At 65.2% G+C, this 56,033-nt stretch carries 57 protein-coding genes (1 of these 57 only partly in view); 27 read left to right on the plus strand and 30 right to left on the minus strand.

Translation table 11 applies throughout. The features are described 5' to 3' along the window. Positions 1-8 precede the first annotated feature (8 nt). Positions 9-1,322, plus strand: a complete 1,314-nt coding sequence (locus tag QMG83_RS10270) for an acyltransferase family protein (protein WP_283505261.1) — start codon at positions 9-11, stop codon at positions 1,320-1,322. Then, positions 1,292-1,807, plus strand: a complete 516-nt coding sequence (locus QMG83_RS10275; RefSeq protein WP_283505262.1) for a DUF427 domain-containing protein — start codon at positions 1,292-1,294, stop codon at positions 1,805-1,807. Before QMG83_RS10270 ends, QMG83_RS10275 begins: the two co-directional genes overlap by 31 nt. Position 1,808: 1 nt before the next feature. Here QMG83_RS10275 and QMG83_RS10280 read toward each other — a convergent pair whose 3' ends face one another. Further along, positions 1,809-2,219: a DUF1801 domain-containing protein gene (locus QMG83_RS10280; RefSeq protein ID WP_283505263.1), complete on the minus strand. Its 411-nt coding sequence runs from the start codon at positions 2,217-2,219 to the stop codon at positions 1,809-1,811. A gap of 24 nt (positions 2,220-2,243) precedes the next feature. After that, positions 2,244-3,935: a long-chain-fatty-acid--CoA ligase gene (locus tag QMG83_RS10285; protein WP_283505264.1), complete on the minus strand. Its 1,692-nt coding sequence runs from the start codon at positions 3,933-3,935 to the stop codon at positions 2,244-2,246. Between the two features lie 115 nt (positions 3,936-4,050). On the opposite strand from QMG83_RS10285, the gene QMG83_RS10290 reads away from it, so the two are divergent. Further along, positions 4,051-6,399, plus strand: a complete 2,349-nt coding sequence (locus tag QMG83_RS10290) for an ATP-binding cassette domain-containing protein (protein WP_283505265.1) — start codon at positions 4,051-4,053, stop codon at positions 6,397-6,399. Between the two features lie 19 nt (positions 6,400-6,418). Here the strand turns inward: QMG83_RS10290 and QMG83_RS10295 are convergent, their stop codons facing one another. Next, on the minus strand, positions 6,419-6,913 hold the full coding sequence (locus QMG83_RS10295; RefSeq protein ID WP_283505266.1) for a hypothetical protein: 495 nt from the start codon (positions 6,911-6,913) through the stop codon (positions 6,419-6,421). 170 nt (positions 6,914-7,083) lie between these two features. Between QMG83_RS10295 and QMG83_RS10300 the strand changes: the two genes are divergently transcribed. Further along, positions 7,084-7,869 carry an alpha/beta fold hydrolase gene (locus tag QMG83_RS10300; protein ID WP_283505267.1) on the plus strand — a complete coding sequence of 262 codons (786 nt, stop codon included), beginning with the start codon at positions 7,084-7,086 and terminating at the stop codon, positions 7,867-7,869. 9 nt (positions 7,870-7,878) lie between these two features. Then, positions 7,879-9,009 (plus strand): AI-2E family transporter, encoded by a 1,131-nt coding sequence (locus QMG83_RS10305; RefSeq protein WP_283505268.1) that lies wholly within the window; start codon positions 7,879-7,881, stop codon positions 9,007-9,009. On the opposite strand, the gene QMG83_RS10310 is transcribed toward QMG83_RS10305, so the two are convergent. After that, complete coding sequence (locus QMG83_RS10310) at positions 8,993-9,655, minus strand: SDR family NAD(P)-dependent oxidoreductase (RefSeq protein ID WP_283505269.1); 663 nt, start codon at positions 9,653-9,655, stop codon at positions 8,993-8,995. The genes QMG83_RS10305 and QMG83_RS10310 overlap by 17 nt on opposite strands. Before the next feature lie 103 nt (positions 9,656-9,758). Here QMG83_RS10310 and QMG83_RS10315 point away from each other — a divergent pair, with 103 nt between their 5' ends. Then, entirely contained in the window at positions 9,759-10,625 is an 867-nt protein-coding gene (locus QMG83_RS10315) for an NYN domain-containing protein (protein WP_283505270.1), read from the plus strand. A gap of 29 nt (positions 10,626-10,654) precedes the next feature. Continuing rightward, positions 10,655-11,074 (plus strand): DUF1761 domain-containing protein, encoded by a 420-nt coding sequence (locus QMG83_RS10320; RefSeq protein WP_283505271.1) that lies wholly within the window; start codon positions 10,655-10,657, stop codon positions 11,072-11,074. A gap of 15 nt (positions 11,075-11,089) precedes the next feature. Here the strand turns inward: QMG83_RS10320 and QMG83_RS10325 are convergent, their stop codons facing one another. After that, the gene (locus tag QMG83_RS10325) at positions 11,090-11,422 is read right to left on the minus strand and encodes a hypothetical protein (protein ID WP_283505272.1); all 333 of its coding nucleotides are present in this window, start codon (positions 11,420-11,422) and stop codon (positions 11,090-11,092) included. 56 nt (positions 11,423-11,478) lie between these two features. Here QMG83_RS10325 and QMG83_RS10330 point away from each other — a divergent pair, with 56 nt between their 5' ends. Further along, on the plus strand, positions 11,479-11,886 hold the full coding sequence (locus tag QMG83_RS10330; protein WP_283505273.1) for a VOC family protein: 408 nt from the start codon (positions 11,479-11,481) through the stop codon (positions 11,884-11,886). 27 nt (positions 11,887-11,913) lie between these two features. After that, positions 11,914-12,093 (plus strand): PspC domain-containing protein, encoded by a 180-nt coding sequence (locus tag QMG83_RS10335; RefSeq protein WP_283505274.1) that lies wholly within the window; start codon positions 11,914-11,916, stop codon positions 12,091-12,093. Here the strand turns inward: QMG83_RS10335 and QMG83_RS10340 are convergent. After that, complete coding sequence (locus tag QMG83_RS10340; RefSeq protein WP_283505275.1) at positions 12,090-12,380, minus strand: DUF1905 domain-containing protein; 291 nt, start codon at positions 12,378-12,380, stop codon at positions 12,090-12,092. The two genes, QMG83_RS10335 and QMG83_RS10340, sit on opposite strands and share 4 nt — an antisense overlap. A gap of 57 nt (positions 12,381-12,437) precedes the next feature. On the opposite strand from QMG83_RS10340, the gene QMG83_RS10345 reads away from it, so the two are divergent. Then, on the plus strand, positions 12,438-13,823 hold the full coding sequence (locus QMG83_RS10345; protein WP_283505276.1) for a pyridoxal phosphate-dependent decarboxylase family protein: 1,386 nt from the start codon (positions 12,438-12,440) through the stop codon (positions 13,821-13,823). A gap of 10 nt (positions 13,824-13,833) precedes the next feature. Here QMG83_RS10345 and QMG83_RS10350 read toward each other — a convergent pair whose 3' ends face one another. Beyond that, positions 13,834-14,370 carry a hypothetical protein gene (locus tag QMG83_RS10350; RefSeq protein WP_283505277.1) on the minus strand — a complete coding sequence of 179 codons (537 nt, stop codon included), beginning with the start codon at positions 14,368-14,370 and terminating at the stop codon, positions 13,834-13,836. A 201-nt stretch (positions 14,371-14,571) separates the two neighbouring features. Continuing rightward, entirely contained in the window at positions 14,572-15,135 is a 564-nt protein-coding gene (locus QMG83_RS10355) for an OsmC family protein (RefSeq protein ID WP_283505278.1), read from the minus strand. 114 nt (positions 15,136-15,249) lie between these two features. Between QMG83_RS10355 and QMG83_RS10360 the strand changes: the two genes are divergently transcribed. Next, positions 15,250-16,191, plus strand: a complete 942-nt coding sequence (locus tag QMG83_RS10360; RefSeq protein ID WP_283505279.1) for an ABC transporter ATP-binding protein — start codon at positions 15,250-15,252, stop codon at positions 16,189-16,191. Further along, positions 16,188-17,237, plus strand: a complete 1,050-nt coding sequence (locus QMG83_RS10365) for an ABC transporter permease (protein ID WP_283505280.1) — start codon at positions 16,188-16,190, stop codon at positions 17,235-17,237. The genes QMG83_RS10360 and QMG83_RS10365 overlap by 4 nt, the downstream gene beginning before the upstream one ends. Here the strand turns inward: QMG83_RS10365 and QMG83_RS10370 are convergent. Beyond that, positions 17,234-18,226, minus strand: a complete 993-nt coding sequence (locus QMG83_RS10370) for an NAD(P)-dependent alcohol dehydrogenase (protein ID WP_283505281.1) — start codon at positions 18,224-18,226, stop codon at positions 17,234-17,236. The two genes, QMG83_RS10365 and QMG83_RS10370, sit on opposite strands and share 4 nt — an antisense overlap. Before the next feature lie 106 nt (positions 18,227-18,332). On the opposite strand from QMG83_RS10370, the gene QMG83_RS10375 reads away from it, so the two are divergent. Further along, positions 18,333-18,815: an RNA polymerase sigma factor gene (locus QMG83_RS10375; RefSeq protein ID WP_283505282.1), complete on the plus strand. Its 483-nt coding sequence runs from the start codon at positions 18,333-18,335 to the stop codon at positions 18,813-18,815. A gap of 49 nt (positions 18,816-18,864) precedes the next feature. Then, a complete protein-coding gene (locus QMG83_RS10380; RefSeq protein WP_283505283.1) occupies positions 18,865-20,226 on the plus strand; it encodes a hypothetical protein in 1,362 nt (453 codons plus the stop codon). 352 nt (positions 20,227-20,578) lie between these two features. Here the strand turns inward: QMG83_RS10380 and QMG83_RS10385 are convergent, their stop codons facing one another. Then, a complete protein-coding gene (locus QMG83_RS10385) occupies positions 20,579-20,701 on the minus strand; it encodes a hypothetical protein (protein ID WP_283505284.1) in 123 nt (40 codons plus the stop codon). 50 nt (positions 20,702-20,751) lie between these two features. Here QMG83_RS10385 and QMG83_RS10390 point away from each other — a divergent pair, with 50 nt between their 5' ends. Then, on the plus strand, positions 20,752-21,012 hold the full coding sequence (locus QMG83_RS10390) for a type II toxin-antitoxin system Phd/YefM family antitoxin (protein WP_283505285.1): 261 nt from the start codon (positions 20,752-20,754) through the stop codon (positions 21,010-21,012). Further along, positions 21,009-21,395: a type II toxin-antitoxin system VapC family toxin gene (locus QMG83_RS10395; protein ID WP_283505286.1), complete on the plus strand. Its 387-nt coding sequence runs from the start codon at positions 21,009-21,011 to the stop codon at positions 21,393-21,395. Before QMG83_RS10390 ends, QMG83_RS10395 begins: the two co-directional genes overlap by 4 nt. 383 nt (positions 21,396-21,778) lie before the next feature. Here QMG83_RS10395 and QMG83_RS10400 read toward each other — a convergent pair whose 3' ends face one another. Both QMG83_RS10400 and QMG83_RS10405 read right to left on the minus strand, forming a co-directional pair. Next, on the minus strand, positions 21,779-22,435 hold the full coding sequence (locus QMG83_RS10400; protein WP_283505287.1) for a DUF7002 family protein: 657 nt from the start codon (positions 22,433-22,435) through the stop codon (positions 21,779-21,781). Next, positions 22,435-22,608, minus strand: a complete 174-nt coding sequence (locus QMG83_RS10405; protein ID WP_283505288.1) for a hypothetical protein — start codon at positions 22,606-22,608, stop codon at positions 22,435-22,437. The genes QMG83_RS10400 and QMG83_RS10405 overlap by 1 nt, the downstream gene beginning before the upstream one ends. Before the next feature lie 251 nt (positions 22,609-22,859). On the opposite strand from QMG83_RS10405, the gene QMG83_RS10410 reads away from it, so the two are divergent. After that, positions 22,860-23,795 (plus strand): oxidoreductase, encoded by a 936-nt coding sequence (locus tag QMG83_RS10410; protein WP_283505289.1) that lies wholly within the window; start codon positions 22,860-22,862, stop codon positions 23,793-23,795. Between the two features lie 33 nt (positions 23,796-23,828). Next, positions 23,829-24,902, plus strand: a complete 1,074-nt coding sequence (locus QMG83_RS10415; protein ID WP_283505290.1) for a DNA glycosylase AlkZ-like family protein — start codon at positions 23,829-23,831, stop codon at positions 24,900-24,902. A 1-nt stretch (position 24,903) separates the two neighbouring features. Here the strand turns inward: QMG83_RS10415 and QMG83_RS10420 are convergent, their stop codons facing one another. After that, positions 24,904-25,215, minus strand: coding sequence for an antibiotic biosynthesis monooxygenase family protein (locus tag QMG83_RS10420; RefSeq protein ID WP_283505291.1), 312 nt, complete (start codon positions 25,213-25,215; stop codon positions 24,904-24,906). A 39-nt stretch (positions 25,216-25,254) separates the two neighbouring features. Here QMG83_RS10420 and QMG83_RS10425 point away from each other — a divergent pair, with 39 nt between their 5' ends. From QMG83_RS10425 to QMG83_RS10435, 3 genes are all read left to right on the plus strand, one after another. Continuing rightward, positions 25,255-25,701 carry a pyridoxamine 5'-phosphate oxidase family protein gene (locus tag QMG83_RS10425; protein ID WP_283505292.1) on the plus strand — a complete coding sequence of 149 codons (447 nt, stop codon included), beginning with the start codon at positions 25,255-25,257 and terminating at the stop codon, positions 25,699-25,701. A gap of 110 nt (positions 25,702-25,811) precedes the next feature. Continuing rightward, positions 25,812-27,293: an HNH endonuclease signature motif containing protein gene (locus tag QMG83_RS10430; RefSeq protein ID WP_283505293.1), complete on the plus strand. Its 1,482-nt coding sequence runs from the start codon at positions 25,812-25,814 to the stop codon at positions 27,291-27,293. 103 nt (positions 27,294-27,396) lie between these two features. Continuing rightward, positions 27,397-28,233 carry a CAP domain-containing protein gene (locus QMG83_RS10435; RefSeq protein ID WP_283505294.1) on the plus strand — a complete coding sequence of 279 codons (837 nt, stop codon included), beginning with the start codon at positions 27,397-27,399 and terminating at the stop codon, positions 28,231-28,233. A 33-nt stretch (positions 28,234-28,266) separates the two neighbouring features. Here the strand turns inward: QMG83_RS10435 and gatB are convergent, their stop codons facing one another. Beyond that, complete coding sequence (gatB, locus tag QMG83_RS10440) at positions 28,267-29,781, minus strand: Asp-tRNA(Asn)/Glu-tRNA(Gln) amidotransferase subunit GatB (protein ID WP_283505295.1); 1,515 nt, start codon at positions 29,779-29,781, stop codon at positions 28,267-28,269. A 9-nt stretch (positions 29,782-29,790) separates the two neighbouring features. Continuing rightward, positions 29,791-30,774: an EamA family transporter gene (locus tag QMG83_RS10445; RefSeq protein ID WP_283505296.1), complete on the minus strand. Its 984-nt coding sequence runs from the start codon at positions 30,772-30,774 to the stop codon at positions 29,791-29,793. Between the two features lie 98 nt (positions 30,775-30,872). Here QMG83_RS10445 and QMG83_RS10450 point away from each other — a divergent pair, with 98 nt between their 5' ends. Beyond that, a complete protein-coding gene (locus tag QMG83_RS10450) occupies positions 30,873-31,385 on the plus strand; it encodes a CGNR zinc finger domain-containing protein (RefSeq protein WP_283505297.1) in 513 nt (170 codons plus the stop codon). A gap of 23 nt (positions 31,386-31,408) precedes the next feature. Here the strand turns inward: QMG83_RS10450 and gatA are convergent, their stop codons facing one another. From gatA to QMG83_RS10480, 6 genes are all read right to left on the minus strand, one after another. Continuing rightward, a complete protein-coding gene (gene gatA, locus QMG83_RS10455) occupies positions 31,409-32,905 on the minus strand; it encodes an Asp-tRNA(Asn)/Glu-tRNA(Gln) amidotransferase subunit GatA (RefSeq protein WP_283505298.1) in 1,497 nt (498 codons plus the stop codon). After that, the gene (gene gatC, locus QMG83_RS10460; RefSeq protein ID WP_283505299.1) at positions 32,902-33,228 is read right to left on the minus strand and encodes an Asp-tRNA(Asn)/Glu-tRNA(Gln) amidotransferase subunit GatC; all 327 of its coding nucleotides are present in this window, start codon (positions 33,226-33,228) and stop codon (positions 32,902-32,904) included. The genes gatA and gatC overlap by 4 nt, the downstream gene beginning before the upstream one ends. Before the next feature lie 36 nt (positions 33,229-33,264). After that, positions 33,265-34,674, minus strand: coding sequence for an alpha/beta hydrolase (locus tag QMG83_RS10465; protein WP_283505300.1), 1,410 nt, complete (start codon positions 34,672-34,674; stop codon positions 33,265-33,267). Positions 34,675-34,887: 213 nt separating this feature from the next. Next, positions 34,888-37,158 (minus strand): NAD-dependent DNA ligase LigA, encoded by a 2,271-nt coding sequence (gene ligA, locus QMG83_RS10470; RefSeq protein ID WP_283505301.1) that lies wholly within the window; start codon positions 37,156-37,158, stop codon positions 34,888-34,890. A 33-nt stretch (positions 37,159-37,191) separates the two neighbouring features. Further along, on the minus strand, positions 37,192-38,337 hold the full coding sequence (gene mnmA, locus QMG83_RS10475; protein ID WP_283505302.1) for a tRNA 2-thiouridine(34) synthase MnmA: 1,146 nt from the start codon (positions 38,335-38,337) through the stop codon (positions 37,192-37,194). A gap of 17 nt (positions 38,338-38,354) precedes the next feature. Beyond that, the gene (locus QMG83_RS10480; RefSeq protein WP_283505303.1) at positions 38,355-39,512 is read right to left on the minus strand and encodes a cysteine desulfurase family protein; all 1,158 of its coding nucleotides are present in this window, start codon (positions 39,510-39,512) and stop codon (positions 38,355-38,357) included. Positions 39,513-39,569: 57 nt separating this feature from the next. On the opposite strand from QMG83_RS10480, the gene glgX reads away from it, so the two are divergent. Then, entirely contained in the window at positions 39,570-41,618 is a 2,049-nt protein-coding gene (glgX, locus tag QMG83_RS10485) for a glycogen debranching protein GlgX (protein WP_283505304.1), read from the plus strand. A gap of 20 nt (positions 41,619-41,638) precedes the next feature. Continuing rightward, the gene (ybaK, locus tag QMG83_RS10490; protein ID WP_283505305.1) at positions 41,639-42,112 is read left to right on the plus strand and encodes a Cys-tRNA(Pro) deacylase; all 474 of its coding nucleotides are present in this window, start codon (positions 41,639-41,641) and stop codon (positions 42,110-42,112) included. 5 nt (positions 42,113-42,117) lie between these two features. On the opposite strand, the gene glgP is transcribed toward ybaK, so the two are convergent. From glgP to QMG83_RS10510, 4 genes are read right to left on the minus strand one after another with little or no spacing between them, the layout of a single operon-like run. Next, positions 42,118-44,673 (minus strand): alpha-glucan family phosphorylase, encoded by a 2,556-nt coding sequence (glgP, locus tag QMG83_RS10495; RefSeq protein ID WP_283505306.1) that lies wholly within the window; start codon positions 44,671-44,673, stop codon positions 42,118-42,120. Positions 44,674-44,705: 32 nt separating this feature from the next. Then, positions 44,706-45,389, minus strand: coding sequence for a signal peptidase I (locus QMG83_RS10500; protein WP_283505307.1), 684 nt, complete (start codon positions 45,387-45,389; stop codon positions 44,706-44,708). 58 nt (positions 45,390-45,447) lie between these two features. Further along, positions 45,448-46,200: a hypothetical protein gene (locus QMG83_RS10505; protein ID WP_283505308.1), complete on the minus strand. Its 753-nt coding sequence runs from the start codon at positions 46,198-46,200 to the stop codon at positions 45,448-45,450. Next, complete coding sequence (locus QMG83_RS10510; protein ID WP_283505309.1) at positions 46,197-46,877, minus strand: hypothetical protein; 681 nt, start codon at positions 46,875-46,877, stop codon at positions 46,197-46,199. Before QMG83_RS10510 ends, QMG83_RS10505 begins: the two co-directional genes overlap by 4 nt. Here QMG83_RS10510 and QMG83_RS10515 point away from each other — a divergent pair. After that, on the plus strand, positions 46,864-47,043 hold the full coding sequence (locus tag QMG83_RS10515) for a hypothetical protein (RefSeq protein WP_283505310.1): 180 nt from the start codon (positions 46,864-46,866) through the stop codon (positions 47,041-47,043). The genes QMG83_RS10510 and QMG83_RS10515 overlap by 14 nt on opposite strands. A gap of 97 nt (positions 47,044-47,140) precedes the next feature. Here the strand turns inward: QMG83_RS10515 and QMG83_RS10520 are convergent, their stop codons facing one another. Both QMG83_RS10520 and QMG83_RS10525 read right to left on the minus strand, forming a co-directional pair. After that, the gene (locus QMG83_RS10520) at positions 47,141-47,728 is read right to left on the minus strand and encodes a hypothetical protein (protein WP_283505311.1); all 588 of its coding nucleotides are present in this window, start codon (positions 47,726-47,728) and stop codon (positions 47,141-47,143) included. A 123-nt stretch (positions 47,729-47,851) separates the two neighbouring features. Next, positions 47,852-48,487, minus strand: coding sequence for an alternate-type signal peptide domain-containing protein (locus QMG83_RS10525; RefSeq protein ID WP_283505312.1), 636 nt, complete (start codon positions 48,485-48,487; stop codon positions 47,852-47,854). 324 nt (positions 48,488-48,811) lie between these two features. Here QMG83_RS10525 and QMG83_RS10530 point away from each other — a divergent pair, with 324 nt between their 5' ends. Together QMG83_RS10530 and glgB are read left to right on the plus strand one after the other, a co-directional pair. Further along, a complete protein-coding gene (locus QMG83_RS10530) occupies positions 48,812-50,836 on the plus strand; it encodes an alpha-1,4-glucan--maltose-1-phosphate maltosyltransferase (protein ID WP_283505313.1) in 2,025 nt (674 codons plus the stop codon). Next, positions 50,836-53,010: a 1,4-alpha-glucan branching protein GlgB gene (glgB, locus tag QMG83_RS10535; protein WP_283505314.1), complete on the plus strand. Its 2,175-nt coding sequence runs from the start codon at positions 50,836-50,838 to the stop codon at positions 53,008-53,010. Before QMG83_RS10530 ends, glgB begins: the two co-directional genes overlap by 1 nt. An 18-nt stretch (positions 53,011-53,028) precedes the next feature. Here the strand turns inward: glgB and QMG83_RS10540 are convergent, their stop codons facing one another. The 3 genes in view from QMG83_RS10540 to QMG83_RS10550 are tightly spaced (at most 3 nt apart) and all read right to left on the minus strand, a layout consistent with a single transcriptional unit that may run on beyond the window. Beyond that, complete coding sequence (locus QMG83_RS10540) at positions 53,029-53,451, minus strand: hypothetical protein (protein ID WP_283505315.1); 423 nt, start codon at positions 53,449-53,451, stop codon at positions 53,029-53,031. Positions 53,452-53,454: 3 nt separating this feature from the next. Then, positions 53,455-54,372, minus strand: coding sequence for a co-chaperone YbbN (locus QMG83_RS10545; protein ID WP_283505316.1), 918 nt, complete (start codon positions 54,370-54,372; stop codon positions 53,455-53,457). Beyond that, positions 54,369-56,033, minus strand: partial view of a DUF8094 domain-containing protein gene (locus tag QMG83_RS10550; protein WP_283505317.1) — the 3' portion only. 84 nt of this gene lie beyond the right edge of the window; 1,665 of the gene's 1,749 nt are visible here — the last part of the coding sequence; its start codon lies beyond the right edge, outside the window — the gene reads right to left on this strand; it ends in the stop codon at positions 54,369-54,371. The genes QMG83_RS10545 and QMG83_RS10550 overlap by 4 nt, the downstream gene beginning before the upstream one ends.

The following is a 56,033-nucleotide window of genomic DNA, read 5'->3' on the forward strand; positions in this document are numbered from 1 at the left end:
GTGACGCCATGACCAAAGTCGCCCACCAAGCCTCGACCCCAGCGACCGCGAATTCGAGGAGCTCCTCGATCGACCTGTCGAAGCGCGACCTGACTCTCGATCTCGCTCGCGTGTTCTGCGTACTCCTGGTGGTCGCGATCCACCTCATGATGGTGGGCGTCGGGGTCGGCCAGGATGGACAACTGATCGCCACAAGCCCGGTCGACAGCCCCCTTGGAATTCAGCCTTGGTTTGCGGGCGCCACCTGGGCGGGCCAGATCATGCCGCTGTTCTTCGTCGTCGGCGGTTTCGCCTCGATCACCGCCTGGCGCAGCATGGTGCGCCGGGGCGGTACCGCGTCAGACTACGTACGGAACCGCGTGCTGCGGCTCGCCCAGCCAGCGCTTCCGCTGTACATCTTCTACGCGGTCGTCATTTCGGTTGCGACTCTGGCCGCACTGGCACCCGAGCTCCTCAGCATCGCTGTGCAGGGCGCTGCGTCCCCGCTCTGGTTCCTTGCCGCATACACGCTCTGTCAGGCAATGGTTCCAACGATGGTCGGATTCCACACCCGCCGCCCGCGAGCAACTCTCGTCGCCCTTGTCGCCGGAGCGGTGATCGTCGACTCCCTCCGGCATCTCACGGGGATCCAGGAGGTGGGGCTTGCGAACCTGTTCTTCGTCTGGCTCTTCGCCCAGCAACTCGGATTTTGGTACGCAGACGGCTGGTTCGCCGCCCGCCGCTGGTGGCAACTGGTGCTCATCGCGGTCGCCGCCTATGCCTCGCTCGTGCCCATGACCTTCACCGGCCAGTACCCGTTCGACATGCTCACGAACCTCAACCCGCCCACCGTGCCTCTCATGGCGCTCGCGATCGCACAGGCCTGCGTTCTGCGCCTGTTGCGCCCCGCACTCGCGCGGTTGATGAACACCCACGCTGCCAGGGCCGTTGTCTTTCTCGTCGGGTCGCGCCTGATGACCGTCTACCTTTGGCATCTGCCGGTCATCCTGATCATCTCAGGGGCGTTGCTGCTCATTCCCGGGGCGGCGCCCACCCCGGGCAGCGCCATCTGGTGGTGGTCGCGACCCGTGCTCTTCGTTGCGGTGCTGCTGGCGGTCTTCGCGCTGTCATTCCTCGTCGGCCGCTGGGAAGCTCCGCGCGAGATCACGCAGACTCCCCCGGCATCCGTCGTTGCCATCGCCGCAGTGCTGGCGTTCATCCCGTCGTTGCTCGTCACCCAGTACTTCATGAACCTGACGCTCGCCATCATTGGCAGCACCTTTCTCGCAGCTTCGGTGCTTATGCTCGGGCGATGGAGAACTCGCGCAACCGTCCCGGCCTGAGCCGCATCGAGCCAGGGCCCGGGCAGGAGTCGGTCTGGGATTATCCGCGGCCGCCCCGCGTCGAACCCAGCACCGAGCGAATCGTGGTCACGCTCGGCGGCCGGGTGATTGCCGAGACGACGGATTCGGTGCGCGTGCTTGAGACGAGTCATCCACCGGTCTACTACCTGCCGCGCTCCGCGTTCGTCGACGGCAGCCTCGTCGCGGCTGCCGGCAGCAGCTTCTGCGAATTCAAGGGTGCCGCGAAATACCTCTCTGTGGTGTCACCGGATGCCACGGCAGAGCGGGCCGCGTGGTACTACCCGACTCCCACCCCAGGTTTCGAAGCCCTCGTGGACAAGGTTGCCGTGTATCCGTCGGCCATGGACTCCTGTGTGGTTGCCGGAGAGACCGTCCAGGCGCAGGCCGGGGACTTCTACGGCGGCTGGATCACGAGCCGGGTCGTCGGGCCGTTCAAGGGCGGCGCGGGAACCGCGGGCTGGTAGCTCAGGGCGTCGTTGACACGGCCTGCTCCACCATCTTCTCGAGCACATCGAGGTCGACGTCAGACAGCCGTTTCACGTACAGGCATCCCTTGCCGGTCGTGTGCGGACCGAGCTGTTGCACGAGCGGATACTGCTCAGGCGCGTACTCACTCCACAGGCCGTAGAGGCTCAGAGCCGGTTTGCGTGGCGAGAAGCCGACGACAAACCAGTCGCCCTCCCTCCCGCTCGCGGATGTGTAGTGCATGCTTCCGAACCCGACCATCGTCGGGCCCCACATCGTCGCGGGCTCCCCGCTCACCCGTTCCATGAGCGCTCTCAGCACGGTGGCCTCCTCGCGCCGGCGCGGATCCGCCACCGCCGCGATGAAGTCGTCAACGTTCACTGTGGTCGCTGTCGTCTTGTTGGTGCTCATGCCACCAGCGTGCCACGGAGCGTCTCAGTGGTCGAGTAAGTTCTTGCGCACCACGCGTCGAAGCACCTTGCCCACGATGTTGCGCGGCAACTCCTCGACGACCTCGATCCGACGGGGCACCTTGTATGCGGCGAGCCGCTCCTTCGCCCAGGCGCGCACGGCGTCGGCATCGAAGGACTCTCCATCGGCGAGCACGACGGCGGCCGTGACATCCTCGCCCCCCGTCTTGCTCGGCAGCCCCACCACGGCCACGTCGGCAATGGAGGGATGAGTCAGAAGAACAGCCTCGACCTCGCTCGGAGCCACGTTAAAACCGCCGGTGATGATCAACTCCTTGATGCGGTCGATGATCGTGACGAAACCGTCCGCCGACACCGTCACGATGTCGCCGGTGCGAAGCCAGCCTCCCGGCAGCAGCGTCTCGGCTGTCTCACTCGGGCGATTCCAGTAGCCGCTGAACACCTGCGGGCCACGGATCAGCAGTTCGCCCTCGTCGCCCACTCCCCTGTCGACGCTCGGGTCGTCAGGGTCAACCACACGAATCTCGGTGCTCGGAAACGGCACACCCACTGTGCCCGGCCGACGCGAGGGGCCGATGGGGTTGCCCAGGGCGACGGGCGAGGTCTCGGTCATGCCGTAGCCCTCCACGAGCAGGCCGCCCGTGGTCTTTTCCCAGCGGGCGACCGTGTCGATCGGCAGATTCATGGCCCCCGAAATGGCGAAGCGAATGCCGCTGAGACTGACGCCCTTCTTCTCGGCCGCCGTGACCAGCCTGTCGTAGATCGGCGGCACCGCAGGGAGGAACGTGGCTGGCGTCGAGCGCATGGCATCGAGCACCAGCTTCTCGTCGAACTTCGGGAACAGCACCAGTCGAGCGCCCATGCTCATAGCGAAGGTCAGGCAGAGCGTCAGTCCGTAGGCGTGGAACATCGGAAGCACCCCGTAGAACACCTCGTTGCCTGGGCGGAGCCCGGGAACCCAGGCCTCACCCTGCGAGGCGTTTGCGCGCAGGTTCGAATGGGTCAGGATGGCGCCCTTGGGCGAGCCCGTGGTTCCGCTCGTGTACTGGAGCACGGCGATGTCGCCGAGCTCGGGGCCGGCCACCCTGCGGTTGATGCGCGCAGCATCGATGAGGGTGCTCCACGCGACAGCGCCGGTGACCGCCCGGCCCAGCGTCAGCGCGGCGCGGGACTCACGCGCCTTCTTCACCGGTAAACGCAACGCTGCCCGGATGCGCAGCGGCATCGCGCGGGTGATGTCGACGGAAATCACGGTGGCGACGCCGACGTCGGCCGGGAACCCGACCACCGTCGCTGCGATCTTGTCCCAGACGATGGCGACCGTCGCGCCGTGATCCTCGAATTGGTGGCGCAACTCACGCTCGGTGTACAGCGGGTTGTGCTCGATGGCGATGGCACCGATGCGCAGGATCGCGTAGAAGGCCACGACGTGTTGGGGGCAGTTGGGCAGCACGATCGCGACCCTGTCTCCGCGACGAACGCCGAGCTTGCGGAGCGCATTTGCTGCCCTCGCGACCTGATCACCGAGTTCCGCGTACGTCGTCTCTGCGCCGAAGAATTCCAGCGCCACCCGTCGGCGGTGACGACGGACCGCAACGTCGAGCATCTCTGTGAGCGTTTGTGTGGGCGGGTCTATTGCAGCAGGAACCCCCTCGGCGTACGACGCGAGCCAGGGTCTGGAATCGAAAACAGTCATCAATCGCATTCTGCCCCACATCGCGGCGTGCGTGGGTACCAGGGTGGTTCGGAGCGCCACGGCTCAACGCCTGCCCCCGTGGTGAATATCGGTGCGATGTGCCAAAGTTGACGCCGTGAACAACGACTTGCCCGCGGCCGACGCCCACGACCTGATCAGGGTGCGTGGCGCTCGGGAGAACAACCTTCGAGACGTCTCTCTCGACATCCCAAAACGTCGACTGACCGTCTTCACAGGAGTGTCAGGCTCGGGGAAATCCTCGCTCGTTTTCGGCACTATCGCCGCAGAATCCCAACGCCTCATCAACGAGACCTACAGCACCTTCGTGCAGGGCTTCATGCCGAACCTCGGCCGGCCGGAGGTCGATCGGCTCAGCGGACTCACCACCGCCATCATCGTCGACCAGGAGAGGATGGGTGCCAACTCCCGCTCCACGGTCGGCACGGCGACCGACGCGAACGCGATGCTGCGCATTTTGTTCAGCAGAATCGGTGAACCACACATCGGCTCACCCCAGGCCTTCTCCTTCAACGTTGCCTCGGCCCACGGCGCCGGCGCTCTCACGGTGGAGCGTGCATCCAGTCCGGCCAAGGCAGTGCGCCAGGATTTCTCTGTCACCGGCGGAATGTGCCCGCGGTGCGAGGGGCTCGGTCATGTTACGGACATCGACCTCGGCGAACTCTTCGACGAAACTAAGTCGCTGAATGATGGTGCGATCACGATCCCCGGCTACACCGCCGACGGCTGGATGGTGCGCATCTTCACCGAATCTGGATTCGTGCCGGGCGATGTCCCCATCCGCGCCTTCACGAAGCAACAACGCCAGGACTTCCTCTACAAGGAGCCGGTGAAGGTCGCCGTCAACAGCATGAACCTCACCTTCGAGGGCCTGGTGCCGAAAGTGCAGAAGAGCATCCTGTCGAAAGACAAGGACTCGGTGCAACCGCACATCCGCGCCTTCATCGATCGGGCCGTGACCTTCAACGATTGCCCAGACTGTGGCGGTACCAGGCTCAACGAGGGAGCCCGGTCGTCTCGCATCGAGGGGGTGAACATCGCCGACGCCTGCTCGATGCAGATCAGTGATCTCGCCGAATGGGTGCGAACGCTCGATGAGCCTTCGATGGCCCCGCTGCTGGCGACCCTTCAGGAGACCCTCGATTCGTTCGTGCACATCGGGTTGGGATACCTGTCACTCGATCGACCGGCTGGCACTCTGTCCGGCGGTGAGGCACAACGGACCAAGATGATCCGCCATCTGGGGTCTGCCCTCACCGATGTCACCTACGTCTTCGACGAGCCGACGATCGGGCTGCATCCCCACGACATCCAGCGCATGAACGAGTTGCTGCTGCGCCTCAGAGACAAGGGAAACACGGTGCTTGTCGTTGAGCACAAGCCCGAGACGATCGCGATCGCCGACCATGTCGTCGACCTGGGACCTCGGGCGGGCGTCGATGGCGGAACCGTCCAGTTCGAGGGCAGCGTCGCCGATCTCCGGTCGAGCGATACCCTGACCGGTCGCCACTTCAATGACAGGGCGGCGCTCCGCCCTTCGCCCCGAACCGGGGACGGTGCACTGGAGATCCGGGGCGCCACGCGCCACAACCTGAAAAATGTCGATGTCGACATCCCGTTGGGCATCCTGACCGTGGTGACGGGCGTCGCAGGCTCGGGCAAGAGCTCGCTCATCCATGGTTCCATCCCGAAGGGCAGCAACGTCGTCAGGGTCGACCAGGCGCCGATCAGAGGGTCGCGCCGCAGCAACCCGGCGACCTACACCGGGCTTCTCGACCCGATTCGCTCGGCGTTCGCGAAAGCCAACGGCGTCAAGGCCGCGCTGTTCAGCGCCAACTCCGAGGGCGCGTGCCCCAACTGCAACGGGAACGGGGTGATCTACTCGGATCTGGCCATAATGGCGGGCGTCTCGACGGTCTGCGAGGTGTGCGAAGGCAAAAGATTCCAAGCCTCGGTGCTCGAATACACCCTCGATGGCAAGAATATCGCCGAGGTGCTCGCAATGTCGGCGCTCGAAGCCTGCGACTTCTTCGGGTCGGGGCCGGCACACGCGATCCTGGATCGGATGGTGGATGTCGGGCTCGGCTACCTTTCGCTGGGGCAGCCTCTGACGACCCTCTCTGGCGGCGAGCGCCAGCGGCTCAAGCTCGCCATCAGCATGGCCGACAAAGGCGGGATCTATGTGCTGGATGAGCCCACCACCGGCCTGCATCTCGCCGACGTCGAGCACATGCTCGCCCTCTTCGACCGCCTCGTCGACTCTGGCAAGACGGTGATCGTGATCGAACACCACCAGGCGGTCATGGCTCACGCTGACTGGCTCATCGATATCGGCCCCGGCGCCGGCCAGGACGGCGGGAGCATTGTGTTTGAGGGCACGCCTGCTGATCTCGTCTCGACCGCAGACACCCTCACTGCCCAGCACCTGAAGCGCTACATCTCCTGAGGTTTCGGCGTCGCGCGGATCAACGACCGGGCAACGCCACAGTCTGCGTCTGGCCGCCGTAGCCGTTGGCCTGGTCCCGACCTTCGACAACCACCTCCGTGATGCCTGCCGGGATCTCGACGCCGGTCTGGCTTCGGGTGAACGGCTGCTCGCTCGCATGGTCGTGGGTCAGCTCGTGCTCGCCGAGCAGATCCCCGTCCGGTGTCAGGATGCGCCATCCATCGGCGTAGCGATCGGGGGTGTCGTACGGGGAGCTGACGGTGACCGCGAAATCGAATGAGTCACCGCCGGTGTTCGTGACCTCGACCGACACGATGTCAGGGAAGGAAGAGCTGTCTGTCGCGTTCGAGGATGAGCTCGATGGAGGCTGCGCGGTCGCATCGTCTACCGGCGAGCCCGCGCAGCCGGTCGCGAGGGCGACAACCAGCACTGGGAGCAGGACGGCCGAGGCCCGGGAGGGCTTCTTGTTGACCATCAGTGCCAGGCGTTGAAACACAGCCAGCGGATCGCTCATGGACCGAGCCTAGCCGGGAGCTTTGTGCGGGCAGCGGCTCGCCCGTCAGCCCGGCCGGGTCTCCGCCGCTGCGGCCTGGGCCTCCGCGATTTAGCGATGTCAGTTCACACTGACATCAGTCTGAACTGACATGCGAAAATCGCGCACCCTCGCGCTGCCAGAATGGCGGGATGCACAACTCTGCTGCCCCTGAACCCCGGCGCGTGATGGCAGCCGACGGTGTTGCCATCGCTACATACGAATTCGGCGACCCCGACGCATCCACGGTGCTTCTGGTGCACGGATTCGCTTCGAGCGCGCTCGGGAACTGGCACCTCACCGGGTGGGTGCGCGACCTCCTCCGCGCCGGACGGCACGTGATCGCCATCGACCAGCGCGGTCACGGCGCGAGCGACAAGCCGCACGATCCCCGCCGGTACAGCATGCAGATCCTCGCCGAGGATGTGCTGACCGTGCTCGACGCCTTCCTGCTGGGCGAGGTTCAGTTCGCCGGCTACTCCCTCGGTGCTCGGGTCGGGTGGAAGGCGGCACGCGAGTACCCCGACCGCATCACTGCGGCGGTGCTCGGCGGCATCCCCGATGGCGACCCTCTCACGCGCTTTCGGGTGGACCAGGCGCGAGAGTTCATCGCCAACGGCGAAGCTCCGGATGACCGGCTCACGGCGACGTACGTGCAGATGGCCGCCGGCATCCCGAACAACGACCTGTCAGCTCTGCTCGCTCTCGTCGAGGGGATGCGCGACGGGGAACAGCCGAATGTGGGCAATGCCCCCAGTCAGCAGCTACTTTTCGCCACGGGGAGCGACGATCGCATCGTCGAGAAGTCCCGCGCGTTGAGCGCCGCGTCACCCCACGGCACGTTCTTCGAGATCCCCGGCCGCAACCACTTCAACGCCCCGACCTCGCGCGAATTCCGCGCCGCGGCGATCGAGTTTCTCGCCGAGCAGCCCAATTAGAGTGGTGAGGTGTTTAAGACAACGAGACCTGTGCAGGACGACCTCAGCTCCCGGCCCACGCTGCGCGCCATGATGACCGACCGTCTCGGGGCGCTGAGCGTTCGCAGCGCTCAGGTGATCGTCATCGTCATCCTGGCGATCGCCGCGGTGTACGTGCTCGTGCAGCTGAAACTGGTCGTCATCCCACTGCTGATCGCGCTGATCCTCGCGGCGGCCGCCAGCCCGTTGCTCACGGTGATGCGCAAGCGCGGGATTTCGGCGATGGTGTCGACCTGGATCACCCTCGTGGCCGCAATCGTCGTCTTCGGCGGGATCATCACGCTCATCGTCTTTGCAGTGCAGGACCAGTGGGACACCCTCGCCGAATCGGCGTCCGAAGGTGTCGACACGATCCAGGACTTCATCGAGAACGGGCCGATCCCCATCGATCAGGCGCAAATCGACTCCGCGCGCGACAGCATCGTTGATTTCGTCACCAGCGCCCAATTCGGTTCCGGCGCCGTCGCCGGGGTGTCTGTCGCTGGCGAACTCATCGCCGGGACCGTTCTGATGATCGTGATCCTCTTTTTCTTCCTGAAAGACGGGGGTGCGATCTGGGAATTCTTCCTTCGCCCGTTCTCCGGCCACCAGCTGGCACGCGGCCGTCGCATCGGCAACACTGCGGTTCAAACCCTCGGTGGGTACATCCGGGGAACCGCCGTCGTGGCATTCGTGGATGCCGCGGCCATCGGCATCGGACTCGCCATCCTTCAGGTTCCGCTCGCCCTTCCGCTGGCGGTCATCGTCTTCCTCTTCGCCTTCATCCCGATCGTGGGAGCCACCGTCGCCGGGGCACTCGCAGCGCTCATCGCGCTCGTGGCCAGCGGACCCATCACCGCCCTGATCGTCGTCATCATCGTGGTCGTGGTGAACCAGCTCGAGGGCAACTTTCTCCAGCCCGTCGTCATGGCGCAATCGCTCAAGCTGCACCCCTTGGTCATCCTGCTCGCGCTGGCGGCTGGCACGATCGTCGGCGGCATCGTCGGGGCCGTACTGTCAGTTCCGATTGCGGCCGTCGCCTGGGCGATCATCAAGGTGTGGAACAAGCAGGATGCAGTGGCCGAGGTCCGGCCCAAAAAACCCTCTAAAACGCGCCGCTAGGCAGGTCTTTTTCCCCGTCGATGATCGCCCTCACGATTCGGGCGGCCACCGCTTCAGGGGCCAATCCCGCGGGGAAAGCAGGGGCCGCACCCTGAATCGGGTGCGTCGACAGCGCCGTGTCTGTGTGGCCCGGCCGCGCATCGATGAGCCGGATGGATGCGCGGCGCAGCTCGCGCGAGGTCGCCTGCATGAACGCCGCCAGGGCCGCCTTCGACGCCGAATACGCCGCGAGGCCAGCGGTAGGAGTCTCGGAAACCACGCCGCTCAACGTCACCACGAATGGCTCGCCGCCCGACTGTGCCGATGCCGTCAGATGGGGCGCTGCCGCCCGGATCAGGCGCACGGGGGCGAGAGCGTTCACGTCGAACAGTTCGCGCAGCGTGGCATCCGACAGCTCGGTTGCAGGCCCGAAGGCGACCACCCCGGCGGCAATGACCAGGCCATCGAGCCTGCCGTGCACGGCGACGGCGGCCTCGATGAGTTGGGCGGCAGCGTCACCGGCGCGCAGGTCCGCAGCAAGGGTCTTAGTTGTGCGCCCGGAACGGAGCACTGTTGCCCCCGCCTGCTCGAGTTGCTCAGAGATGAGCGAACCGAGCCCGCCCGTCGCTCCGACCACCAGCACGATCGCCCCGCCAGGATTTGTCATGCAGCGACTCTAGGCGCGCGACTTACGCGGCGTGAAGGCCTTGACTGACGGCGACGGCCAACCTCACATTGCCTTCAAAGGTAAGGCGCGCAAGACTGGCCCCATGGCTGAACCGACAGATTCCCGCGTTGCCGTCTACATCGATTTCGACAACATCGTCATCTCGCGCTACAACCAGCTGCACGGCCGCGGAAACAGGGTGCAGAAGGTCAAAGACCTCGACCCGAAAGATCCGGCAACTGCCACGCTGCTCGACGAGGCCAAGGTCGACCTCGGCGCCGTTCTCGATTACGCCTCATCGTTCGGAACCATCGCGGTCAGCAGGGCATACGCAGACTGGTCGGTGCCGGTCAACGCCGACTACAGCCGCCAGCTCATCGAGCGTGCCGTCGACCTCATCCAGCTTTTCCCGACCGTTGCTTCTGGCAAGAATGGTGCAGACATCCGACTGGCACTGGATGTCGCCGAAGACCTCTTCAGGTTGCCGCACCTCACCCACGTGGTGATCGTTGCGGGCGACTCGGACTACATCGCCCTCGCCCAGCGCAGCAAACAGCTGAACCGATACGTGGTCGGCATCGGCGTTGCCGGGTCGACCAGCAAGGCGCTCGCCTACGCCTGCAACGAGTTCAAAGACTACGACGGCCTGCCCGGCGTCACGGTTCCCGCCCCTGCCACGTCGACGGAGCCAACCCAGCCCAAGACCCGCAGATCATCCAAGCCCCGCAGCGAAAAGGATGTCGCGGCCGACCTTCTCGTGCGCGCCCTGCAGCTCGGGCAGGAGAAGACCGACGATGAGTGGCAGTCCAGCGCTGGAGTCAAGAGCCAGATGCTGCGCCTGGACCCCACCTTCCAAGAACGAGCCCTCGGGTTCAAAACATTCACCGACTTCGCGCAGTCTCTGGAGAAACTGGTCGAGCTCGACAACGGAACCACCAATCGAAAGATCCGCCTCTGCACAAAGGGTTGACCCGCGAGCCTGAGAGTATGTTGTGACCCATGACTCCCGAAATCAACTACATCGCAGTTATCCTCGCCACCCTGTCGAGCATGTTGGTCGGCACGGTCTGGTACACGCCGAGGGTCTTCGGCAACTACTGGATGAAGGCAGCAAACATCACACCCTCTGGCAACTCGAAAGACGCCATCCGTCCGATCGTGGTGACGGTGATCGTTTCGTTTATTACCGCGTGGGTTCTCGCCGGAGCCGCATTCATCTCATTCGACTTCTACGGCGGAAGCTTCTTCGTCAACGCACTGGTCACCGGAATCGTGCTCTGGGGCGGATTCACCGCAGCCAGGTTCATCACCCATGACGCATTCGACGGTCGTCCGACCGGACTCACCGTGCTGAACGTCGCGCACGAGTTCGTCACCATCGTCGTGATGGCCATCATCATCGGCGTCTGGCCGGCCTAGCCGGATGCCGACCGGTCAGCCCAATTCGACCCTGGTTCCTTCACCGTAGGTCGCCGCGTCGGAGTCCGTGACCATGGCGAAGGCGCCCACCGGCACGCCGGGCAGCTGGCCGATATCGTTCGCCGCCCTGAGTAGCGCCTCTTCCGGTGCGCCACTGAGGAAAAAGAGGTAGTGACCTTCCCACTCTTCCGGGTCGTCGTGCAGCTCGGCGCCCTCATATTTGGGCGACTCGTCGAGGTCGGCCACGAACTCTGAGACATCGTCGATCCAGGGGAAGGCGTATTCGCCTTCCTCGATCTCCGTGGATTTGGTCAACGGAACGTGCACTTCAACTACGAGTTCGCCCATGCCTCCACCCTACGGCCAGCCTTCCCCTCCACACGCGCCATGTGTACAGTGCTTACATGACTACCAAACTGAACCCATACCTTGGTTTTCGCGATGACGCTCGAACCGCAATGGACTTTTACCAAACGGTCTTCGGTGGCGACGTTGACTACACGACCTTCGCCGATCTGAATGCCAGCGATGATCCATCCGAAAGCACCAAGATCATGCACGCGCAGTTGACCACGCCCGGTGGCATGACGCTGATGGCCTCAGACACCCCCAATTCGATGGAATTCAAACCCGGCGCCAGAATCTCCGTGTCGGTGACGGGCCAGGATGAGGCCGAACTGCGCGGCTACTGGGAGAAGCTCTCCAGCGGCGGCACGGTCGTCATGCCCTTCGAGATGGCGCCGTGGGGCGACCTCTTCGGCATGTGCACAGACCAGTTCGGCATCGAATGGATGGTCAGCGTCACGCAGTAACCCGGTCGGACGGTGCACACTGGTGCCATGTTAAGCAGACCGAGAAATGGCCGTGTCATCGCTGGAGTGTGTGCTGGGGTCGCGCGAAGATTTGACGTCACCCCAGCGACTGTGCGGGTGGTCACCGTGCTTGGCGTACTGCTCGGCGGGCTACCCGTCGCTGTCTACGTCGTGCTGTGGATCGTCATGCCGTCAGACGATTACTAGATCAATTCCACTGTGACCTCGACCACGTCGCCGAGTTCAATGCCTTCCGCGGCGCGCACACTCTTCTTGACCGGGAGTGAATAGCCCTCCAACTTCTCGGCGGGAAAGATGGAGGTCGTCCAGGTAGTCGCGCCGATGGTGGCCCGAACCGGCACGGAACGAAAGCCTCGCGACTTTCTGGGGACCTCCCGGATCGGCTCGGCGAATTCTGCGGGAAGCGTGACGAAAAACCAGTCGTCGCGCCGCGCCTGCCAACGCCAGACCTCGGAGCTGAAGGTGACCGTCATGCCGAGAGCGTACTCCTGCGACATTGCCACTCCCCCGCGACGGGGCTACCGTGGGGCATGTCTTTCGAGCCAGACGAATACCGAAAAGCCCTCGACCGCGCACACAGTCACGCTCTCGAGTGGCTGGATTCGGTTCCCACCCGCCCGGTCAGGCCCTCGGCAACGGCTGACGAACTCGATTTCGGCATGGCGCTCCCCGACGGACCGACGGATGCCGCCGAGGTCATCGATGAGCTGGTTCGGAAGGCCGAGCCTGGGCTCATGGCCATCCCCTCCGGCAAGTTCTTCGGCTGGGTGATGGGCGGCACCCTGCCGGCCGCGCTTGCCGCGGACTGGATGGTCAGCGCCTGGGACCAGAACTCGGGGCTGCGCTACGCCACCCCCGCGGCCGCCGCGATCGAGGAGGCGGCCGGGGCCTGGCTCCTCGATCTTCTGCACCTGCCGCCCACGGCAGCCGTCGGGTTTGCGACCGGAGGCACCACCGCGAACATGATCGGCCTGGGTGCGGGTCGCGGCGATGTGCTGCACAAGGTCGGCTGGGACGTGAACACTCGCGGCCTGCAGGGTGCCCCCACGATCACCGTGCTCGCCGGCGCCGAGGTGCACGCCTCGGTGGAACTGGCGCTGCGCTACCTCGGGCTCGGCATGCCGCAGCTCGTCGAGTCAGATGCGCAGGGTCGCATCCGCCCGGATCAGCTGGCCCTCGCGCTCGCCGAGATCGACGGCCCCGTGATGGTCGCTCTCCAGGCCGGCAACCTGCACTCCGGCGCGTTTGACCCCATCGGCGAATGCGTCGACATCGCTCACGAAAACAGTGCCTGGGTGCACGTGGATGGCGCATTCGGCCTGTGGGCGGCGGCCAGTCCGCGCTGGGCCGCCGAACTCGAGGGACTCGCCGGTGCCGACTCGTGGGCGACCGATGCGCACAAGACCCTGAACGTTCCCTACGACTGCGGCGTCGCGATCGTCGCTGACCACAACGCTGTGCGCACCGCGTTCGGCGCTCACACGAGCTACCTGATCCAGTCCGATGACGGCCCGCCCGACCCGTTCGAGCTGGTACCCGAGATGTCACGCCGCGGCCGCGGGATCCCCGTGTGGGCGGCCATCCGGTCACTCGGGCGAACCGGTGTGACGGAGTTGGTGGAAGGGCTCGCCGAGAACGCTCGCGCGCTTGCGCTGGCGTTGAGCGAGCTCGACGACGTCGAGGTTCTCAACGACGTCGTCTTCACCCAGGTGTGCCTGTCCTTCGGCAGCGACGAACGCACCCGGGCGGTTACGCAGGCACTCATCGCCGATGGCGAGGTGTGGATGTCCGGCTCCCGCTGGGCCGACCGTGACGTCTTGCGCATCTCGGTCAGCAACTGGTCAACGGATGCCGCAGACGTAGCGACCTCGGTCGCGGCCGTTCGGCGCGCGATGGAGCGAGCCGCGGCATCCTGATCCCGCAGAGTTAGTCGTTCTTGGCGCTCGACTTGCCGTTGCTTTTGTCTTTCACCTTGTTGTGATTGAGGTTTCCGAAACCGTTGTCCTGGCCCGAATTACCGACACCGTTGTTCTGGCCGAGGTTGCCCATGCCGTCGCCGACGCCATTGCCCTTGCCCTTGACCTGGCCGTCGTCCTCGGAATTTTCCTCGGCGTCGTCCTCAGCCTTGGTCGTGTCCTTGGTCTTGTCCTTGACCTTGGTCTTGTCCTTGCCCTTGGCCTTGGCCTTGGCCTTGACTTCGGTCTTGTCCTTCGGTTTCGCCGTGTCCTCGGCTTCGGCGTCCGTGGCGTCGTTAACGTCAGCATCGTCGGTGTTGGAGACAACCTGATCGAACACATCCTGTGTTCCTCCGGGAAGCAGCCCGGCCGTGCCCGCGCCAACTACTGCAGCAGCACCGGAGGCAGCACCCAGAACAATTGCTGCGGTGACGCCCAGTCCGAGCGCCACGCCGATGGCTCGCCTGCGCACCACGGCGTTCTGTTGTGAATCAGTCGTAGCTTTCATCTCACACCGGCAATCGCTCGTGGGCTACCGAAGGGTTCGACGCTTCCTGGCATTCGAGCCAGTAGTGTGCGCCTTCCCCCGAAATTGCCTCAATCTGAAGATATTGCCCGCGGGCTCTCAACAACAGACATGGGACTCCCCCAAAAAGGAGGTCATGATCGCATGGATCTTCGCGGCTGGGAGTGCCTGAGACCCGCTGGGTCAGTGCGCTTTCGTCACCGTCACGCTGACCGGAGTCGGGTTCGCGAACAGGTCGAGCACGGGGCAGTGTGCGTCAACGGCGGCGCGCAGCTCCTGGTAACGGTCGTCGGACTCTGGTCCGGTGATCGTGATCGCGAGGCGCACACCCGTGAAGCCTGCGCGCACAGTCTCGTCGATGCCAAACAGTCTGGCCGCGTCGAGGTCACCCTCGGCGTCGACCGAGATCTCGTCGACCTGAATGCCGAGCGCGTGGGCGTACAGACGGTAGACCACGACCTGGCATGAGATGAGCGCGCCCAGCGCAATCTCGACCGGGCTCGCAGCGAGGTCATCCCCCGCCAATGCTGCAGGCTCATCGATAGCGAAGGTGTGCTTCCCGGCAGTGACGGTCGTAAGCACGGAACCCTCCCCGACGCCCTTCACCTTGTACGTCAGGTGTGCCGCGGTGCGGTTGGCTGCGATGCGCTCACCCCAGGCGGTGCCTGCTTCAGTCAGGCGGGCGGCGCGTTCGCTCGCAGAATCGACAACGGAAGGGGCTTCGGTGAGTGTGTCAAGAAGAGTCATGACGAGACCGTACGTCGGATGCCCCGAGCGGTGTCGTTCGTGACGTAACCGGGCGACGCACTGCGTAATGGGCGACACCTGCGGCTGACGGCACTCTCGATTAGGCTCGGCGTCATGACGGTTGCTCAACAAGTGGAGGGTGGCATCGTCGTCGAACACGTCCGCAGGTCGTTCGGCGAGGTGCACGCGGTGCGGGACGCGAGCTTCACGGCCCTGCCGGGCACCGTTACCGGGCTCATCGGCCCAAACGGCTCGGGCAAGACGACGCTCATGCTCATGCTGGCGTCACTGCTGCAGCCGGAGGGCGGGAGCATCCGGATCGCAGGATTCGACCCCATGGATGCCACGGCAGAAGTGCGCTCACGCATGGGCTGGATGCCCGATGTTCTCGGCTCGTGGGCGAACCTGAGCGTGCGCAGCACCCTCGAATACGCCGCGCGGATGTACGGAATGGACAGGTCAACGGCCTCGGCACGCGCCGAGGACCTTGTGCAGCTCGTCGACCTGGCAGATCTTGCCGCGAGCCCCACCCGCGTGCTGTCCCGGGGGCAGAAGCAGAAGCTGAGCCTCGCGCGGGCTCTCATCCACGATCCCGAGGTGCTGCTGCTCGACGAGCCGGCATCCGGGCTCGATCCGGGCGCGCGCACGCAACTGCGGCTGCTCGTGCGCAGGTTTGCCGCTGAAGGCAAAACGATCCTCGTCTCGAGCCATGTGCTCACCGAACTCGATGAGATGGCGGACGGTGTCGTCTACATCGACGGCGGGGTGACGGCCTCCGAGGAGGCTGTCGCGCGCAGCCGGGCCAGCGCGCGCCCCTGGCGCATCCGGTCGTCAGATGGAGAGGCTCTGCGTAGTGCGCTCATGTCGGCGGGGATCGCAAGCGCCGAGATCACCGCCGACCGCAAAGACCTGCTCGTTCCGCTTTCGGGTGAGGGTGCCGCCGCCACGCTACTTGCGCACCTCATCGGATCCGGGGTGCCCATCAGCGCCTTTGCACCCGCGGTCGGCGACCTCGAGCACACCTTCCTGGATCTGAGCAGCGGAGATCAGTCATGAGCGCCTTCTTCTCGGGACTCTGGGTGATTCTCACCCTCGAACTCCGCCAGCGGGTACGCACCGCCAGCTGGTACGTGCTCATCGGGGTGTTCGTCGCTCTCATCGCCATCGTGACAGTCGTCGTGTCGGTTGCCCTCCGCGGCTTCGGAGCGGACGACCTCGGCGGGGCGGCGATCTACTCCACGATCATCTACTTCGTGTTGCTGTTGGGAACCCTGGTGGCACCGGCACTCAGCGGCAACGCCATCAACGGCGACCGCGATGCTGGCACCCTCGCGACCACTCAGGTGACGCTCATCACCACCTGGCAACTGATCATCGGCAAGTTTCTCGCGGCGTGGGTCACCGCACTCGCGTTTCTCGCGGCGGCCGTGCCCTTCCTGATCTACGCGTCGGTCGTCGGGCGACTCAGTGCTGCGGCCATCACGGTGTCGATCCTGATCCTGGCAATCGAGCTGGGAGTGGTTGCCGCCATCGGTGTTGGCCTGTCCGGGCTCGTCGCGCGGCCACTGTTCTCCGTCGTGTTGAGCTACCTCGCCGTCGCCGCCCTGAGCATCGGCACCCTCATCGCCTTCTCGCTCGGCGGCCTTGCCGTGCAGACCGAGGTCTCGAACGTGTCGAGCTACGGCACCGATTACAACAGCGCCGGCAATGCGATCACGTGCTCGGCGCCAGAAACCTACACCTATCGTGCGCCCCGATTCGACCTGTTCTGGGGAGTCCTAGCGGCAAACCCCTACGTGGTGCTCGCCGATGCGGTGCCGTCAAGCTTCGACCGAAACGGCAATCCGACTGACCTGTTCGGACAGATCAAGTCCGGCGTTCGATCGGCACAAATTGCGCCGGAAACCCTGGTTGTCTTCAACGAATGCACAAACACGTTCCCGCAAACACCGTCGGCGCGCGACGTCATCGACTCGACCACCCCCGGTTGGTTCGTGGGGCTGACCATCCATCTCATCCTCGCCGTCGGCGCCCTGGTTGGCGCGTGGGCGCGCATCCGGACGCCCGCGGCGCGACTGGGTCGCGGCAGTCGGATCGCCTAGGGACTGACCACCGCGATCACGATCTTGCCGCGATGCTCTGCCGCGCCGAAACGCGCCACAGCGAGTGGGGTCTCGGCGAGCGGGTACCCCCGGTCGATGCGCGGCGCGAGAACGCCGGACTCGGCGAGGGCGGCAACCTCGGCGGTGTTCTTGTTGGCCTTCAGCCAGAGCATCCTGAGCTGTCTGCCGGTGACCTTGCTGATGAGGCGGCCCCAGATCGCGAGGCCAAGCAGACTGGCCGTCGTCGCGCCCACCGTCGCGTAAACGCCGCCGGGGGCGAGGGCCCGCGGCAGGCTGAACGGCGAGCGGGTCAGCCGCGTGTCGACGATCACGTCGAACCGTTCGCCGGTGCGCGTGAAGTCGACGGCGCGGTAGTCCAGCGTGCGCGCAAAGCCCACCTCGCGCAGGAATTCCTGCTTGGATGCGTCGTCAACACCGACGATGTCGCGCACACCATGGTGGGCGGCCAGTTGGGCGACCAGCACGCCGACGCCTCCCCCGGCGCCGTTCACCAGCAGCCGATGCTCCGGCCGGAGTTGGCCGACATCGAACAGGGACTGCATGGCGAGGTTGCCGGCGTGCGGAAGCGCGGCGGCATCGAGGTACGACAGGGAGTCTGGCATCCGGGTGAAGGCATCCTCGGACGTGCTCAGGTACTCGCCGAACCCGCCGTTGCCGTGCTCGGACAGGTCACCGAACACCCGGTCGCCGCGGCTGAACCGCGTAACGCCCTGGCCGACGTCGACGACCTCGCCCGCGACATCCGCTCCCAGGATGCGCCCGCGGGGCCCGCGCGTGCCGCCAAAGAGTCGCACGAAGAACGGTTTGCCCTGAATGAGCGCCCAGTCCGCGTCGTTGACACCCGTCGCGTGCACCCGCACCAGCACCTCGCCAGCCTGTGGTTTCGGGCGGGGAACCGTGCGCAGCTCGAGGCTGCCGGTCTTTCCGTATCTGGTCTGCACGATGGCGCGCATGGTGGCGGTCGACATGAGTAGAAGCCTAGCGAGGGGCTCCGATGGGGCGCCCTTGTTGTGACGAACAACCCACGCACAACGTTGGGTTGTGATCCCTCGCCGCGGTGACCATGCTGGCCACATGGTCACCACCGACGCGTCGTTCGAGCGCGCCTACATCCAGTACCTGCCCACGGTGAGCGGCTACCTCTATCGACGCGTGCAGCGGCAGCACGTCGAAGACCTTGCCGCGGATGTGTTCGCGATCGCCTGGCGCAAGCGGGCGTCCGTCGCCCAGGGCGAGGAACTGCCGTGGCTGTATCGGATCGCGGCCAACGTCGTGGCCAACCATCGCCGCAAGCAGGCCTCGGGCTTGGCACTTCTCGCTTCGCTGCGACCCGCCGACTCGGCGCCGTCGGCCGAAGAGATCGTTGCCGCCGACGCGACGCTCGCTGCGGCGTGGGGGCAGCTGCGTCCCGCCGAACGTGAGGTGCTCGCCCTCGCCCTCGTGGAAGACCTCGCCCCGGCCGAACTGGCGGTGGCTCTCGGAGTGAGCGTCAACGCCGCGACCATCCGGGTGCATCGGGCACGCGCCAAGCTGGCGCGCCTGCTCGCCGCAGAATAAATCTCGCAGCCGCGGTGAAAGATTCACGGGGTCACGACATATCCCCAGTATGAGCACCAATCACGACGACCTTCGCAACCGACTCCGCAGCGGCCTCGATCGCGGAGCGGCCCCCGAGCTCTCCGCCGACCTCGTCAGCGGCGCCGGTGATCGCACCGCTCCCCGCCTCACCAACCCGGCTCGCGGGTTGCGCATCGCTGGTGCGTCCGCGGTCGCCGTGGCCGTTGTCACCGTGGGCGCTTTGGTGGTGGCGCCCAGTCTGACGCGCGCTCCGTTGTTCACCGCGGCAGGGGCATCCGCCGATACCGCGGCACTCGGTTCGCGCGACGCAATCTCAAGCGATCTCAGGATCGCGCCGTGGGTGGAATACCGCTACACCGCCGGGGCTTCGCTGTCGACCCAGGGCGGTTCGGGGCCGGTGTACCAGCTCGTTCTCGACACCGCAGACCCCGAGGCTCGCACCGCGGATCTCGCCACGACCCTCGGCGTCGACGGTGCCGTGTCCCAGGCCGACTACGCCGACCCTGCATACCCGACCTGGATTGTGGGCCCGCAGGACGGCTCGGCGGCGAACCTCACGTTCAGCGCCTTCGGCACCGGTGACTGGTGGTTCAACGACCCGACCGTCGCCTCGATCTACATTTGCGACGAATCGGTGACCGTCGAGGATGCCGAAAGCTACGGATGCATGATGCCGACCGATGCTCCCGCGAACCTGGCGCCCACGGGCGAAACCGCGCGGTCGCTTGCACAGGCGCTGTTCGCATCCACCGGCTATGAAGCGGATGCCGCTCACATCGAGATCACCGCCGACACCTACGGCACCAGCGCGAACGCCTACCTCACCGTCGACGGGATCCGGACCAGCCTCAACTGGAGTGCGTACTGGACGAACGCAGGCGGGCTCTCGTACGCGTACGGCCACTCGGTGCACCCGGAAGCGCGCGGCACTTTCGACACCGTGTCGCCCACGGAGGCCGTGCAGCGCCTGGCGGACTACCGCTGGTACGGATCAGCCGGCCCCGAGTACCAGGGCGGCGCGATCGCGTACTCGGCGAGGGGTGCGGTCGATGATGTCGTCACCTTGGAAGAGTTGGGCGAGCCAACCGAGCCAGGCATCGAGCCGAGCGCCGAGCCTTTGACCGATGTGCCTGTCGACCCGTCCACTGCCGCTCCCACCCCCGCTCCCGATGACTCGCTGCCACCGGTCGACGTTGACCCCGACCTCGCGCCGACCCCCGAGGTCGTCGAGGTGACCGTGGACAACGCGGCCGCGACGCTGCTGCTCATGTGGGACGCCGACGGCAACGCCTGGCTCGTCCCCGGCTATGCCATGCAGGTGCCCGAGGGCTGGTGGAACGCGGTGGTCAGCCTCGTTGACGGCGTGATCGCCCTGCCGGAACTGCTGTAGCGCGGCCTGCGGGGAGATCAGAGCGCCAGCAGCCGCTCGATCTCCCCAAACACTTCAAGCCCGGCACACTCAGCAACACCCTCGAGGAGCACGACGCCGCTGTGGTCTTCTTCACCGAGCATGAGATGGTCTACGACCCGTATCACCTTGGGCAGGCCACTGATCGCCTGGAGAACCGCTTCTTCGCCCTTCGCCTAAATGACAATGCGGAAACTTCAGGGGCGTCGCACTACCGGCAGCTCACAAACCACTTCAACTACCTATGGGAGGACGGCATGCCCTGGAAAGAATGGGCGACAGTCCACAGTGATCTTCCTCAACTGACCTCCACGAGTGAAACCTAGGCGATTCCCTAGTTCAGAGGCGCGGCCAGACCCTCGTCGATCACGGCGATGAGCGCGGTGTCATCCGACACCACCTCGAGTCCACGCGACTGCACCACCTCGGCGGGGGTGCCCTCGCACGGTATCCACAACCTCCCGGAAGATAGTGGACTAACATTCCTTAGTCCATTACTCCTGATCCATGCGATCGGTCAACATGCATGACGCCAAGACTCACTTCTCTCGGCTGGTCGACGACGTCGCCGAGGGTGAGTCCGTCGTGATTGCGAAAGCCGGCTCCCCCGTCGCCCGGTTGGTGCCCCTGGACGCGGAACCGAGCCGACCGCGCAGCCTCGTGGGGTTCCTAAGCGGACGGATCAGCGTCCCCGACGACTTCGACCGGATGGGTGAGGACGAACTCGCCGCACAATTCGAGGGCGCGGGCCCCGCGGCATCCCGGTGATCTACCTGCTCGACACCCAGCTCATCCTGTGGGCCGCGGCCGACTCTGATCGCTTGAGCGACACCGCGCGCGACCTGCTCACCGACGAAGCGAACGGGTTCATGTTCAGTTCGGCCGCGATCTGGGAGATCACCATCAAGTCGACGCTGGGCCGGTCCGACTTCTCGGTGGATACCCGGCTCCTGCGCCGCGGACTGATGACCAATGGCGCACAAGAGCTCCCCATCACGAGCGAACACGCTCTCTCCGTCTCCGACCTCGCGCCATTGCACAAAGACCCGTTCGACCGAATCCAGATCGCGCAGGCGCGGGAGGAAGGGATTGTGTTGCTTACGGGTGATGAGGTGGTGGCGGCTTATGGGGCTCCGGTGGAGTTGGTGTAGCGGGGGCGAGTCGGCTCTCGACACATCCTCGGTTCGGATGTACAGTCCTTCTCAGTTGGCCCCTCACGTGATTTCAATTGCGTTGAGTGGGAGGTTGGGCGGTCGTTCATAAGTCGATCGTTAAGTGCAGATATGAGCTGCGCGACGATTCTGGAATGGGATCAGTCGCCATGGCGATTTTCTCAAAGCAGACTATATTCATCAATCCGGCAAGCGCGCTGTGCGCTGCGCGCGATCGTCAATGTCGCCGAGGAGGGTGACCGCGTGCCCCGCTGCGTTTACCCGTGCGCGACCTGCAGTGCTTGGCATCTCTCGTCCCACAGGCCGAACGGTCGACTGACGCGTCTGGCGACGGGCCCAGTAGGTGTCAGACCTTCGACAGATTAGACAAGCCGCTCAACTACCTGCCCGCCGAGCATTCGCTCCACGCGGACGACGTCCGCCGCGATATCGGGAACCCCACCCAGAACGGTGAGTTCAGCGATGTCGACACCGCGAGGGTTCGCGACGGCGCGGTCCCGATGCGGGTAGTCGGCGATCGGAAGGAACGACTGTCGGTTCCGAGGCGCCTTGTTGTGAGGCTGCGCGAATCCGGAGTTGATTCGACACAGCTCGATTCGTTCCTCGTGCGCGGCGACCAGACTCGCGGTGTCGACCGTGATCACGAGCTGCGGGGCCTTCGAATAGGCGCCAAGCAGCGACTCCAGGCGTGGCCGCTGCAGGAAGAAGAACACCCGCTCGTTGAGCACCTCGAACCACTGCTCCGGCGTCATGCCGATAAGGGCAACCGAGAGCGCCGTCTCGTTGATCGGCTTGTGGTCTCGGACGATTGCCACGCCGTGTTCCGGGTGCTCGATCGCCACCGAGTCGGGGCGCCGCTGCTCCAACAACGACGAACGGATGCCCGGGCTCGCGATCTCCCACCGCTCAACCAGCGCGGCAGTGCTCAGCAGCCCGTGCCGCGCGATCGACGGCCAGCTGCCATCCGCGGCCATGTGATACGCCTCGGGGTAGAGGCGCGTTAGATCAGCGGTGAGCACTAGCGCTTGTCGCGGAAGTTGAGACGTACCTTTGCCTCTTGCTCGCTGTTGAGCTCCCAACGGGTCGTCGGCGGCGTTAGCTTGCCGTACTCGGCACGGAGAAAGTCGCGGACGCGCTTATGGGTTATACCCAGTTCGCGTGCAAGGTCGGCGGGCGTTGCTAGTTCGGACATGAGGACAGCTTAGGGATGCGCCTAGCTACCCGCCCGCTCCAGCACCAGCTCGCGCACGCGCGCGGCATCCGCACGGCAACGCCTGGCTCGTCCCCGGCTACGCCATGCAGATGCCCGAGGGTTGGTGGAACGCGGTGGTCAGCCTCGTTGATGGCGTGATCGCCCTGCCGGAACTGCTGTAGCGCGTCCTGCCGTCCCGCGTACTCTGGGACGGCACCACTCTGCAGCCGCAACCATCCGGGGGACACATCATGACCACGACGCAGCCCATCACCAACTGGACGGCCGACCGCCTCGACGACCTCTCGGGGAAGCGATACCTGATTACGGGTGGCAACTCCGGAATCGGATTCGAAGCCGCGGCCCACCTTCGGCGCGCCCACGCTGATGTGCTCGTCGCGGCGCGCTCCGCGAGCAAGGGGGCTGACGCGGTCGCGCAGCTGAAGCGGATCCCGGGCGGCGGCGCCGTGCACCTCATCCAGCTCGATCTTGCAAGCGTCGAATCCATCCGCCAGGCAAACGACGCGATTCGCACCCATATCGATGCGCTGGATGGCGTTATCAACAACGCCGGAATCATGCAGACACCACAGCTACAGACTGCGGACGGGTTCGAGCTGCAGTTCGGCACCAATCACCTCGGGCATTTCCTGCTGAACTACCTGCTTTTCGATCTGATCACCGCCCGGTCGGGCCGGATTGTGCCGGTCAGTTCGATCGCACATCGTGGTGTGCCCGGGATCAACTTCGACGACCCGATGTTCGCCAACGACTACTCGGCCACGAAGGTGTACTCGCAGAGCAAGCTTGCGAACCTGATGTACGGCCTTGAGCTCGCCCGTCGGCTCGAAGCAGCCGGGTCCGCGGTGATCGCGGTGACCGCCCATCCGGGATATTCGGCAACAAACCTGCAAAGCACGGGGCCGACCGGAATTCTCAAGGCAATCTACAAGGTCACCAACAGGCTGCTGGCGCAGTCGCCGACGGCGGGCGCGCTGCCCGAAGTGCTGGCCGTCGCGGGCAACGGAGCGCGAAACGGTGCCTACTACGGGCCGACCATGTTCGGCGACGCGCGCGGACCAGTCGGCGAGAGTCACATTTCCGATGCCGCCCAGGATCAGGATGCCGCGGCTCGCCTGTGGGCGCTCAGCGAGGAGCTGCTCGGGATCACGTGGAAGATCGCCTGACCCTGCCGCGGGGGCCGCTGCTACCGTAAATGCGTGACCCACCAGCTCACGCGCGACGAGGCCCGGCGCATTGCCGTGCGGGCGCAGCTGCTGGATGCCGACCGGCCGGGCGACGTGGTGGAGGTCGCCGAGCAGCTCGGTGCGATCAAGATCGACCCGACCGCGACGATCGCGCCGGCCCAACACACCATCCTCTGGTCCCGCATCGGGCTGGGCTACGAGCCGATCCAGCTCTCGAAAAATGTCGAGGCCGATCGGTTGCTGTTTGAATTCGACGGGTCCTTCCTCCCCATCAGCCTGCTGCCGCTGATGCTGCCCGCCATGCGGCGGTGGCCGCAACGGGAGAGCCACCGCGACTGGCTCGAGGCGAACGACAGCTTCCGCACCGACGTGCTGGCCCGACTGCGCTCGGACGGGCCGCTGCTGGCATCCGGCATCCCGGACACAGCGAAGGTTGCCCGCCCCACCTCGGACGGCTGGTACGGCCCCGGCCAGGTTGTGCACATGCTCGACTTCCTGATGCGGCAGGGCGAGGTCGCCATCGTCGGGCGCGAGGGTCGCCACCGACTATGGGATCTCGCGGAACGGGTCTACCCGCAGAACCTGCCCGAGTATTCGCTCGAAGAAGCCGAATGGATGCTGAACGAACGTCGCCTGCAGGCGGCCGGGATCGCAAAACGCAACTCGCGATGGACCCCGGTTGGCGATGCGGGCGAACCGGCAACGATCGAGGGCAGCGAGTGGTCGTACCGTGTCGATCCGGGGGCGATCGCAGCGCTCGACGACGACCCGGGCGGACGCGTCGCATTCCTCAACCCTTACGACGGCATGCTCTTCGACCGCCCGCGCCTGAAAGAGATTTTCGAGTTCGAGTATGTGCTCGAGCAGTTCAAGCCGAAGGCGCAACGCAAGTACGGGTTTTTCGCGCATCCGATCCTGATGGGTGATCGATTCGTCGGCCTGCTCGACGCGACCGTCTTTAAGGAGGTGCTCACCGTGAACGCGGTGCACCAGTTTCTGCCGTTCGATGCCGAGGAAGACGAGATGGTGCGAGCCGAGATCGCGGAGCTCGGCGAATGGCTCGGCGTCACCGTGTCGGCGTGGTGAGCTAGGCGACGCGGCTAACCTCAGCGAAGTGCTCGACTACCGGGAACGGGTCGTAAAAGTCGTGCAACAGCGCGCGCCACTGCTGGTATTCGGGCGAACCGCGGAAGCCAACCTCGTGATCGGCGACGGTGTTCCAGCGGACCAGAAGCAGGTAGGTGTCAGGGCGTTCGATGCCTCGGGAGAGTGTCAGCAAGCGGAAGCCGGGCATCCTCGAAATGATGTCTTTCGCCGTGGCGAATGCGGCCTCGAACTCGGCCTCGCGCCCGGGCTTGATCGGGAGTAGTGCCTGCTCGAGGATGCCATCCGTGCTCATGGGAGCCAGCGTATCCGCCTCGACGGCTATCCTCGTGGCATGACGAGCTGGGCCGACATCGAAGCGGATGCCCCGGCTTTCGCCGCGCGCCTGCGCACCGTTTTCGACGCCGGCACCAACAAGACCCTCGCCACCCTGCGCCTGGACGGCTCCCCTCGGATCAGCGGCACCGAGCTGGAGTTCGACGACGGACGCATCACGCTCGGCATGATGCCAGACTCCCGCAAGCTCGTCGACGTGCAGCGCGACGGCCGTGTTGCGATCCACTCGCCCACCATCGAGCCGCCGAAAGGCACTCTCGGCCTGGGCGACGCGAAGATCGGCGGCGTGCTGTTCGCCATCGACCTGCCGCGACCGGATGCCGTGCCCGGCTTCTACTTCGAACTCGACATCAACGAGGCGGTCCTCACCTCGGCCGACGGGGAGCAGCTCGTGGTGGAGTTCTGGCATCCCGGACGCGGATTGCAGCGGATCGAGCGGAAGTAGAGGTCTTTCCCGCGGACAGTTCCTCTCCTCCACAGCCTCGACGTTGGCGAGTTCTCCACCGGTTTATGAGAACTATTCACATCTATGTTCGATTCTGGGACAATAGATTTATGGTCACCATCGAAGACACCTTCACCGAATCGCTCGCCGCGGTCCGCGTGGCGACGTCGGCGCTTCCCACAGCTGTTTCGGCTGCTCGCGCCCTCGATGACGACCACCTTTTGAGCGCCCAGCGCACTCTCGCCGAGGCGCGTCGCGCCCTTGATGCCACCGCGTCCGTGATCGCCGGCGAGATCGGGCACCGCTCCAGGCGTGAGCTCGGGTATAGCGGTCTCGCCCAACGCGAGGGCTTCCGCAGCCCCGAAAAGCTCGTGCAGCACACCACGGGATCCACTGCTCGGGATGCCACGGCGCTCGTCGCCGTCGGTGCCCTCGTCCACGCCTCCGACCCCAGCGCCGCCGCCCTCGATCCCGCGGCCGAGAGCGCTGAGCCGCGCGAACCGTGGCTTCGCGCTGTCGGGACTGCCGTGGCATCCGGCGCTCTCGGTGTGGAAGCCGCGCAGGCCATCCGCACCGGTCTGGGTCGCCCACACGAGCCTGCAGACGGTGACGACGCGGCAGGGGTCACCGTCGAACAACTCTCGGGTGCCGTGCTTACTCTTCTCGCCGAAGCCTCCGATCTGCACGCCGACGCGCTCCTTGTGCGCGCGCGTCAACTGCGCGATGAGCTCGACCTTGCCGGAGTCGCACGGCGGGAGCAGCAACTCCGCGACGAGCGCAGCATCCGCCGGTTCCGTCGACCCAACGGGCTCAACCGATACATCATCGACCCAGATATCGAGACTGCGGCATTTCTTGACGACCTGTACGACCACGCGACCTCCCCGCGCCGTGGCAACGTCACATTCTTGTCCGACGACGATCGCGCCTGGGCCGACTCCGTCAGCCGCGACGCGCGCACCACCGACCAGTACGTACATGACACCTTCACCGACCTGCTGCGCATCGCGGTCGCGAGCGGCTCCACCGCCACGCGAGGGCTCATCGGCTCTCGCCAGCCCTCAGTGCGAGTGCTGGTCACCGCCGCGGCGCTCGAATCGGGCGTCGGAGTCGGGCGCATCGAAGGCATCGCGACCCCGGTTTCCCTCGCAACAGTCGAGCGCAATGCCTGCGCCAACGGAACGGTGCAGGTGACCTTCGATGAAGACGGCAACGCGCTCGACCTGGGCCGAGAACAACGCCTCTTCTCCCCTCGGCAACGCCTGGTACTTGCCGCTCGTGACGGCGGATGCCGCTTCCCCGGGTGCGACAGACCGCCGAGCTGGACAGAAGCTCACCACATCGATCACTGGAAGCGAGATCGCGGACGAACCGATATCGACCGAGGCGTGCTGCTCTGCCGACATCACCACATGCTCGTCCACAACAACGGCTGGGAGATCGAGCACGACAACACCGGCTTCTGGCTGATCCCGCCCGCCGCCATCGATCCGGGCCGGATGCCGCGGCCCATGCCCACGAAAAGCTTGGCCCTGCACGACCTACTCGCGGTCGGGCTGGCACAGAACAATGTGCTTTCACAAGCAACCTGACGTATCGTGGCTCCCACCGAAATGGGGCCACCGAGGCAGAACTGCCGAATTTGACGCTGAGCAGCTCACAACAGGGCCCCGAACTCGCTGGATTGGGGGAACCATGACACACACTGCACGACGTATTCGCGCAGCAGCAGGCGCGCTGGTGGTGACCCTGGCGCTCGCTCTCGGGCTGGTGGTGCTGCAGCCAACCGCAGCCCACGCCGCGGAAACTGACACCATCTACTCTCTGGTCAACGAGGCCAGGTGGAGCCAGGGCAGCGCAGGTCTGGTGAGAAACTCCGCCATGGATACTGTCGCAGCCGGGTGGGCCGCCCAGCTGGCACAGGCCGGAACTCTCTCGCACAATCCCTCGTACTCGAGCCAGATTCCGGGCGGCTGGACCGCCGCCGCAGAGAACGTGGCGCAGGGATACGCCGGCGGGGCCGCTATGCAGAACGGCTGGATGAACTCCCCCGGGCACCGCACCAACATCCTCGGAAACTTCACAGACATCGGAATCGCCTACCTCGAATCGGGCGGCACCACCTGGGGCGTCCAGGTCTTTGCCAACTATCCCGGCAGTGTTGGTCCCGCGGCTCCCGTCGCGGCTCCAGTCGCGCCCGCGCCAGTCGAACCCGCACCCGCGGAACCTGCACCCGTAGCCGAAGCTCCTGCCGCGACCCCGACACCCGAGCCGACAGCGGCCGACCCGAGCGCGACGGCGACCGCGAACGAGGAACCCGGCGCCGCGAATACGCGCGCGAAGACCGCTACCCCGGCCCCGAACCTGGAAAACAGCCGATCAGCCAGCTCCGCCGCATTGGCGGACGACTCGGGCAGCCCGTCCTCGCCGCTGTGGGCTGCGGCGCTCGGCCTGGCCGTCGTCATCGCGGGAGTGTTGCTGTCGCAGATGCTTCGCACCCGGCGAGCCAGTCGCGCTCGACACGCGCTGTAAACACCTGCGACCCAGCTACGGGCGCTGCAGTTACTACTGCTGAGCGCGCTCCAGCACCAGTTCGCGCACGCGAGCGGCATCCGCGGTGCCCTTCATCGCCTTCATGACAGCACCGATAACGGCGCCGGCAGCCTGCACCTTGCCCTCGCGGATCTTCTCGAGCACATCGGGCTGCGCAGCAAGCGCCTCATCGATGGCCGCGATCAGGGCACCGTCATCGGAGACGACCTTGAGCCCCCGAGACTCCACAACCTGCGCGGGAGAACCCTCGCCGGCGATGACGCCCTCGAGCACCTGGCGAGCCAGTCGGTCGGTCAGCTCACCGGAGTCGACGAGGGCGACGAGAGCCGCAACATCCGCAGGTGACACCAGCGACGCCGCATCCACGGAAGAAACGTTTGCGAGGCGCGCGATCTCGCCGGTCCACCACTTGCGCGCCTGGGCAGGAGCCGCCCCGGCCGCGACGGTCTCGTCGATCTCCACCAGCAGGCCGGAGTTGACGACATCCTGGAACTCGAGGTCGGTGAAACCCCACTCACCCTGCAACCGCTTCTTGCGCAGCGACGGGGCCTCGGGAAGCGCAGCACGCAGCTCCTCGATGAGCTCAAGCGACGGCTCGACGGGCAGCAGGTCGGGCTCCGGGAAGTAGCGGTAGTCGTCCGCGTCGCTCTTCGGCCGGCCTGCCGACGTAACGCCGGTGTCTTCGTGCCAGTGACGCGTTTCCTGGATGATGGTGCCGCCGCCGTCGAGGATCGCAGCCTGACGCTGGATCTCGTAGCGGATCGCACGCTCGACCGAGCGCAGGCTGTTGACGTTCTTGGTCTCGGTCCGCGTGCCGAGCTTGCCCGAGCCGCGGGGAGACAGCGAGATGTTGGCGTCGCAACGAAGGTTGCCGCGCTCCATCTTGGCCTCCGAGATCCCCAGCGACACGACGATGTCGCGAATTGCCGAAACATAGACCTTCGCAAGCTCGGGAGCATCCGCTTCGGCGCCAGTGATCATTCTGGTGACGATCTCGACCAGCGGAACGCCGGCACGGTTGTAATCGACGAGCGAATATTCGGCGCCCTGGATGCGTCCGGTCGCACCACCCACGTGGGTGAGCTTTCCGGCGTCTTCCTCCATGTGCGCGCGCTCGATGTCGATGGTGAACTTCTTGCCGCTCGCGAGCTCCACCTCGACCTGGCCATCGAAGGCGATCGGCTCGTCGAACTGGCTGATCTGATAGTTCTTGGCAAGGTCAGGGTAGAAGTAGTTTTTGCGCGCGAAGCGGCTCGACGGTGCGATCTGGCACCCGAGTGCGAGGCCGAGGCTGATCGAATACTTGATCGCCTGCTCGTTCACCACGGGCAGCGACCCCGGCAGTCCGAGGTCGACGGGGGTGATCGTCGTGTTCGGCTCGTGCGGCACATTGCCGAGCGCGGCGGGGTTCGGAGCATCCGAGAACATCTTGGTCTGGGTGTTCAGCTCGACATGCACCTCGAAACCAAGCACAGGCTCGAAGAGTTCGAGGGCACGGTCGTAGTCCATCAGATCAGCTTTAGCCACCAGACGATTCTAGCCGGGGGTGGATGCCGCAGACTCCAGGTTGCCGTCGGAGCCAGGCAGCTCGAGGTCAGCGTCATCGTCCGACACGACCGTCACGACCTCGATCGGCGCCGGCCGCTCGGAGTGGACGAACGCTATTCCGGCCAGGATCAGGAGCCCGCCCAGCAGCTGCACCGCGCCGAGGTTTTCGCCGAGCAGCAGCCACGCGAAGAGCGCCGCGAACACCACCTCGAGCAACCCGATGAACGACATAAGTCGCGAGCCGAGCATCCCGGTGGCGATGATGCTGGTGGCGTATGCAACCGCGGTGCCGATGACAGCGACGATGCCCAGCAGCACCCACCAGGGAGCCGTGCCCGTCAGGAACGGCATGTCGGTGAAGGCTGCGGTGAACGGCAGCACACCGATGACCCCAAGCAGGGAGAGCACGATCGATCCGAGTAGCAGCCCGGATGCGGCCAGGGCGACCGGTGGAAGCCCCTCGGACGGGCGAGCCGCAATCAGGTAATAGGTGGCGGCCCCGATGGCGGCCAGAAGTCCTGCGGAGACCCCGATCACGTCACCCGCGATGCTGCCGGGCCCCACGACAAGGACGAGACCGACGATGGCGATCGCCGCACCGATCAGTACGACCTTCTTCGGGATGACGCGGGTCGTGGCCCACGCGAACAGCACGAGCAGGATCGGCGCCAGATATTCCAGCAGGATCGCGGTACCGACAGGTATGCGCTGGACGGCAATGAAGTAGGCGAGTTGAGTGCCGGCAACACCGATCAGCGCCATGCCGACGATGCGCCAGCGGGCGCGCCAGAGGCTACCCCAATTGCGGTGCAGGGCCTTGATCGCGAGCGGCGCCAGCACAATTCCGGCGATCGCGGTGCGCATCGCGACGGCGGCGGTGGGGCTCCATCCATTCTCCAGCAGCGGCTTGATGAACGCCCCGGAGACGCCGAAAGCGAGCGACGCGGTGATGCCGATAATGAGCGCTTTCATGGTGCCTGTCTGTCCGCTATTTCCAGTGATGAGATTGACGGTACTCTTGACCTAAATAAGGAGTCAAATTGCATTTTGCCCCTGACACAGAAGATGCTTTGCTCTTCACAGTCGCGCTGGGAAATACCGATCCCGGCGCCTCACGAAGCGGCGACGATGAGCTCGCCACGATCGATCAACTCGAGACACTTTTCGACGCCCACGGCTATTCGGGGCGGTTCGATCGTGACGCCGCCGAACTGGCCTCGGTGGTTGACACACGGTCGCTGCTGCGACGGGTCTGGAGCCTCCCGCGCGACGAGGCCGTCGTCGAGGTGAACCGCATGTTGAAGGAGGCTGGCGCACTCCCGTACCTCGTGCGGCACGAGCCCTTCGACTGGCATTTGCACGCGACCCCGTTGGGAGCGCCCCTGGCCGAACGCATCAGGGTGGAGGTGTCGCTGGCGATAGTCGACGTGATCAGGTCAAACGAGACCGGACGCATGCGCGTGTGCGCTGCACCAGATTGCACGGGCCTGCTGCTCGACCTGTCGCGCAACGGGTCGAAGCGCTTCTGCAGCGTCCGATGCGGAAACCGGATGAACCAGTTGGCGTTCCGCGAGAGGGCTTAAGCCCCCTCGCGAACACAACGTCTCTACAGTTTCGGCGCCTGGCTCAGCAGGGTGCGGCCCCAGCCGTCCTCGAGCAGTCGCTCCAGCGTGGCGCCGAGCGAGTAGAGCCGGGCATCCTCTCGCGCTGGCGCCATGATTTGGAAGCCGACGGGAAGACCGTCTTCCGGGGCAAGGCCGATCGGCAGTCCCATGCCGGGCACGCCAGCAAGGTTTGCCGGGATCGTTGTCACGTCGTTCAGGTACATGGCCAGCGGGTCGTTGAGCTTCTCGCCGAGCTTGAACGCCGTCGTCGGCGCCGACGGAGAGACCAGTACGTCGGCCTTCTCGAACGCAGATGCGAAGTCGCGCTGGATGAGGGTTCGCACCTTCTGCGCGCTTCCGTAGTACGCGTCGTAGTAGCCGGCAGACAGCGCGTACGTTCCGAGGATGACGCGCCTCTTCACCTCGTCACCGAAGCCAGCCTCGCGGGTCGCCGCCATGACGTCTTCGACGGTGCCGCTGACCTTCGCCCGCATGCCGAACCGCACAGAGTCGAATTTGGCCAGGTTGCTGGATGCCTCGGCGGGAAGAATCACGTAGTACGCCGCCACGGCGTACTCGAAGTGGGGTGCTGACACCTCGACGATGTCGGCGCCGGCGGCCGTCAGCAGCTCGAGAGCCTCGTGGAATCGCTGGGACACACCGGGCTGGAAGCCGGGGCTGTCGAGCTCTTTCACGACTCCGACGCGCAAACCCTTGAGGTTCTCGGCCTTCGCGCCCTGGCGCGCTGCGGCAGCAAATGACGGCCACACGTCAGTCAGCGATGTGCTGTCTCGCGGGTCGTGACCACCGATCACGTCGTGGAGCAGTGCGGCATCGAGCACGGTGCGCGCAACCGGCCCGACCTGGTCGAGCGACGACGCCAGTGCGATGGCCCCGTAGCGCGACACTCCCCCGTAGGTTGGCTTGACGCCGACCGATCCGGTCACAGCGGCTGGCTGCCGAATTGAGCCACCCGTGTCTGATCCGAGAGCAAGGGGCGCCTCGAACGCCGCTACCGCGGCTGCGGAACCTCCACCGGAGCCACCGGGGATGCGCGAAAGGTCCCACGGGTTCTTCGTTGGCCCGTAGGCGGAATGCTCGGTCGACGAGCCCATGGCGAATTCGTCCATGTTGGTCTTGCCGAGGGCGATGAGTCCGGCCGACTTGAGCTTCGCGACTGGCGTCGCGTCATACGGCGGAATCCAGCCTTCGAGAATCTTCGAGCCAGCAGTCGACGGCATCCCGATCGTGCACAGCACGTCCTTGATAGCGATCGGAACCCCGGCCAGCGGGCCGAGCTTCTCGCCGGCAGCGCGTCGGGTATCGATGTCACCGGCGGCAGCGATGGCTGCTTCGTTGACGTGCAGGAAGGCGTGCACGTCACCGTCGACGGCAGCAATACGGTCGAGGTGGGCCTGGGTGGCTTCGACGGAGCTGACCTCGCCCGACGTGAGCTTCTCAGCGAGAGCGGAGGCGGAAAGGTGGATCAGGGAACTCACTGCTCCTCCCCCAGAATCGCGCTGACCTTGAAACGGCTGCCGTCGTGCTCGGGGGCCCCGGCCAACGCTTCCGCGGTCGTGAGGGTCGGGCCAGCAACATCCGGCCTGAACACATTGACCAGAGGAATCGGATGACTCGTGGCCGGCACATCCGGTGTTGCCACCTCGCTGACCTTGGCGACCGAGTCGACGATTGCACCGAGTTCGCCGGTGAGTTTGACGATCTCGTCAGGGGTCAGTGCGATGCGTGCGAGGTTCGCGAGATGCGACACCACGTCCGTTGTTATCGCTGCGCCGTTGGCGCCGGGGGTGGTTTCAGACATGCGGCTCCGTAAAACAGGTCGGGGATACCCCTAAGTCTATTTGCCGGAACCGACGGCCTTAACCATGAGCAGCGGGCTGCCGCCCGAAACGTACTGGCCCTTGCCGATCGAAATCAGCGCGAAGTTGCGCATCGATTGTGTTCCGGGGCTGAAGTACTCGTTGTGGCCGTTCGACGCCAGCAGGGTCTCGCCCGTGATCGAGTCGGTTCCACCCGAGACGCCCATGATCTTCGCCCCGTAGCTGGCCGAACCCGGGTCGCTTCCGAAGTAGGAGCTGTTGGGAATCGGATCCCACGCTCCCTCCCCCACGAAGACGTTGCCATCGGTCACGTGAAGTTCGTCAACGGATTTCGCCGGGCTGCCGGGAGATCCGACCAGAGCCAGCGCGTCTACCTCGAAGTCGTACTCCGTGAGCGCCATGAGCGCGGCGGTGGAGCCGTACGAGTGCGCTACCACTGTCACGTATGGCTCATCATCAGCCCGGACCGACTGCAGTCCCTTGATCGCTGTCGCGAGAGCGTCCCGGCCCTCGTCAGCATTCTGGATGCCGCCCACGTTGGTGAGATTGGGGGTGTGGTAGCCGATCCACGCCACAGTGGCGACCGTCTCGCTCGACTTTGTCACGCCATCCTTCGTACCGAAGTAGTCCAGCCACTCGAGCTGCTGGTCGTACAACCCACCGGCCGCCTCGGCCCAGGCCCCCATCTGGTTCTCGATGGTGAAGAACATGCCGGGAACCAGGTAGGTGACGTAGTCGGCTGTCGCGAGGTCGCCAAGCACGATCGCCGCGCGACCCTGCCCGGCTACGTCGAGGGTGAGCAGGGTGCGTCGAGGCTGGTCAGCTGCGGTGTCTGATGCGACTGCGTCGAGAGCATCCGAAATCGACTGGAGCATCTTCAGCTGCTGCTTGGCGTTGTCTACAACGGAACGACCGGCGGTGCTGTCGACCACCCGATTGAGGTCAGAGATGGTGATGCGCAGCGTGGTGCGGTTGGCCGCATCGCGAATCCGGAACGGCACACCCTCAAGGTTGCCGAGGAGCTGCGGGGCGGTGGCTCGCAGGTTCAACTTGGCCTGCACGTCGAGATTGGACCACCACAACGACACGTCACTCGCCGCGGGTGCTGCGGCCAGCAGGTCTGTGACGGCGTCAGGATGCGCAGCGAGGTATTTCGAGAGGTCCGGGCCACTGAGAAGCCCCAGTTTCTGGAGCGTCTGAAGGCCGTAGGCCTGTGCCGTCAGGGGCGCCGCGGGTGCCGATTCGATAAACGAGCCGGGCTGCCCCATCAAGAGGGAGAGAGTGGATGCCGTCGGCGACGAGAAAGGGCTCGCCGCAATGCTGTCGGCCGGGAGGATGTCGCGGCCGTTGGCGGTGAAGGATTGCCCCACCGAATACCGGCTGATTTCGTGCACTCCGAAGGCCTCGGCGACAGGTCCCAGTGCCACCGAGGTGAAAACTGCCGCGTCTATCAGCAAAATTCGGGTGTCCCCCTCAGTTTGCAAATGCTGCACAGCTCCCCCACGAAGCACCGCAATGCACCCCCTACTCTAGGGGATAGACAGGCTCGTTTTCAGACCCAAATTCGTCCCCAACGGTGAACCGCGGGTGTCCCCCGTCTCGGGGGCATTTGTCCCCCCAACGAGGGCGGCCCGAAAATACTACGATTCGAGCGCGGCGGGGCCTCCGGCGAGCAGCCTGGCGAACTGCTCGGCATCGATAATTCGCAGCCCGAGTTCTTCGGCTTTCGTCAATTTCGAGCCGGCTCCCGGGCCAGCAGCAACGAAGTCGGTTTTTTTACTGACACTGGATGCCGCCTTGCCGCCGGCCGCGATGATCGCCTCCAGCGCGCCCTCTCTGGTGAAGCCGTCCAGGCTGCCGGTAGCGACGACGGTCAGCCCTGCGAGGGGGCCGTCGTTGGCGGCGGCGGCGCCCGGACCGGGGTGACCCGGTGTCGCAAACCGCACCCCGGCATCCGCCCAGCGCTCGATGATCTCGCGGTGCCAGTCGACCTCGAACCAGGCGATCACCGCGTCGGCGATGATTCCGCCAACGCCGTCGACCGCAGCGAGGGCGTCACGATCCGCCGCCCTGATCGCGTCGAGCGAGCCGAAATAGTTGGCAAGGGCGCGGGCCGCCACCGGCCCGACGTGCCGGATGCTGAGCGAAACGAGGATGCGCCACAGGTCTTTCGACTTGGCCAGTTCGATCTCACTCAGCAGCTTGATCGCCGCACTGGAGGGCACAAATCCGCCGTCGCCGGAAAACTCTGCCGATTCTGGGTCGAAGTCGCCGTCTTTCTTCACTCGCTTGCGGCGGTATGGCGTCTCGGTGCGCTCGGTTCCGTCGTCATCGACCTTGACGAGCCCGGTCTCGGAGTCACGGACGCGCACCCTGATGTCGAAAATCTGCGGGAGCGTCAGCGAAAAGAGTCCGGCCTCGGTGACGAGTGGCGGCGAATCCGGATAGTCGGGTTGGGTCAGGGCCGCTGCCCCCACCTCGCCGAGACCCTCGATGTCGAGCGCCCCACGGCTTCCGACGTGCTCGACCCGACCACGCACCTGCGCGGGGCAACTGCGAGCATTCGGGCAGCGCAAATCGATGTCGCCCTCCTTGGCGGGAGCCAAAGCCGTGCCGCACTCCGGGCAGTGGGTCGGCATCACGAATTCGCGTTCGGTGCCGTCGCGCAGTTCGACGACCGGGCCGAGCACCTCCGGGATGACGTCCCCCGCCTTGCGCAGCACGACCGTATCGCCGATCAGCACGCCCTTGGCTTTGACGACATCCTGATTGTGCAGGGTGGCCTGGCGCACGACGGAGCCGGCCACTCTCGCCGGTTCCATCACCGCGAACGGCGTGGCGCGACCGGTGCGGCCGACAGAGACGACGATGTCGAGCAGCCGGGTGTTGACCTGCTCCGGTGGGTATTTGTACGCGATCGCCCACCGCGGCGCCCGGGAGGTGGCACCGAGCTCTTCGTGCAGGTACAACTCGTCGACCTTGATGACGATGCCGTCGATCTCGTGCTCGACGGTGTCGCGATGCTCGCCGTAGAACGCGATGAACTCCGCGGCCTCGGCTGCGGTCTTCTTCACCTGGAAGTAGGGGCTGGTCGGCAGGCCCCAGCTCGCAAGAAGGGCGTAGGTCTGGCTCTGGCTGGCGACGGGCGGGTTGGACCATGCGCCGATGCCGTGCACGAGCATCCTGAGCCTCGACAACCTGCGGTGCATGAGGTCGAGCCCCGACGCGTTTTTGCTTTCGGCTTTCTGCCGCAATGAGCCGGATGCGGCGTTGCGGGGGTTCGCGAAGACTCTCTCCCCCGCGGCGGCCTGCTCGGCATTCAGTTCACGGAAGGCGACGACCGGAAAAAAGATCTCGCCGCGCACCTCGACGATCGGCGGATGGCCCTCGCCCTCCAGTCGGGTCGGGATGCCCGGAATGAATTCGACATTCTCGGTGACGTCTTCACCCACAACGCCGTCGCCCCGGGTGGCGGCGCTCGTCAGCCGGCCGTCTTCATACCGAAGGTTGATCGCGAGCCCATCGATCTTCAGCTCGCACAGGTAGTCGATGCGCCGACCGGAATCGCGCTCGACCTTGGCCGCCCATGCCTCGAATTCGTCGAGAGAGAAGACGTTGTCGAGGCTGAGCATGCGCTCGGCGTGGGTGACCGGGTCGAACAGTTTCGCGGCCCGCCCGCCCACGGTCTGGGTGGGGCTGTCCTGCCCCTGCAGCTCCGGGAACAGCCGCTCGAGTTCTTCGAGTCGCTGCATCAGCTGGTCGTACTCGGCGTCGGGCACGAGTTCTGCGTCGCGCTCATAGTACGCATCGCGCAGCTCGAGGATGCGCGTCGTCAGCTCGTCGACCTCGGATTTCGCCGCGGCAAGGTCTGGGGCGGTGTGCTCGTTGATCGCGTTATCTGTTTCAGCCACGACCCCAGCTTAGGATCGCCCGGCGACACTCCGTCAGGGCTGGACAGTGGCGGGAATCGCACTCACGGTGCGCGCAATGGTGCACTGCCCGAGAACCCGGGTGCCGACGTACAGCACGGCCGTCTGGCCTGGCGAGACGCCGATGATCGGCTCCGCCGGGTTGATCACGAGTTCGGTGACCCCTGCCGCATCCGGAACCAGTCGCGCGACAGCCGGCACCGGTTCGGAGTGGGCACGCACCTGCACGTGGCAGTCGAATGAATCGCTGGCCCCGGTGATGAATCCGGATGCCACGGGGTCGAGCCCCGCCCAGCTGAACTTCGAGCCAGCCAGCTCGCCGAGGGCGAGCGCCTCGCGCGGCCCCACCACGACCTCGTTGGTCTTCGGCCGGATCTCGAGCACGAAACGGGGCTTGCCGTCATCCGTCGGGTACCCAACGTTGAGCCCCTTACGCTGGCCGATGGTGAAGGCGAGCGCTCCCTCGTGCTTCCCGATGACGTCGCCGGAGCGGTCCAGGATCTCGCCCTGCTCGGCGCCGACCTTGTCGGCAAGCCAGCCGCGAGTGTTGCCGTCAGGGATGAAGCAGATGTCATGGGAGTCGGGCTTGGAGGCGACGCTGAAGCCGCGCTGGGCGGCCTCGGCGCGAACCTCCGCCTTGGAGGGTGTCGTGCCGAGCGGGAACATGCTGTGCGCGAGCTGCTCGGTGGTGAGCACGCCGAGCACGTAGGACTGGTCTTTCGCCGCGTCACTGGCCCTGTGCAGTTCGCGATTGCCCGCAGCATCCGTGACGATGTTCGCGTAGTGGCCCGTCGCGACGGCATCGAAACCGAGGGCGACGGCCTTCTCGAGCAGGGCGGCGAACTTGATGCGTTCATTGCACCGCATGCACGGGTTGGGGGTGCGTCCGGCCGCATATTCGGCAATGAAGTCGTCGACGACATCGAGCTTGAACCGCTCCGAGAAGTCCCAGACGTAGTACGGGATGCCGATGATGTTGGCCGCGCGCTGGGCATCCATCGAATCTTCGATCGTGCAGCAGCCGCGGGCGCCGGTGCGTAGGGTTCCTGGCTGGCGGCTGAGCGCGAGGTGCACCCCGACCACCTCGTGACCAGCGTCGACGGCACGGGCCGCGGCAACGGCCGAATCGACCCCACCACTCATCGCCGCCAAAACCTTCATGGGTTCCAGCTTACGTCTCAGTGCCCGAGCTGTGTCTCGCGGTCGGCGTAGCCGGCGGTGCGGGCGCGGGCAACCGCGGCCGGAAGCGCGGCCACGAACGCGTCCACCTCGGCGGCCGTCGTACTGTGCCCCAGCGTGATGCGCAACGCCCCGCGCGCCGTCGGTTCATCGAGACCCATCGCCAGCAGCACGTGGGATGCCTCGGGAACCCCGGCCTGGCAGGCCGACCCCGTCGAGACACTGAAGCCGGCGACATCCAGCAGGAAAAGCAGGGAGTCTCCCTCGCAGCCGGGGAAGGTGAAGTGAGCATTGCCCGGCAGCCTGCCAGCGGGATCTCCACGCAGGATCGCCTCCGGCACCGCGGCGCGCACACCCTCGATCAGTCGGTCGCGCAACGGCTGCACCCTGTCGAGTTCGATGTGAGCCGCCGCAACGCCGAAGGCGACAGACCCTGCGGCATCCATCGTGCCGGAGCGAGAACGTTGCTGGTTGCCGCCGTGGACCAGCGGGGTGACGGTGGCCGATCGTGCGATCACCAGCGCACCGATGCCCACCGGACCGCCGATCTTGTGAGCAGAGATGCTCATCGCGGCAAGACCCGACGCGTGAAAATCAATCGGCAGATAGCCGTAGGCCGACACCGCGTCGGCATGTACCGGGATGCCGCGAGCGCTCGCCAGCGCCACAATCGCGTCGATCGGCTGCACTGTTCCGACCTCGTTGTTGGCCCAGAGCGTCGTGACAAGCGCAACATCGTCGGCGAGCGCGGCCTCGAGGTACGCGAGGTCGATGCGGCCGGTTGACGAGACCGGCACCCAGTCGATGACGGCACCCTCATGCTGTTCGAGCCACTCGAGCGCGTCGATCGTCGCGTGGTGTTCTGCGCGGGTGGACAGGATTCTTGGGCGTGGTGTCGCGCCCTGACGGGCCCAGAACAGCCCCTTGACCGCAAGGTTTACGGCCTCGGTTCCGCCCGAAGTGAAGGTCACCTCGACCGAGTCTGCGTTCACGGAGGCCGCAACGCTCTCGCGGGCTTCCTCCAGCATCCGCTTCGCGTTCTGGCCCTGGGAGTGGATCGATGACGGGTTGCCGACGAGCCCAAGCGCTGTCGTGTACGAGTCGATAACCGCGGGCAGCATGGGCGTCGTCGCAGCATGATCGAGATATATTGCCACCGCGCGTCCCCTTCCGATGTCACACGACCTACTCAGTCGTTCATTACTCTAGAACCCATGCCTGAAGCCGATGCCCTTGCCGACCTCGGCGTAACCCTCAACGCAACGGGTGGCGAGCTGCGAGTGTGGTCCGCCAGCGCCACCAGTCTCGAGCTCTGTCTGTTCGACCGCCGCGACGCCAACTGGATCGCGAAGCGCCTGCCGCTCGAGCGAGGCGACGGTGACGTGTGGTCGGTCACCTCCCCCGACCTCGTGGCCGGAGTGCGCTACTCGGTGCGCGCGACGGGGCCGAACAAGACCGGTCACAAGTTCGACCCGGAGCTGCACCTGATCGACCCGTACGCCCGCGGCCTGGACCGCACCAAGAACGGTGACTGGCGCGGTTACGTGCAGGAGCCTGACACCTTCGACTGGGGTCACTCGACGAAGCCGAACATCGCCATGGATCACACGGTGATGTACGAGGCGCATGCCAAGGGAATCTCGAAACTCAACCCCGACGTGCCCGAGAACCTCCGGGGAACGTACGCCGGTCTCGCCCACGAGTCCACGATCGCGTATCTGAAAGAGCTCGGTGTAACGACGATCGAACTGCTGCCCGTGCAGCAGTTTGTGAGCGAGCAGCGTCTCATCAAGCAGGGCCTCACCAACTACTGGGGCTACAACACCCTCAACTTCTTCACCCCCCATGCCGCATACGCGAGCCGGGAGGCCCAGCTCGGCGGCACCGGCGCCGTGCTGCGCGAGTTCAAGGGCATGGTCAAGCTGCTGCACGAAGCCGGCCTCGAGGTCGTGATGGATGTGGTCTACAACCACACCGCCGAGGAGGGCTTCACCGGTCCCACGACGAGCCTTCGCGGTCTCGACAACAGGAACTACTATCGCCAAACCGCTGACGGCAAGTATGTGGATGTCACGGGCTGCGGCAACTCGGTCAACACCGCGACCCCGGCCGCCCACCGCCTCATCCTTGATTCCTTGCGCTACTGGGCCAACGACGTGCAGATCGACGGTTTCCGCTTCGACCTCGCCGCCACGCTCGGTCGCGACCAGGCGAACGTGTTCGACCCCGAACATCCATTGCTGCTGGCTATTCGCGACGATCCGAAGCTTGCCGGGGTGAAGATCATCTCCGAACCGTGGGATGTCGGCATGGGTGGCTGGCAGGTGGGCAACTTTCCGGCCGGCTGGAGCGAATGGAACGACGGCTACCGCGACCGTATGCGCGACTTCTGGCTGACAGACATTGGACACACCCGCGCACACGGCTCTGCCCCGAACGGCATCGGCTCTCTCGCGCGACGGCTCGCGGGCTCGTCTCACGTATTCAGGAACGACCGCGGCCCGATGGCATCCGTCAACTTCATTACCGCCCACGATGGATTCACCATGGCTGACCTCACCGCGTACAACGAGAAACACAACCTCGGCAACGGCGAGAAGAACCGCGACGGCACCGATAACAACCACTCGTTCAACTTTGGCGCCGAAGGTTCGACCGACGACGACGCCATCCGCGAGTCCCGCTGTAAGGCGATGCGCAACCTCCTCGGCACCCTCCTGCTGTCTGCCGGCATTCCGATGCTGACCGCGGGAGACGAGTTCGGACGCACCCAGCGCGGCAACAACAACGCGTACAACCAGGACAGCGAGCTCACGTGGCTGCCGTGGGAGCGCGAGGGCTGGCAGGACGAACTGCTGGAGATCACGCGCCAGCTGATCCACTTCCGCCGCGAGAACCCGGCGCTTCGGCCCGTGCGGTACGGGATCGCGGGCGAAACGATCCCCTCGGCCACCCAGATGGACTGGTACAACAAGGAGGGCATCTCGATGTCTGACCAGGACTGGGATTCGCCATCGCAACGCACCCTGCAGTACCTCGCGGCGTCGACCCCCGAATTCGAGGAATTCAACCGCATCCTGCTGATCGTTCATGGTCTCGAGGACGACGTGACGGTGACCCTGCCCGAGCATGCCGGCGTTAACGGCTACACCCTGTTGTGGGATTCCGCGATCGACGATCCAACCGAGTGGATGCCTGACCACGTGCCGGGCGAAGAACTCGTCGTCGCGGGCACGTCGATGCAGCTGTTCCGGGCGCACTGAGTAGTGAGCGGCACTGAGCGGTGAGCGGCACCCCGGCGACCGTGGCGCTGACGGCAGCGGGCATCCACTTCGTCGCGCACGAGTACGCGCACGACCCCGGCGCCACCAACTTCGGCGCCGAGGCGGCCGCTGTGCTCGGACTCGACGACGATCAGGTCTTCAAGACCCTCATGACCGACGTCGACGGTCGGCTCGTTGTGGCGATCGTGCCGGTGTCGGGCAAGCTCGACCTGAAGGCACTGGCGACCGCTGTTGGCGGCAAGAAAGCCGTGATGGCCGACCCCAAAGTCGCCGAGCGCAAGACCGGATACATTGTCGGCGGAATCAGCCCGATCGGGCAGAAAACGGCGCACCCGACCGTGCTGGACGAAACCGCCACCCTCTACGACACGGTTTTCGTGTCGGGCGGACGCCGCGGATTCGACATCGAACTGACCCCGGGCGACCTGCAGAGCATCACCGGGGCGATCCTTGCGCCCATCGGCCGCCCCTGAGCGCCCTACTCGGCGACGGCGATCAGCCCCAGTTCCGACGCTGACGCCATCAATGGATGCTGCGGCACTACCCGCACCGTGTAGCCGAAGCCGCCTGCCCGCGACAGCTGAACCGTGCCAGCGAAAACCTTGGGCTGGCCCGGACCTGACGGCATCAGTTCGAGAGCGGCATGCTGGACATCCTCGAGCGTGTCGCTTTCGCGCGCGCGGCCGTAGATCACTTCGACGCTGAGGTCGCTGGCGTCCAGCCCGTCGATGTCGACCGTGGCCCGCACGTGCAATTCATCGCCGACCTGCGGAACGCTGTCGACTCCCCCGGATTCGACGTGGGTGACGTGCACCTTTGGCCACGCCGCCGTGACGCGCGACTTCCAGGCCGCGAGTTCGCGAGCGGGCTGGTACCCGTTGGCGCTGATGGTCTTGCTCGCGGTCGCCGCGGGGATGTAGAGACGCTCGACGTATTCGCGAACCATGCGATCTGCCGACAGCGCTGGCGACAGCGTCGCGAGCGTGTGGCGAATCGAATCGACCCACCTGGTCGGAATTCCGTCGGCACCGCGGTCGTAGAAGCGGGGAGCGATCTGGTGTTCGATGAGGTCGTACATGCTCTCGGCCTCGAGTTTGTCCCGCTCGGCCCCGTCGCCCGCGGCATCCGCCGACGGGATGGCCCAACCGTTCTGCTCGTCATAGAACTCGGCCCACCAGCCATCGAGGATCGAGAGGTTCAGCGAGCCGTTCAGCGCCGCCTTCATTCCGGATGTTCCGCACGCCTCGAGCGGCCGCAACGGGTTGTTCAGCCAGATGTCGGTGCCGGGGTACAGCAGTTTGGCCATTGCGATGTCGTAGTTCGGCAGGAAGACGATGCGTTCGCGCACCTCGGGCTCCTGGCTGAACTCGACAAGCTTCTGGATGAGTCGCTTGCCCTCGTCATCGGCCGGGTGCGACTTCCCGGCGATCACGAGCTGCACCGGACGCTCGGGGTGCAGCAATAATGCGCGCAGCCGGTCGGGGTCGTGCAACATCAGGGTGAGGCGTTTGTAGGTCGGAACGCGACGGGCGAATCCGATGGTCAGCACGTTCGGGTCGAGCAGATCGGAAATCCAGGCCGGAGCGCCCACTCCCGGGTTCTGCTCCTGCCACGCGCCCGCGGTGCGACGGCGGGCGTCGGCGACAAGCTGTTCGCGCATCCTGCCTCGTACCGCCCAGATGTCGTCATTGCTGACGGCCGGGGACGACCAATCGACGACTGTCGTGTCGACGGTGCCGAAACTCTTGTGGGCCAGCTCGAGCATCTCCGGGTCTGTCCAGCTCGGCGCGTGCACGCCGTTGGTCACCGAGGTGATCGGAACGTCGGCGTTGTCGAATCCGGGCCACAGGGCACCGAACATCCCGCGCGAAACCTCGCCGTGCAATTTCGACACACCGTTGGCGCGCTGCGCCAGCCGCAGCCCCATGACTGCCATGTTGAACATGTTCGGGTCGCCGCCCTCGTAGCTCTCGGTACCCAGGGCGAGTACGTCCGTCGTGGCTACGCCGGGCAGGAGGTCGGTGGAGAAATACTGCTCGATCATGCCGATCGGGAACCTGTCGATTCCGGCCGGTACGGGCGTGTGGGTGGTGAAAACCGTGCCAGCGCGGACGGCCTGCAGGGCATCCCCGAAGACGAGGCCCTCCCCGATCAGCCCGCTGATGCGCTCGAGCGCCTGGAAGCCGGCATGGCCCTCGTTGGTATGGAAAACCTCGGGCTTCGGCATACCGGTGAGGTCGCTGTAGAGCCCGATCGCCCGAACACCGCCGACGCCGAGCAGCAGCTCCTGCAGCAGCCGGTGCTCGCCACCGCCGCCGTAGAGGCGATCGGTGACGGAGCGAAGGTCATCGCTGTTTTCCGAAATATCCGTGTCAAGCAGCAGCAAGGGGATGCGACCCACCTGCGCCACCCAGACCACGGCCGAGAGCGCACGGCCGTCGGGCAGCGCAAGGGTAACTCTGGACGGCTGGCCATCCGGCTGCCTGAGCACACTCAGCGGCAGACCGTCCGGGTCGAGCACGGGGTAGGTCTCCTGCTGCCAGCCCTCACGCGAAATACCCTGGCGAAAGTATCCGGCGCCGTAGAAGAGTCCGACTCCGACAATGGGCACACCCAGATCGGAGGCACTCTTGAGGTGGTCCCCCGCGAGAATGCCCAGGCCGCCCGAATACTGCGGAAGCGCGGCGGCGATGCCGTACTCCGGAGAGAAATAGGCGATGGATGCTGGCGCGCCCTCGAGCTGCTGGTACCAGCGCGGTTCGCGCAGGTAGCTGTGCAGGTCATCAACGAGGCGATTGGCGGTGCCGACGAACTCCTCGTTGGCGGCGAGCTCGTCGAGCCTGGCGGGTTCGACAGCTCCGAGCATCTCGATGGGATCGTGGCCGACCTGATTCCACAGTGCCGGGTCGATCGCCTGGAAAAACTGGCGTGTGGGCTCGTGCCACGACCACCGCAGGTTGGAGGCGAGCTCCTCGAGCGCAGCAAGCGTCTGTGGGAGAACAGCACGAACCGTAAATCTTCTGATTGCCTTCACCGGGACAGCCTAAACCCGCAGGGTGGGACGATTTAACGCGAAAGGTCTGGATCGTATTGTTCCGGCTCGGGCGGCGGCGCCGGCACCAGTTCGGCGACGGAATCCGGCGAATCCGCGACCAGCGGGCTCACGTCGTCATCCCTGCGCTTTCGCCTGCCGGCGATGCTCGAGATCACGGTGTACACGGCGTAGGCGAAAAGCAGACCGGCAATGATCGGGGTGACCAGCGGACGCGTTTCGCCGTTCACCGCGTTGTTGACGAATCCCAGATACGGGATCGCATACCAGAGGGTGCCTTTGACCTGGACTTCCATGATCGGCTTGGGGTCGGCGAGGTCGTTGTTGTCACCTTTGGTGATAAACGTCGTCTCACCCTCGAGACTGACGCTGCGTGTGATGACTCGGTGCGAGATGACGGCCGGGTTTCCGGACTTGATCTGGTAGGTCAGCACATCCCCCACCTTGATTTCGTCGATGGGGGTCGGCTTGATCACGATCAGGGTGCCTGGCGGGAACTTCGGCGCCATGGAATTGGTCAGGACGGTCAGGGCGGAACCGCCCACGATCGCCGGCGCCGCAATCACGAGCACGGCAATAACCAACACCATCACCAGGAGCGCCCCACTGAGAGCCAGCCCTAGGTAGTGCAGCAGGCTTTTCTCTTTAGGGTCCCCCTCGACTGGCTCGCCTGTGCCACCGCCTTCGCGCGCCGCCATGCGACTCCCCCATCCGATCATCGAGTCCGGTTGAAGAATAGTGCACAATGCTCAGGTGTCAGCGGTCGACTGTCCGGCGTCGACGACGGCCCAGAATCACGAATAGCCAGCCGACCCCCAGCGCTATCGCAGCCGTGATGAACGCCGGATAGGCCAGGGTTCCTCCCGTGTACGCGAGCCCGTCCGACCCAGCGCGCTGGTCCAGGCCTGACGTGGTGGTCTCCGTGCTCGGGATGATGACAGCATCGACCGAGCAGCCGTTGGGGGCAATCTCGAGGCCAGGGTCAGACAGAGCGACGGCGAGGTCGACGTGACCGGCCGCATCCTGCGCCTGGTTCCCTGTGAGCATCGGGGACACACGTAGCGTCAGGGAAACTGAAACGATCTGACCCTGTGTCATGACCCTGTCGGGTACGACAGGCTGACAGGCCGTCAACGCGCTGAACCGTGTCGGCTGAAGTCCCTTGCCTGCGGCGTCGGCGCCTTCTATCGTCATAGCTTCGTCGAGCACGGTGTCGTCGGTGGATGCATTGGTGAGTGAGAGCTGCACGAAGGTTGGGTTTGAGCGCAGGGATCGGATGAGCAGATTCGCAGTCGCAACGTCTCCCGGCACATAGCGCACGGCGCTTGCGAACAGGAATGACGGCGGAGTTGTCGACCAGGTCGCGCCGCCATCGCGGCTGTACTCGGCCGTGGGTGTGGCTGCGGTCGCCGCCAGTGGCGCGCCCAGACTCAGCATGAGGCTTGCGGTGATCGCGATCGCCCCCGCGACCGCCGCTGGTCGTGTCATCGTCTTCGCGAATCGGATCACGGCGTGCACGATGTTGACTCCGGTCGCTCGTTGCCGTGCCAGAACGGGCCCTGGTAGTAGATGGGCGTGGTTGACGCCTGGCTCGTGCCGTACGGGTTTCCGGTGTAAACAATCCGAACGTTGGAGTCCGCCGAGATGTTGACGTCACCACCGATGACTCCCACCACAACGCTGCGTGGGTCGGTGAGCGTCCGCGTCAGTGAGGGAGTCGTGGCGGCGGGCGCGCCCACGGTGTCAACGAACACCTGATAACCCGTAGCGCCCACGACCGCCGGCCAGGTCAGTGTGGAGAAGCCCTCCTTTTGACCCTTTTGATCCGTGGTCACGCATGTTGGTGTCGGCGCGGGGACCGAATACACGGATTGCGTTGTGGATGTCGCAGCGCTGGTGACCCAGCTACTGGCTCCCACACGGCCCGTGATGGTGAAGGTGGCGACCACGGACTGCCCCTGCATGGCAGACATCGGGCCGACCAGTTGGGTTGCCGCGCACAGAGTAACGGCCGAGTTGGGGCTGGGGTTGGCCGCGCCAGATGGCATGGCCGGAGGCGAGGCGACGGTGCCCGGTATGTTGAGCGGCGTCGTGCCGCAGTTCGACGAACCTGTCGTCCAGAGCCACAGCGTCAGATTGGCGGCAAGAGTGGCGTTGGTATTGGTCACGCCAATGGAGAACGTCATCGGGGCAGACCCCGTGTTCGACACCGTGATGGGTTTGATGACGATCGGACTCGATTGGGCCGTGGTGAACATGTACGTGGTGTTGAGCGTCGAGAAGTTGCCTGCCGTCATGCTGAATGTTGCAGCGGAGGCAGTCGTGCTCGCGGTGGCCGCCGCAGACCAGTAGGCGTTAGCCGCCACGGCGCCAGAACCGAGCATGAAGATGGCCAACGACGCGGCGCAGGCCGCCTTGATCCCGGGGATGCGTGCTAATCGTGCGAATATCACGACTGGACTCCTGTCAGATTCACGGAGACTGAGGTAGTAGCCCCCGCCGCGCTGGCGGAGGCGCTCGAGAGCATTGAGACCACGAGGCAGAGCGGCACAGTCGAGGCCGGAGTGGTCGTGCTGTCGTAGGTGGTTGCCGCCACGGCTGTGACGCCGAGCGATCCTGCCGCGACAGCGGTTCCCGGTGCTGCGCAGGTTCCTGGTGCGACCTTGATGTCGAGACCATTGACGCCCTGACCCACAATCGAGCTGACGCTGAGGGCGAGGTCTGCCGAGCCTGACGCCGACACGGTGAAGTCAGCGGTCTTGGTCACTCCCGGGTACAGGCCCGAGAGGGCCGCTGCGCCGCTGGTGATAACCAGGCTGGCGCTGCCGCTTTTGATGGTTGTCGACGCTCCCCCCGCACTTCCTGCCGGGATCGTCTGGGCCGAGTTGAGGTAAGCGTAGGTTCCTCCGGCTGCAAGCACCGAGAGTGAGATTGCGACGGTGACGGTGACCATCGACTTGAGAATGTTCGAAAAACTGAAGAGAGACCGACGACGCTTCGTCACGGTGACGCTGGGCGTCTGTGTGAGTCGAGGCATGGCGGTCTCCGCTTTCGTGTGATCTGTCCCTGTTGGACGTGGCCTGTCGTGTCGTGGTGTGAAGTCGTGCTGGTCCCGCGGTGGGCGTGTCGAGATTCGGGTTCGACACGCCCACTGGTCGGGCTACTGCTGGTCGACGGTGACGGTCAGACCTGCGAGGTTGACCGAGCCGAGCATTGACGCTTTTTCATTCAGGACAGCGGTGGAGTTGGGTCCGGCGGTGGTGACCGTGGCGGCGTCCTTCGGGTAGGTGATCGTCACCGTGACGGTAACCGGGCTGTTCGTGATACCGGCTGTGCCTGGTGTGATCGAGTAAGTTCCCGTGGAGCCGATGGCGGCGATGCCGGTACCCGAAGCGGCGATCGTTGCGGTCTTCGTCAGGTACGCAGCGAGCGCGACGTCTGCTGCTCCGGTCGTTGCCGCGGTGATCGAACCGGCACCGAGCGCGAGGGTCGCGGTCAGGTTGTTACCGGTTGCGGTGACGTTGACGGTCTTCGTGAGCGTGAACTTGTCACCGGGCGATGCGACGAATGAGGAGATGGTGGAGACGGTCGTGGCAGTTCCGGTGCCGTTCTTCTGTACCGTCCAGCCGTCGGTGCTCGGTGCCGTCGCCGGCGCCGCGACCTTCAGGTTTCCAGCGGTGATTGTTCCGCCGGTGATGCCGACCGAGTCGTTCCAGTAAGCGAACGTTCCAGCGCCACCCATGAGGAGTGCTACGCCGGCAGCCGTTGCGACTGCACCCTTGATGAGCTTGTTCATGATGTTTCCTTTCGAGGGCGCTACGAATAGCACCAGATTTTGGTGTGAGAATGCGCACCAGCAATCTGGCGTGCGCGGGTCGATGCATGTTTGTAGAAGATGCCTGCACTTGGTCAGGCAGAGAATGTGGCCCCCAGAGACTGAGCTTTCTTCCCCCCACAAGAAATATATCGTGTGGGTTCTAGGGGGGACAAGCTTTGTACCCCACCCAGAACGGGGGACAAAGTATGTCCCCCCTAGTGCCCACCGGATATACCGGGCGCTTATTTGCCGGTATTTCACAGGAACTGCCGAGCAGACGGCCCAGTGCGCTAACTTCGAAAGGTGGCAAAGACAAAAGTTGACAGCGTGGTCTCGCCGGCCACAAACATCCGCACGCCAGCCATCGGCCGCATCCCCATACGCAATCTCTCGCCTCAGCAGCCAGAGAACCGTTGGCCCGCAAAGAGCTTCGTTGGCGAGGTGGTTCCGTTCACAGCGACCGTGTTCCGGGAGGGCCACGACCTGATCGGAGTGCAGCTGCTGCTGAGAGATCCCTCGGGGGTCGAGCAGGTGCACCGCATGATTCCCCTGGGCGCTGGCACCGACGGGTGGACAGTGGATGCTCAACTCACGTCACCCGGAACCTGGACGTGGCGCATCCGTGCGTTCACCGACGACTGGCACACCTGGCAGCACAACGCAGAGCTGAAGATCCCGGCGGGGGTGGACGTCGACCTCATGTTCACAATGGCCGACCAGTTGCTGGCCCGCGCCGGTTCCCGCAAAATTTTCACCAACGCCCGGCAGTCGCTTAAAGACAGTACGGTCACCCCCGAGGTCAAACTCGCTGCGGTCACCTCCCCGGCCATCGTCGCTGCCATCGATGCGAAGCCACTGGCCAGCCTCGAGACCTTCAGCGAGACGATGCCGCTGAGGGTGGAGCGAGCCAGGGCCGCGGTCGGCAGTTGGTACGAATTCTTCCCCCGCAGTGAAGGAGCGAAGCAGGCGAAAGACGGTTCCTGGGTCTCCGGCACCTTCCGCACCGCTGCCAAGCGGCTCCCCGGCGTCGCGGCCATGGGTTTCGACGTGCTCTACCTGCCGCCCATCCACCCGATCGGAGTCACCAACCGCAAGGGCCCGAACAACACGCTCAACGCTGGCCCGCAGGATCCCGGCTCGCCGTGGGCGATCGGCGCGGCCTCGGGTGGCCACGACGCGATTCATCCCGACCTCGGCACCGTCAAAGACTTCGCTTTTTTCATGGGTGCTGCCAAGAAGGTGGGCCTCGAGGTCGGAATCGACCTTGCGCTGCAGTGCTCGCCGGACCACCCGTGGGTGACCGAGCATCCCGAATGGTTCACGACGCTGCCGGACGGCACCATCGCGTACGCAGAGAACCCTCCCAAGAAGTACCAGGACATCTACCCGGTGAACTTCGATAACGACCCGGAGGGAATCCGCGTCGAGGTGCTGCGCATCGTGGAGTACTGGATCTCGCTCGGCGTACACATCTTCCGTGTCGACAACCCGCACACCAAGCCGCTTGCGTTCTGGGAATGGCTTCTCGGCGTGATCTACGAACGGCACCCGCAGGTTGTGCTCCTCGCCGAGGCCTTCACCCGCCCGGCAATGATGCAGTCGCTGGCCGGCGCCGGGTTCCAGCAGTCCTATACCTACTTCACCTGGCGCAACACGAAACTCGAGCTCGAAACGTACTTCAAGGAAATCTCGAAGCAGTCTGCCGACTACTTCCGGCCGAACTTCTTCGTGAACACCCCTGACATCCTGACGGAGTACCTGCAGTTCGGCGGGCGTGGTGCCTACAAGGTGCGCGCCGCGCTGGCGGCGACAGCGTCACCGTCGTGGGGCATGTACGCCGGGTATGAGCTGATCGAGAACGTGGCGCGGCCCGGCAGCGAAGAGAACATCGACAACGAGAAGTACCAGTTCAAGCGTCGCGACTGGGCGAACGCCGACGAATCCGGGGTCAGCCTCTCCCCCTACATCACGCGGCTCAACCTCATCAGGGCGGCGCATCCTTCGCTCCGGCAGTTGCGAAACCTCGACGTGCAGTGGACCGATGACGAGTCGATCATCGCGTACTCGAAATACCTTGCAGCCGAATTCACCGGCACCGGCTCGCCTGACGGTCTGATCATCGTCGCCAACCTGGACTCCCACGCCGTGCGCGAGACAACTGTGCACGTCGATCTCACCAAACTGGGCCTGCCCGCAGACGCCCAGTTCGAGGTCATCGACCTCATCACCGGTGACACCTTCACCTGGGGTCGAGACAACTACGTACGCCTGGATCCGTTCACCCAGCCCGTACACATTCTGCGCGTTGCGTACCCGAAAGGAATCTGATGGCCAACCTGAGCCCCACACTTCCCGAGCTTCATCCCGGACTGATCGCCTCGGTCGTCGGTGGCAGTCACCCGCAGCCGCACGACACCCTCGGGCAGCATGCGTTTGAGAACGGTTTCGTGATCCGTGCGCTGCGGCCGCTGGCATCCAGCGTCACGGCTGTGCGCACGGATGGTTCCCGCGTCGAGCTCGCTCACGTGGCGGATGGGCTCTGGCAGGGCTTCGCCGCCGGTGCCGGGCTGGCGTATCAGCTCGAGACACAATACGACGGCGCCGCAGACTGGGTCGCTGATGATCCGTACCGTTTTGTGTCGTCGGTGGGCGAGATGGACCTGTATTTGTGGGCCGAGGGTCGCCATGAACAGTTGTGGCATGTGCTCGGGTCACACTTCCGGCCGCATGAGGGCGTCGTCGGCACCAGCTTCTCGGTGTGGGCTCCCCACGCTCAGGCAGTTCGCGTTGTCGGTGATTTCAACAGCTGGAACGGGGTCGGGCACGCCATGCGCCGCCTCGACGACAACGGCGTCTGGGAGCTATTCGTGCCAGCACTCGACCCCGGCAACACCTACAAGTTCGAGATCCTCACCCCTCACGACGGGTGGGTCACCCGAGCCGATCCCATGGCACGCTACACCGAGGTCTCCCCCGCTACCGGCTCGAAGGTCGGCCAGACCCAATACACCTGGGCAGACGACTCGTGGATGTCACGGCGCGCGTCAACCGACCCGCAGAACTCCCCCATGAGCGTGTACGAGCTCCACGTGGGATCGTGGCGGCCAGGGCTGAACTATCGCAGCCTCGCCGTCGAGCTGATCGACTATGTCACCCAGCTCGGTTTCACGCACGTCGAATTCATGCCGCTCGCCGAGCATCCATTCGGTGGATCCTGGGGCTACCAGGTGACCGGCTATTTCGCGCCAACCAGCCGGTTCGGTCACCCAGACGACCTCAAGTTCCTCATCGACAGCCTTCATCAGGCTGGCATCGGCGTGATCATGGACTGGGTTCCCGGCCATTTCCCCAAGGATGAGTGGGCGTTGGCGAAGTTCGACGGCCTGCCACTCTACGAGCACTCGGATCCCCGCCGTGGCGAGCAGATGGACTGGGGCACGCTTATCTTCAACTTCGGCGATTCGCAGGTGCGCAACTTCCTCGTCGCCAACGCGCTGTACTGGCTCGAGGAGTTCCACATCGACGGGCTCAGGGTCGATGCCGTGGCATCCATGCTCTATCTTGACTACTCCCGCGAAGAGGGCGAGTGGCTGCCGAACCAGTACGGCGGACGCGAGAATCTCGAAGCGATCGGCTTCCTGCAGGAGGTCAACGCGACCGCCTACAAGCGCAACCCCGGAGTCATCATGATCGCCGAGGAGTCGACGTCATGGCCCGGCGTCACCAAGCCGACAACCTCATCCGGTCTCGGTTATGGCATGAAGTGGAACATGGGGTGGATGAACGACACCCTGCGCTACATGGAGGAAGACCCGGTCAACCGGTCGTGGCACCACAACCTGCTCACCTTCGGGCTCATCTATGCGTTCAGCGAGAGCTTCCTGTTGCCCATCAGCCATGACGAGGTCGTGCACGGCAAGGGGTCGCTGCTGCACAAGATGCCGGGCGACCAGTGGCAGAAGCTGGCCAACGTGCGGGTCTACCTCGCGTTCATGTGGGCTCATCCTGGCAAGCAGCTGCTGTTCATGGGCAGTGAATTCGGGCAGCCCTCTGAGTGGAGCGAAGACCGGGGGCTTGACTGGTGGATTCTCGACCAGCCTGTGCATCAGGGCCTGCAGAAGCTCGTGACCAACCTCAACAAGACCTACACGGCGAGCCCCGCACTGTGGGAGCAGGACAACGACTCCGCAGGATTCGAATGGCTTGACGGCGGCAACTCGGCGCAGAACGTGGTGGCCTTCGTGCGCTGGTCACGCTCCGGTGAACCGCTCGTCGGAATCTTCAACTTCGGCGGCAATCCGGTTGGCCCATACCGCATCGGCCTGCCGTTTGCCGGAACGTGGGACGAGGTCATCAACACCGATGCCGAGGAGTTCGGCGGATCCGGCGTAGGAAACTACGGCTCAGTGCAGGCCTCAGACGAGCACTTCCAGGGCCGCCCTGCCTCGGTCGAGCTGACCCTGCCGCCGCTCGGAGGCCTCTGGCTGAAGCCGCGCCGCTAGCGCGCTGTCGGCCCGTCGTCAGGATTGCTGTCGGCGCGGTCGGCGTCGTCCGCCAGGCGGCGTGCCAGCGGTGATCCCCGCGGGTACCGTGAGCATTCCGCTGAGGAGTGAACGTCGGATGCCACCATCCGGCGTCTCGTTTCGCGGCCGGATGACGGCTCCCGTGCGATAGTCGCGCAACTCGAAGCCCTCGAAGTCGTACAGCGTGGAGTATCCGGCTTCCTTCTCGGCCGCCACCGAAGCCGATTGGCGGCGTCCTACCCACCACACCACCACCGCGGCAACGACCACGAGCACGGCAGTGGTGGCGGCGAGCGCCGGGCTGTCCACCGACCGCGAGCCGCCCAGCACGAGGATCAGGATGATCGCCACCAGCGTGACGAGCAGCACGAGCCGTCGGCGCAGCTCCCACCGACCCGCTGAGACTGGTGCGCGGTCCATGGGTTAGTACAGCAGGAGTGTGAGTCGCCGACGAGCAACGCCCACGCGCTCGTCGTCCGCTCCGGCGATCTCGAAGTAGTCGAGGATCCTCGCGCGCACCCGATTCTTGCCGTCAGCGTCGAGGCATGGGAAGAGGTCGAGCAGCCGGGCGAAGGCGTCATCCAGATGTCCACCTGCCACGTCGAGGTCGGCGACAGCGAGTTGAGCGTCGACGTCGGTGACGGATGCGGCCGCCGCGGCGCGCACGGCCTCAGCCGTCGTGCCGTCGAGTCTGGCCAACAGCGACACCTGGGCAAGTCCCGCAACGGCAAGGCTGTCGCGGGGGTTCTGAGCGATGGCCGTCTCGTACTCTTTGATCGCGGTCGCGAAGTCGCCGGCAGAGATCGCGTCAAACGCCTCCTGATGGTGCGGAGGCAGGGGCTCTTCGACCGGCTCGGCGTCGACGGCAGCCTCATCGGGAACCTGGATCGACCCTGTCACGTTGTTCTGAGCAGCAAGCTGCAGCACCTGGTCCATGATCTCGCGCAGCTCCGGTTCGGCGAGGACACCCGTGAACAACTGCACGGGACGGCCGCCGACCACGGCCGCGACGGTCGGAACCTGCTGCACCTGGAACGCCTGCACGAGCTGCGGGTTGGTGGACGCATCCACCGTCACCAGCACGAATCGGCCACCGTATTGCGTCACGAAGTCTGCAAGCGACGCCTCGACTCCCTGGCCGTAGAACTCGACAATGACGGGGACTGTCGATGAGAGCTCGAGAACCTCGGTGAACGTCGAGTCAGTCGATGACCTCACCACCCCGCCAGCGGCGGGCGCCTGGGCGCCTGGGGCTCCGGGAGCGGGCGACGCCGGTCGCACGAGAGACGACAGGTCTACCGCCCCGCGCAGGTTGGCGCCGTTCAGCGGTGCGTTGGTCATCCGATCTCCCCAGCTTTAACGAGCCCCTGGGTGTACCCCAGCAGGACGATCTTTTCGCCGCTGCCCGTGGGCGGCATGTAGAACAACAACTGGTCACCGTAGGTGGCGACCACTCCCTTAGAGCTGACGGCGAGCCCGGAGAGTGCCTTGACCTGGCCCGAGGTGTTCACCGCGGCGCCCTCCTCGATCGGTGCCACGGTGGTGGTCTCGTTGAGGTTGACGACGATCAGGGCACCGGCGTCGTTTGTTGCAAGCGAAATGGCGTCGGCCTCCCCAATTCCGCTGGCGAACGCGACACTGGCCGTCGTCGGCAGGGCTTGGCGCACTGACTCTTTGTATGCGGGGCCCACCGCGGTTCGCAGGCTGTCACCCTCCGCCTCGAACTGGTCGTAGAACTCGCTGTCGACATCCTTGTCGAGGATGTCTGCGTAAGCGAGCGCGATCTCGGTTGGAGTCAGTCGCAGTACCGGGCTGTCGGGGAGCAGGCGCGCTGCGCCAACGTCGGCCTGAGCGACATCCGGGATCTTCTGCGATGGTTCGAGGGTCACCGCGTACATCACCTTGTATGGCTCGCGCGCATCGGCCTGCTCGAGGAACAGCGCGATCGACGGAATCGTGTCGTCGGTGTCATCCTGAATCACGGCGAAAACCGTGCGCGGCCAGGTATCGGTCTGCTGCGGAAGCGTCAGCTTCACGGGGCCAGCCGGGATTGCCGGCAGGGTGGCGAGAGTGGGATCGGCCGAAACGATCGCGTAGTTGGCGGTTCGAAGCTCCAGGGCTGCCCCATCGAAACGCGTGGCAAGCAGCGTTGCGTCCTTCGCTTCGTCGGCAGCCGCGGCGACCTTCGATACGTCCGCGATGATGCGCTCCGCCTGTGAGACGGTGACGGCCGGAGGGTCTGCAACGGCCGCAGCGGTCGTTGCCGATGCGCTCGGAGTGGGCTTGCTGGAGGCGTTCTCGGTGGTGAGAACGCCCGAGGTGCAGCCGCTGAGCACGAGAGTTCCGGCAAGCAACAGCGGAGCAGCGATCATGCCGCGACCGAGCGAGCGCCGGCCGACGGCAGGCTTCGCAATCGACTTGCGGGGCAGCTTGTAGCTTGGCTTCTTCGGAACCTTGGGCATCTTGAGCTGTTTGCGTCGGGGGCCACGCAACTTGCGCATGTGGGTGATGGCCCAGAGCAGGAAGAGCAGCCCGAGCAGCAGCGCCACGGCACCGCCCACGATCAGCGGACCCGAGAAAGGCGTGGCGTTGTCGAGCGGCCACGCAAGGCTGACGGTTCCCGCCGCCGGCTCCACACCATCTGACACCACGACGAAGGAGAAGTCTGACGGCACGCTGACACGAAGGGACAGCTCACGATCACGCTCGTACTCGTTCAGCCAGAGGTCGGAACCCGCCGGGTTCGGAACTTCGGACTCGGCGCCACGAACGAGAGTGTCCGTCAACTCAAGCGTCTCGGGGTCGAAGCCGATCTCATTGTGGGTGGTGTCCCCCACCCATGCCAGGACGTCGGTGGTGCGCCCGTAGGCGGCAAAAATCTTGTCGGCGCCCGAGATGGTCAGCGACTGGTTGCCGTCGTACGCGTTGAGCGCAGCCCCGTCGATGACGGTCACCGCGGATTTTGTCGACACCGAGGTCGTCAGCACCGCCTGATCGGGCTC

The organism is Salinibacterium sp. G-O1, assembly GCF_030063305.1.
GTDB lineage: Bacteria > Actinomycetota > Actinomycetes > Actinomycetales > Microbacteriaceae > Rhodoglobus.

Excerpts from the sequence above, each read along its gene's own strand:
- QMG83_RS10500 (WP_283505307.1), bottom strand. The coding sequence starts at position 45,389 with ATGGCGGCGCGCGAAGGCGGTGGCACAGGCGAGCCAGTCGAGGGGGAC.
- mnmA (WP_283505302.1), bottom strand. The coding sequence starts at position 38,337 with ATGAAGGTTTTGGCGGCGATGAGTGGTGGGGTCGATTCGGCCGTTGCC.
- QMG83_RS10525 (WP_283505312.1), bottom strand. The coding sequence starts at position 48,487 with ATGAACAAGCTCATCAAGGGTGCAGTCGCAACGGCTGCCGGCGTAGCA.
- QMG83_RS10540 (WP_283505315.1), bottom strand. The coding sequence starts at position 53,451 with ATGGACCGCGCACCAGTCTCAGCGGGTCGGTGGGAGCTGCGCCGACGG.
- glgX (WP_283505304.1), top strand. The coding sequence starts at position 39,570 with ATGCCTGAAGCCGATGCCCTTGCCGACCTCGGCGTAACCCTCAACGCA.
- QMG83_RS10365 (WP_283505280.1), top strand. The coding sequence starts at position 16,188 with ATGAGCGCCTTCTTCTCGGGACTCTGGGTGATTCTCACCCTCGAACTC.
- QMG83_RS10310 (WP_283505269.1), bottom strand. The coding sequence starts at position 9,655 with ATGACAAATCCTGGCGGGGCGATCGTGCTGGTGGTCGGAGCGACGGGC.
- QMG83_RS10350 (WP_283505277.1), bottom strand. The coding sequence starts at position 14,370 with ATGAAAGCTACGACTGATTCACAACAGAACGCCGTGGTGCGCAGGCGA.
- QMG83_RS10330 (WP_283505273.1), top strand. The coding sequence starts at position 11,479 with ATGACTACCAAACTGAACCCATACCTTGGTTTTCGCGATGACGCTCGA.
- QMG83_RS10280 (WP_283505263.1), bottom strand. The coding sequence starts at position 2,219 with ATGAGCACCAACAAGACGACAGCGACCACAGTGAACGTTGACGACTTC.
- gatC (WP_283505299.1), bottom strand. The coding sequence starts at position 33,228 with ATGTCTGAAACCACCCCCGGCGCCAACGGCGCAGCGATAACAACGGAC.
- QMG83_RS10320 (WP_283505271.1), top strand. The coding sequence starts at position 10,655 with ATGACTCCCGAAATCAACTACATCGCAGTTATCCTCGCCACCCTGTCG.
- QMG83_RS10380 (WP_283505283.1), top strand. The coding sequence starts at position 18,865 with ATGAGCACCAATCACGACGACCTTCGCAACCGACTCCGCAGCGGCCTC.
- QMG83_RS10300 (WP_283505267.1), top strand. The coding sequence starts at position 7,084 with ATGCACAACTCTGCTGCCCCTGAACCCCGGCGCGTGATGGCAGCCGAC.
- QMG83_RS10275 (WP_283505262.1), top strand. The coding sequence starts at position 1,292 with ATGGAGAACTCGCGCAACCGTCCCGGCCTGAGCCGCATCGAGCCAGGG.
- QMG83_RS10295 (WP_283505266.1), bottom strand. The coding sequence starts at position 6,913 with ATGAGCGATCCGCTGGCTGTGTTTCAACGCCTGGCACTGATGGTCAAC.
- QMG83_RS10510 (WP_283505309.1), bottom strand. The coding sequence starts at position 46,877 with ATGACGTTCTCCATTGGCGTGACCAATACCAACGCCACTCTTGCCGCC.
- QMG83_RS10545 (WP_283505316.1), bottom strand. The coding sequence starts at position 54,372 with ATGACCAACGCACCGCTGAACGGCGCCAACCTGCGCGGGGCGGTAGAC.
- glgB (WP_283505314.1), top strand. The coding sequence starts at position 50,836 with ATGGCCAACCTGAGCCCCACACTTCCCGAGCTTCATCCCGGACTGATC.
- QMG83_RS10345 (WP_283505276.1), top strand. The coding sequence starts at position 12,438 with ATGTCTTTCGAGCCAGACGAATACCGAAAAGCCCTCGACCGCGCACAC.
- QMG83_RS10270 (WP_283505261.1), top strand. The coding sequence starts at position 9 with ATGACCAAAGTCGCCCACCAAGCCTCGACCCCAGCGACCGCGAATTCG.
- QMG83_RS10515 (WP_283505310.1), top strand. The coding sequence starts at position 46,864 with ATGGAGAACGTCATCGGGGCAGACCCCGTGTTCGACACCGTGATGGGT.
- QMG83_RS10520 (WP_283505311.1), bottom strand. The coding sequence starts at position 47,728 with ATGCCTCGACTCACACAGACGCCCAGCGTCACCGTGACGAAGCGTCGT.
- QMG83_RS10340 (WP_283505275.1), bottom strand. The coding sequence starts at position 12,380 with ATGACGGTCACCTTCAGCTCCGAGGTCTGGCGTTGGCAGGCGCGGCGC.
- QMG83_RS10410 (WP_283505289.1), top strand. The coding sequence starts at position 22,860 with ATGACCACGACGCAGCCCATCACCAACTGGACGGCCGACCGCCTCGAC.
- QMG83_RS10285 (WP_283505264.1), bottom strand. The coding sequence starts at position 3,935 with ATGACTGTTTTCGATTCCAGACCCTGGCTCGCGTCGTACGCCGAGGGG.
- QMG83_RS10420 (WP_283505291.1), bottom strand. The coding sequence starts at position 25,215 with ATGAGCACGGATGGCATCCTCGAGCAGGCACTACTCCCGATCAAGCCC.
- QMG83_RS10360 (WP_283505279.1), top strand. The coding sequence starts at position 15,250 with ATGACGGTTGCTCAACAAGTGGAGGGTGGCATCGTCGTCGAACACGTC.
- QMG83_RS10425 (WP_283505292.1), top strand. The coding sequence starts at position 25,255 with ATGACGAGCTGGGCCGACATCGAAGCGGATGCCCCGGCTTTCGCCGCG.
- QMG83_RS10390 (WP_283505285.1), top strand. The coding sequence starts at position 20,752 with ATGCGATCGGTCAACATGCATGACGCCAAGACTCACTTCTCTCGGCTG.
- QMG83_RS10430 (WP_283505293.1), top strand. The coding sequence starts at position 25,812 with ATGGTCACCATCGAAGACACCTTCACCGAATCGCTCGCCGCGGTCCGC.
- QMG83_RS10325 (WP_283505272.1), bottom strand. The coding sequence starts at position 11,422 with ATGGGCGAACTCGTAGTTGAAGTGCACGTTCCGTTGACCAAATCCACG.
- QMG83_RS10445 (WP_283505296.1), bottom strand. The coding sequence starts at position 30,774 with ATGAAAGCGCTCATTATCGGCATCACCGCGTCGCTCGCTTTCGGCGTC.
- QMG83_RS10370 (WP_283505281.1), bottom strand. The coding sequence starts at position 18,226 with ATGTCGACCGCCACCATGCGCGCCATCGTGCAGACCAGATACGGAAAG.
- QMG83_RS10435 (WP_283505294.1), top strand. The coding sequence starts at position 27,397 with ATGACACACACTGCACGACGTATTCGCGCAGCAGCAGGCGCGCTGGTG.
- QMG83_RS10375 (WP_283505282.1), top strand. The coding sequence starts at position 18,333 with ATGGTCACCACCGACGCGTCGTTCGAGCGCGCCTACATCCAGTACCTG.
- QMG83_RS10315 (WP_283505270.1), top strand. The coding sequence starts at position 9,759 with ATGGCTGAACCGACAGATTCCCGCGTTGCCGTCTACATCGATTTCGAC.
- QMG83_RS10405 (WP_283505288.1), bottom strand. The coding sequence starts at position 22,608 with ATGTCCGAACTAGCAACGCCCGCCGACCTTGCACGCGAACTGGGTATA.
- QMG83_RS10335 (WP_283505274.1), top strand. The coding sequence starts at position 11,914 with ATGTTAAGCAGACCGAGAAATGGCCGTGTCATCGCTGGAGTGTGTGCT.
- QMG83_RS10355 (WP_283505278.1), bottom strand. The coding sequence starts at position 15,135 with ATGACTCTTCTTGACACACTCACCGAAGCCCCTTCCGTTGTCGATTCT.